This window comes from Spirillospora sp. NPDC052269 (assembly GCF_040679435.1).
Taxonomy (GTDB): domain Bacteria; phylum Actinomycetota; class Actinomycetes; order Streptosporangiales; family Streptosporangiaceae; genus Spirillospora.
This window is the reverse complement of record NZ_JBFAUU010000009.1, coordinates 1-56,247: the sequence shown is the minus strand read 5'-3', so window position 1 is coordinate 56,247 and position 56,247 is coordinate 1. Positions and strand designations below refer to the sequence as shown.

At 72.0% G+C, this 56,247-nt stretch carries 49 protein-coding genes, 2 tRNA genes and 1 riboswitch (1 of these 52 only partly in view); of the genes, 20 read left to right on the top strand and 31 right to left on the bottom strand.

Annotated elements, in window-relative coordinates:
• Nucleotides 1-1,826, top strand: the 3' portion of a protein-coding gene (locus tag AB0L06_RS20285; RefSeq protein WP_500232583.1) for a xanthine dehydrogenase family protein molybdopterin-binding subunit. It extends 181 nt beyond the left edge of the window; the window shows 1,826 of its 2,007 coding nt (coding positions 182-2,007); its start codon lies off the left edge, out of view; its stop codon occupies nucleotides 1,824-1,826.
• Nucleotides 1,827-1,861: 35 nt separating this feature from the next.
• On the opposite strand, the gene AB0L06_RS20280 is transcribed toward AB0L06_RS20285, so the two are convergent.
• The 3 genes from AB0L06_RS20280 to AB0L06_RS20270 all read right to left on the bottom strand — a co-directional run bounded on the left by AB0L06_RS20280 (nucleotide 1,862) and on the right by AB0L06_RS20270 (nucleotide 3,272).
• On the bottom strand, nucleotides 1,862-2,212 hold the full coding sequence (locus AB0L06_RS20280) for an STAS domain-containing protein (protein WP_500232582.1): 351 nt from the start codon (nucleotides 2,210-2,212) through the stop codon (nucleotides 1,862-1,864).
• Between the two features lie 152 nt (nucleotides 2,213-2,364).
• Nucleotides 2,365-2,437, bottom strand: a tRNA-Lys gene (locus tag AB0L06_RS20275).
• Nucleotides 2,438-2,669: 232 nt separating this feature from the next.
• Entirely contained in the window at nucleotides 2,670-3,272 is a 603-nt protein-coding gene (locus AB0L06_RS20270) for a LuxR C-terminal-related transcriptional regulator (protein ID WP_500232581.1), read from the bottom strand.
• Between the two features lie 337 nt (nucleotides 3,273-3,609).
• Here AB0L06_RS20270 and AB0L06_RS20265 point away from each other — a divergent pair, with 337 nt between their 5' ends.
• On the top strand, nucleotides 3,610-4,029 hold the full coding sequence (locus AB0L06_RS20265) for a DUF3592 domain-containing protein (protein ID WP_500232580.1): 420 nt from the start codon (nucleotides 3,610-3,612) through the stop codon (nucleotides 4,027-4,029).
• Here AB0L06_RS20265 and AB0L06_RS20260 read toward each other — a convergent pair.
• Complete coding sequence (locus AB0L06_RS20260; protein WP_500232899.1) at nucleotides 4,020-5,261, bottom strand: cytochrome P450 family protein; 1,242 nt, start codon at nucleotides 5,259-5,261, stop codon at nucleotides 4,020-4,022. The two genes, AB0L06_RS20265 and AB0L06_RS20260, sit on opposite strands and share 10 nt — an antisense overlap.
• A gap of 286 nt (nucleotides 5,262-5,547) precedes the next feature.
• On the opposite strand from AB0L06_RS20260, the gene AB0L06_RS20255 reads away from it, so the two are divergent.
• Nucleotides 5,548-6,783 (top strand): serine hydrolase domain-containing protein, encoded by a 1,236-nt coding sequence (locus AB0L06_RS20255; RefSeq protein WP_500232579.1) that lies wholly within the window; start codon nucleotides 5,548-5,550, stop codon nucleotides 6,781-6,783.
• Nucleotides 6,784-6,838: 55 nt separating this feature from the next.
• On the opposite strand, the gene AB0L06_RS20250 is transcribed toward AB0L06_RS20255, so the two are convergent.
• The 3 genes from AB0L06_RS20250 to AB0L06_RS20240 form a co-directional block, all read right to left on the bottom strand.
• Nucleotides 6,839-6,914: transfer RNA gene (locus AB0L06_RS20250), tRNA-His, on the bottom strand.
• Between the two features lie 82 nt (nucleotides 6,915-6,996).
• Entirely contained in the window at nucleotides 6,997-7,596 is a 600-nt protein-coding gene (gene orn / locus AB0L06_RS20245; protein ID WP_500232578.1) for an oligoribonuclease, read from the bottom strand.
• Nucleotides 7,597-7,630: 34 nt separating this feature from the next.
• A complete protein-coding gene (locus tag AB0L06_RS20240) occupies nucleotides 7,631-8,308 on the bottom strand; it encodes a pyridoxamine 5'-phosphate oxidase family protein (RefSeq protein ID WP_500232577.1) in 678 nt (225 codons plus the stop codon).
• A 73-nt stretch (nucleotides 8,309-8,381) separates the two neighbouring features.
• Here AB0L06_RS20240 and pdxR point away from each other — a divergent pair, with 73 nt between their 5' ends.
• Entirely contained in the window at nucleotides 8,382-9,755 is a 1,374-nt protein-coding gene (gene pdxR, locus AB0L06_RS20235; RefSeq protein ID WP_500232898.1) for a MocR-like pyridoxine biosynthesis transcription factor PdxR, read from the top strand.
• 71 nt (nucleotides 9,756-9,826) lie between these two features.
• Here pdxR and AB0L06_RS20230 read toward each other — a convergent pair whose 3' ends face one another.
• Entirely contained in the window at nucleotides 9,827-10,534 is a 708-nt protein-coding gene (locus AB0L06_RS20230; RefSeq protein WP_500232576.1) for a hypothetical protein, read from the bottom strand.
• Between the two features lie 449 nt (nucleotides 10,535-10,983).
• On the opposite strand from AB0L06_RS20230, the gene AB0L06_RS20225 reads away from it, so the two are divergent.
• A complete protein-coding gene (locus AB0L06_RS20225; RefSeq protein ID WP_500232575.1) occupies nucleotides 10,984-12,090 on the top strand; it encodes a phosphotransferase family protein in 1,107 nt (368 codons plus the stop codon).
• A 7-nt stretch (nucleotides 12,091-12,097) separates the two neighbouring features.
• Here the strand turns inward: AB0L06_RS20225 and AB0L06_RS20220 are convergent, their stop codons facing one another.
• The 3 genes from AB0L06_RS20220 to AB0L06_RS20210 all read right to left on the bottom strand — a co-directional run bounded on the left by AB0L06_RS20220 (nucleotide 12,098) and on the right by AB0L06_RS20210 (nucleotide 19,176).
• Nucleotides 12,098-14,044 (bottom strand): RNA polymerase sigma factor, encoded by a 1,947-nt coding sequence (locus tag AB0L06_RS20220; protein ID WP_500232574.1) that lies wholly within the window; start codon nucleotides 14,042-14,044, stop codon nucleotides 12,098-12,100.
• 328 nt (nucleotides 14,045-14,372) lie between these two features.
• Nucleotides 14,373-15,944 carry an RNA polymerase sigma factor gene (locus tag AB0L06_RS20215; protein WP_500232573.1) on the bottom strand — a complete coding sequence of 524 codons (1,572 nt, stop codon included), beginning with the start codon at nucleotides 15,942-15,944 and terminating at the stop codon, nucleotides 14,373-14,375.
• Between the two features lie 421 nt (nucleotides 15,945-16,365).
• A complete protein-coding gene (locus tag AB0L06_RS20210) occupies nucleotides 16,366-19,176 on the bottom strand; it encodes a substrate-binding domain-containing protein (protein ID WP_500232572.1) in 2,811 nt (936 codons plus the stop codon).
• A 407-nt stretch (nucleotides 19,177-19,583) separates the two neighbouring features.
• Here AB0L06_RS20210 and AB0L06_RS20205 point away from each other — a divergent pair, with 407 nt between their 5' ends.
• Both AB0L06_RS20205 and AB0L06_RS20200 read left to right on the top strand, forming a co-directional pair.
• The gene (locus AB0L06_RS20205) at nucleotides 19,584-20,612 is read left to right on the top strand and encodes an endonuclease/exonuclease/phosphatase family protein (protein WP_500232571.1); all 1,029 of its coding nucleotides are present in this window, start codon (nucleotides 19,584-19,586) and stop codon (nucleotides 20,610-20,612) included.
• A gap of 17 nt (nucleotides 20,613-20,629) precedes the next feature.
• Nucleotides 20,630-21,448, top strand: a complete 819-nt coding sequence (locus tag AB0L06_RS20200; protein WP_500232570.1) for a TrmH family RNA methyltransferase — start codon at nucleotides 20,630-20,632, stop codon at nucleotides 21,446-21,448.
• 64 nt (nucleotides 21,449-21,512) lie between these two features.
• Here AB0L06_RS20200 and AB0L06_RS20195 read toward each other — a convergent pair whose 3' ends face one another.
• The 4 genes from AB0L06_RS20195 to AB0L06_RS20180 all read right to left on the bottom strand — a co-directional run bounded on the left by AB0L06_RS20195 (nucleotide 21,513) and on the right by AB0L06_RS20180 (nucleotide 30,145).
• Nucleotides 21,513-22,550: a hypothetical protein gene (locus tag AB0L06_RS20195; RefSeq protein WP_500232569.1), complete on the bottom strand. Its 1,038-nt coding sequence runs from the start codon at nucleotides 22,548-22,550 to the stop codon at nucleotides 21,513-21,515.
• Between the two features lie 141 nt (nucleotides 22,551-22,691).
• Nucleotides 22,692-23,060 (bottom strand): UCP033725 family protein, encoded by a 369-nt coding sequence (locus AB0L06_RS20190; RefSeq protein WP_500232568.1) that lies wholly within the window; start codon nucleotides 23,058-23,060, stop codon nucleotides 22,692-22,694.
• On the bottom strand, nucleotides 23,057-28,399 hold the full coding sequence (locus AB0L06_RS20185; protein WP_500232567.1) for an SseB family protein: 5,343 nt from the start codon (nucleotides 28,397-28,399) through the stop codon (nucleotides 23,057-23,059). Before AB0L06_RS20185 ends, AB0L06_RS20190 begins: the two co-directional genes overlap by 4 nt.
• A 216-nt stretch (nucleotides 28,400-28,615) precedes the next feature.
• Nucleotides 28,616-30,145, bottom strand: a complete 1,530-nt coding sequence (locus tag AB0L06_RS20180; protein WP_500232566.1) for an aminotransferase class V-fold PLP-dependent enzyme — start codon at nucleotides 30,143-30,145, stop codon at nucleotides 28,616-28,618.
• Nucleotides 30,146-30,247: 102 nt separating this feature from the next.
• Nucleotides 30,248-30,364, bottom strand: a riboswitch (SAM riboswitch).
• Between the two features lie 51 nt (nucleotides 30,365-30,415).
• Between AB0L06_RS20180 and AB0L06_RS20175 the strand changes: the two genes are divergently transcribed.
• Entirely contained in the window at nucleotides 30,416-30,805 is a 390-nt protein-coding gene (locus AB0L06_RS20175) for a DUF8711 family protein (RefSeq protein ID WP_500232565.1), read from the top strand.
• A 121-nt stretch (nucleotides 30,806-30,926) separates the two neighbouring features.
• Here AB0L06_RS20175 and AB0L06_RS20170 read toward each other — a convergent pair whose 3' ends face one another.
• From AB0L06_RS20170 to AB0L06_RS20160, 3 genes are all read right to left on the bottom strand, one after another.
• Nucleotides 30,927-33,266 (bottom strand): transglycosylase domain-containing protein, encoded by a 2,340-nt coding sequence (locus tag AB0L06_RS20170; protein ID WP_500232564.1) that lies wholly within the window; start codon nucleotides 33,264-33,266, stop codon nucleotides 30,927-30,929.
• Nucleotides 33,267-33,585: 319 nt separating this feature from the next.
• On the bottom strand, nucleotides 33,586-34,758 hold the full coding sequence (locus AB0L06_RS20165; RefSeq protein WP_500232563.1) for an FKBP-type peptidyl-prolyl cis-trans isomerase: 1,173 nt from the start codon (nucleotides 34,756-34,758) through the stop codon (nucleotides 33,586-33,588).
• Nucleotides 34,759-35,015: 257 nt separating this feature from the next.
• On the bottom strand, nucleotides 35,016-35,591 hold the full coding sequence (locus tag AB0L06_RS20160) for a TetR/AcrR family transcriptional regulator (RefSeq protein ID WP_500232562.1): 576 nt from the start codon (nucleotides 35,589-35,591) through the stop codon (nucleotides 35,016-35,018).
• A gap of 65 nt (nucleotides 35,592-35,656) precedes the next feature.
• Here AB0L06_RS20160 and AB0L06_RS20155 point away from each other — a divergent pair, with 65 nt between their 5' ends.
• Nucleotides 35,657-36,337, top strand: coding sequence for a molybdopterin-dependent oxidoreductase (locus AB0L06_RS20155; RefSeq protein ID WP_500232561.1), 681 nt, complete (start codon nucleotides 35,657-35,659; stop codon nucleotides 36,335-36,337).
• Nucleotides 36,338-36,339: 2 nt separating this feature from the next.
• Entirely contained in the window at nucleotides 36,340-36,744 is a 405-nt protein-coding gene (locus AB0L06_RS20150) for a DUF6463 family protein (protein WP_500232560.1), read from the top strand.
• 90 nt (nucleotides 36,745-36,834) lie between these two features.
• Here AB0L06_RS20150 and AB0L06_RS20145 read toward each other — a convergent pair whose 3' ends face one another.
• From AB0L06_RS20145 to AB0L06_RS20130, 4 genes are all read right to left on the bottom strand, one after another.
• A complete protein-coding gene (locus AB0L06_RS20145) occupies nucleotides 36,835-36,957 on the bottom strand; it encodes a hypothetical protein (RefSeq protein WP_500232559.1) in 123 nt (40 codons plus the stop codon).
• 131 nt (nucleotides 36,958-37,088) lie between these two features.
• Nucleotides 37,089-37,838, bottom strand: coding sequence for a hypothetical protein (locus AB0L06_RS20140; RefSeq protein WP_500232558.1), 750 nt, complete (start codon nucleotides 37,836-37,838; stop codon nucleotides 37,089-37,091).
• Nucleotides 37,838-38,668: an MbnB/TglH/ChrH family RiPP precursor modification enzyme gene (locus AB0L06_RS20135; protein WP_500232557.1), complete on the bottom strand. Its 831-nt coding sequence runs from the start codon at nucleotides 38,666-38,668 to the stop codon at nucleotides 37,838-37,840. Before AB0L06_RS20135 ends, AB0L06_RS20140 begins: the two co-directional genes overlap by 1 nt.
• Nucleotides 38,669-38,803: 135 nt before the next feature.
• Nucleotides 38,804-39,472 (bottom strand): hypothetical protein, encoded by a 669-nt coding sequence (locus AB0L06_RS20130; RefSeq protein ID WP_500232556.1) that lies wholly within the window; start codon nucleotides 39,470-39,472, stop codon nucleotides 38,804-38,806.
• 238 nt (nucleotides 39,473-39,710) lie between these two features.
• Here AB0L06_RS20130 and AB0L06_RS20125 point away from each other — a divergent pair, with 238 nt between their 5' ends.
• From AB0L06_RS20125 to AB0L06_RS20105, 5 genes are all read left to right on the top strand, one after another.
• Nucleotides 39,711-40,217 (top strand): methylated-DNA--[protein]-cysteine S-methyltransferase, encoded by a 507-nt coding sequence (locus AB0L06_RS20125; RefSeq protein WP_500232555.1) that lies wholly within the window; start codon nucleotides 39,711-39,713, stop codon nucleotides 40,215-40,217.
• A gap of 45 nt (nucleotides 40,218-40,262) precedes the next feature.
• The gene (locus AB0L06_RS20120; RefSeq protein ID WP_500232554.1) at nucleotides 40,263-40,982 is read left to right on the top strand and encodes a 2OG-Fe(II) oxygenase; all 720 of its coding nucleotides are present in this window, start codon (nucleotides 40,263-40,265) and stop codon (nucleotides 40,980-40,982) included.
• A gap of 64 nt (nucleotides 40,983-41,046) precedes the next feature.
• The gene (locus tag AB0L06_RS20115) at nucleotides 41,047-41,574 is read left to right on the top strand and encodes a hypothetical protein (protein WP_500232553.1); all 528 of its coding nucleotides are present in this window, start codon (nucleotides 41,047-41,049) and stop codon (nucleotides 41,572-41,574) included.
• Between the two features lie 68 nt (nucleotides 41,575-41,642).
• Complete coding sequence (locus AB0L06_RS20110) at nucleotides 41,643-42,338, top strand: MGMT family protein (RefSeq protein ID WP_500232552.1); 696 nt, start codon at nucleotides 41,643-41,645, stop codon at nucleotides 42,336-42,338.
• An 84-nt stretch (nucleotides 42,339-42,422) separates the two neighbouring features.
• Nucleotides 42,423-43,196: an SGNH/GDSL hydrolase family protein gene (locus AB0L06_RS20105; RefSeq protein ID WP_500232551.1), complete on the top strand. Its 774-nt coding sequence runs from the start codon at nucleotides 42,423-42,425 to the stop codon at nucleotides 43,194-43,196.
• A gap of 21 nt (nucleotides 43,197-43,217) precedes the next feature.
• On the opposite strand, the gene AB0L06_RS20100 is transcribed toward AB0L06_RS20105, so the two are convergent.
• Complete coding sequence (locus AB0L06_RS20100; RefSeq protein WP_500232550.1) at nucleotides 43,218-43,640, bottom strand: MarR family winged helix-turn-helix transcriptional regulator; 423 nt, start codon at nucleotides 43,638-43,640, stop codon at nucleotides 43,218-43,220.
• 73 nt (nucleotides 43,641-43,713) lie between these two features.
• Here AB0L06_RS20100 and AB0L06_RS20095 point away from each other — a divergent pair, with 73 nt between their 5' ends.
• The gene (locus AB0L06_RS20095; RefSeq protein ID WP_500232549.1) at nucleotides 43,714-44,394 is read left to right on the top strand and encodes an NADPH-dependent F420 reductase; all 681 of its coding nucleotides are present in this window, start codon (nucleotides 43,714-43,716) and stop codon (nucleotides 44,392-44,394) included.
• Nucleotides 44,395-44,467: 73 nt separating this feature from the next.
• Here AB0L06_RS20095 and AB0L06_RS20090 read toward each other — a convergent pair whose 3' ends face one another.
• Complete coding sequence (locus AB0L06_RS20090; RefSeq protein ID WP_500232548.1) at nucleotides 44,468-45,685, bottom strand: NHL repeat-containing protein; 1,218 nt, start codon at nucleotides 45,683-45,685, stop codon at nucleotides 44,468-44,470.
• An 11-nt stretch (nucleotides 45,686-45,696) separates the two neighbouring features.
• The gene (locus AB0L06_RS20085; protein ID WP_500232547.1) at nucleotides 45,697-46,332 is read right to left on the bottom strand and encodes a SigE family RNA polymerase sigma factor; all 636 of its coding nucleotides are present in this window, start codon (nucleotides 46,330-46,332) and stop codon (nucleotides 45,697-45,699) included.
• Nucleotides 46,333-46,468: 136 nt separating this feature from the next.
• On the opposite strand from AB0L06_RS20085, the gene AB0L06_RS20080 reads away from it, so the two are divergent.
• Nucleotides 46,469-46,909: a YybH family protein gene (locus AB0L06_RS20080; RefSeq protein WP_500232546.1), complete on the top strand. Its 441-nt coding sequence runs from the start codon at nucleotides 46,469-46,471 to the stop codon at nucleotides 46,907-46,909.
• Between the two features lie 117 nt (nucleotides 46,910-47,026).
• Nucleotides 47,027-48,118 carry a winged helix DNA-binding domain-containing protein gene (locus AB0L06_RS20075; RefSeq protein ID WP_500232545.1) on the top strand — a complete coding sequence of 364 codons (1,092 nt, stop codon included), beginning with the start codon at nucleotides 47,027-47,029 and terminating at the stop codon, nucleotides 48,116-48,118.
• Nucleotides 48,119-48,145: 27 nt separating this feature from the next.
• Here the strand turns inward: AB0L06_RS20075 and AB0L06_RS20070 are convergent, their stop codons facing one another.
• From AB0L06_RS20070 to AB0L06_RS20055, 4 genes are all read right to left on the bottom strand, one after another.
• Nucleotides 48,146-48,619 carry a hypothetical protein gene (locus AB0L06_RS20070; protein ID WP_500232544.1) on the bottom strand — a complete coding sequence of 158 codons (474 nt, stop codon included), beginning with the start codon at nucleotides 48,617-48,619 and terminating at the stop codon, nucleotides 48,146-48,148.
• Nucleotides 48,600-49,031, bottom strand: a complete 432-nt coding sequence (locus tag AB0L06_RS20065) for a COG4315 family predicted lipoprotein (RefSeq protein WP_500232543.1) — start codon at nucleotides 49,029-49,031, stop codon at nucleotides 48,600-48,602. The genes AB0L06_RS20070 and AB0L06_RS20065 overlap by 20 nt, the downstream gene beginning before the upstream one ends.
• A gap of 67 nt (nucleotides 49,032-49,098) precedes the next feature.
• Entirely contained in the window at nucleotides 49,099-49,728 is a 630-nt protein-coding gene (locus tag AB0L06_RS20060; RefSeq protein WP_500232542.1) for a COG4315 family predicted lipoprotein, read from the bottom strand.
• Between the two features lie 162 nt (nucleotides 49,729-49,890).
• Entirely contained in the window at nucleotides 49,891-50,613 is a 723-nt protein-coding gene (locus tag AB0L06_RS20055) for a hypothetical protein (protein WP_500232541.1), read from the bottom strand.
• 37 nt (nucleotides 50,614-50,650) lie between these two features.
• On the opposite strand from AB0L06_RS20055, the gene AB0L06_RS20050 reads away from it, so the two are divergent.
• On the top strand, nucleotides 50,651-50,857 hold the full coding sequence (locus AB0L06_RS20050; protein WP_500232540.1) for a hypothetical protein: 207 nt from the start codon (nucleotides 50,651-50,653) through the stop codon (nucleotides 50,855-50,857).
• Nucleotides 50,858-50,951: 94 nt separating this feature from the next.
• Here the strand turns inward: AB0L06_RS20050 and AB0L06_RS20045 are convergent, their stop codons facing one another.
• Together AB0L06_RS20045 and AB0L06_RS20040 are read right to left on the bottom strand one after the other, a co-directional pair.
• Nucleotides 50,952-52,217, bottom strand: coding sequence for an alpha/beta hydrolase family protein (locus AB0L06_RS20045; protein ID WP_500232539.1), 1,266 nt, complete (start codon nucleotides 52,215-52,217; stop codon nucleotides 50,952-50,954).
• A gap of 387 nt (nucleotides 52,218-52,604) precedes the next feature.
• Nucleotides 52,605-52,919 carry an immunity protein CdiI family protein gene (locus AB0L06_RS20040; RefSeq protein WP_500232897.1) on the bottom strand — a complete coding sequence of 105 codons (315 nt, stop codon included), beginning with the start codon at nucleotides 52,917-52,919 and terminating at the stop codon, nucleotides 52,605-52,607.
• Nucleotides 52,920-55,185: 2,266 nt separating this feature from the next.
• On the opposite strand from AB0L06_RS20040, the gene AB0L06_RS20035 reads away from it, so the two are divergent.
• The gene (locus AB0L06_RS20035) at nucleotides 55,186-56,151 is read left to right on the top strand and encodes a hypothetical protein (RefSeq protein ID WP_500232538.1); all 966 of its coding nucleotides are present in this window, start codon (nucleotides 55,186-55,188) and stop codon (nucleotides 56,149-56,151) included.
• Nucleotides 56,152-56,247 lie beyond the last annotated feature (96 nt).

Sequence of the window (56,247 nt, the reverse complement as noted above, 5' to 3'; positions counted from 1 at the left end):
AGAACGCGCCGCGGCTCACCAGGGATCCCCGCGAGGGCGAGCTGGCCGTGTTCCAGAGCCGCAAGGTCTCCTACCGGGGACAGCTCGTCGCCGTGGTGATCGCCGAGACCAGCGAGACGGCGCACGAGGCCGCCCGCCTCCTCCGCGTCGTGTACCGCGACCAGCGCGCTCCCGGCCTCGACCTGAGAACCCCGGCCGAGTCCCAGGACGACAAGCCGTACGGTGCGCCGGTCGAGATGGGCGACCCGGACGCCGCGTTCGCCGACTCCCCGGTCAAGGTGGACGCGACCTACCGAACCCCAGCGGAACACAACAACCCGATGGAACCGCACGCCACTCTCGCCTACTGGGAAGGTGAGACCCGCCTGACCGTGCACGACGCCAACCAGGGCCCGAGCCGCGTCCGCGCCACCCTCGCGCGGCTCCTCGGCCTGGACGAGCGGAACGTGCGCGTGATCGCCTCGCACGTGGGCGGCGGGTTCGGGTCGAAGGGGACGGCCCGTCCGAACGTCGTCGTCGCGGCGCTGGCGTCGCGCGCGGTCGGACGTCCCGTCCGGTTCGCGGTGACCCGTCGGCAGATGTACGCGATCACCGGCTACCGGACGCCGACCGTCCAGCGCGTCAGGCTCGGCGCGGACACCACCGGACGCCTCACCGTCATCGCGCACGAGGCCAACGAGCTGACCTCCACCGTCAGCCGCTTCACCGAGGACTCCACCAACCCGTCCCGTGTCATGTACCAGGCACCGCACCGCCGTATGGCCGGACGCCTCGCCGCCTTGGACGTGCCCAGCCCGTCCTGGATGCGCGGCCCCGGTGAGACCCCAGGCATGTTCGCCTTGGAATGCGCCATGGACGAACTCGCCACGACCCTCGGCATAGACCCGATCGAACTCCGCATACGCAACGAGCCCGAAACCGACCCCACAACAGGACGCCCCTTCAGTTCCCGCAACCTCATCGCATGCCTACGCGAAGGCGCTCGCCGCTTCGGCTGGGAGGCCCACAAAGGAAAAGGGTTGGGTGTGGCCGCCGCGACCTTCCCTGTGTACCGAAGCGGAAGTCAGGCCACGGCACGCCGCGAATCCAACGGCCGCTACACCGTTCGGATAGCCGCCGCGGACATCGGCACTGGAGCGCGCACCGCACTCACCCGGATCGCCGCCGAAGCCCTCGACGTCCAGCCCAACGCCGTAACGGTCGAGATCGGCGACAGCGACCTCCCCAAGGCACCCCTCGCCGGAGGCTCGATGGGGACGGCGAGCTGGGGCACGGCCATCGTGCGCGCGTGCGAGAAGCTGCTGGCCGACCCCACCGCGCGCGAAGCGTCCGCCGACACCACCGCCGAGGTCCAGGAGGATTCCGGCTACTCCCGCCACGCGTTCGGCGCGCACTTCGCCGAAGTGCGCGTGGACCGCGCCACGGGCGAGATCCGTGTCGCGCGGCTCCTCGGCGTCTACGCCGTCGGACGCGTCGTCGACCCCGTCCTGGCCCGGTCCCAGTTCGTCGGCGCCATGACGATGGGCGTCGGCATGGCGCTCACCGAACGGTCCGTCCTCGACCGCGACGGCGGCTTCCTGAACACCGACCTCGCCCAGTACCACGTCCCGACCAGCGCGGACGTCCCGTCCATCGAGGCCGTCTGGCTGGACGAGCACGACCCACACCTCAACCCGATGGGCACCAAGGGCATCGGCGAGATCGGCATCGTCGGCACCGCGGCCGCCATCGCGAACGCCGTCCACGACGCCACCGGGGTCCGCTTCCGCGACCTCCCGCTGACCCCCCGGACCGTCCTCCCGCACCTGGACCGCCTCCGCACCTGAACGGGGACGTCCCGCCCCGCCTCACCTGGCCGGGGTCACGGGCGGAGGACGGCCTCCACGGCCTCCTCGACGGTCGGCCAGATCCCCAGGTACCGGGTGATCCGCCCGTCCCGCAGGACGCGGAGGAGGTCTTCGAGCCGGCAGCAGAAGGCCAGCCGGCAGCCCACGGCGTCCGCGTGCCGGACGGCCTGCATCAGCGACCGCAGGCATCCGGTGTCGCAGAACGCGACCCCGTCCAGGCTCACCACGAGCGGCAGGTCGCTCTCGGTCAGCTGGCAGAAGAGCTCGGCCTCCAGGGCCGGCATGCTGGCCGCGTCGAGGTCGCCGTAGAGGGCGACGACGCGGTGGTCCGGATTGCGGACCACGATCGCCTGGTAGTCGTCCATCGCCTCGCCCCTGTCCACCGCGGCGGCGGTCGCCTCCCGCCGGGGCGGGGTGCCCTCCAGTGAACCAGGAACGCTTCCGGCGGGACGGGTGCTCGACGAAGAAAACGCGAAAGCCCCGGGCGTCGAAACGAGCCCGGGGCTTTCGTAGCGGGTGCGCCGTCAGGGACTTGAACCCCGAACCCGCGGATTAAGAGTCCGCTGCTCTGCCAATTGAGCTAACGGCGCGTTGTCGTTCCGGGCTGCTCTGCGGCCTCCCTGGCGACGAGACAGAGATTAGCAGGGCCTCGCCCCCCTGCGCGAATCGGTTTATCCAACCCCACGCCCCCGGGCCGTCCACCCCCCGGAACGCCGCCATCCGCGCCCCCGAAGGACGTTGATCACGTCGCCCCGAGGGACCACCGCGGCCTGGAGAACGCGATCACAACGCGCACAGGAGGGCCCTTCGCGATCGCGAGGGTCAGTCGCGGCTGGGGAGGACGCTGACCATGCCGCGCCAGAAGGCGATGGCGGTGGCGCGGGAGCTGACGCCGAGCTTGGCGTAGATCCGGTTCACGTGGTTCTTGACGGTCTTCTCGCTGAGGAAGAGCTGCCGGGCGATCTCGCCGTTGGAGCGTCCGGTGGCGATCAGGTCCATCACCTCGGACTCGCGGGCGGACAGGCCCATGCTGATCCGGCTCGCGTCCCGGACGCCGCGCAGGACGTCGCGGGCGGTGAACGCGCCCGGGACCAGGTGGCCGCAGGCGCCGCCGCGCACGGCCGAGTCGACCGCGGTGGGGTCGTCCGGTCCGGCGAGGACGAACACGCGGGCGGCGCGGGCCAGCTCGGCGGTGCGTCCGGCACGCGCGGCGGACGCGTCCAGCAGGACGATGTCGGGCCGCAGCCGGCCGGCCAGCTCGACCGCCGCGGCGGCCTGCTCGGCCTCGGCGACCACGTTCAGCTCGTCGCTGGCCGACAGCAGGCGGGCGACGTCCGCTCTGGCGGAGGCGTCACCGCCCACCACCAGTACGCGAAGGGGGGCCGTCTCGTCCACGCTCATCCCGTCTCCGGTGGTCGCGTTCACGGTGGGCAGTGCAGGGCAGGAGCATAACCCGACGATCATTCGGATACCACGGGGTCCGGCGGACGCACGGTTCCCGTCCGCGCCTCCCGAGGCCCCGCCACACGACCGATCGGAGGCATTTGCCCAGTTCATCCGTCGTCTCGCGCCCCCCACGCCACCGCACACGACATCCGAACCGACTCGCAACAACCTTCAACCGAACGCGTAAGAACGCCGTCCGGCACTGGCCGATTGCGGTTCCTCGGCCGAGGCGGGTCGCCGGACGGTCGTGGCTCGCTGGCCGGGGGGAGGCCGGTGCGGGAGACTGGCCCGCAATGATCTCGACGAAGCGCCCCAAATGAGCACGCACCAGTACCTTCCGCCCGCGTTCATCCTCTTCGGCCTGCTCTTCGCCGGGGCGGGCGTGTACAGCATTCGCAAGACCCGGTACCTGCGGAGACACGGGCACCGCGTCCCCGGCGTCGTCGACCGGCTGAAGTTCGAGCGGGGGTCGCAGACCGGCGGCAACTACTACCCCGTCCTGCACTTCCACACGCTGGACGGCTCGTTCGTCCAGACCGAGTCCGACGTGGGGACGAACCCGGCCCGCTCCCGTCCCGGCGACCAGGTGACCGTCGTCTACGACCCGGCCCGTCCCGACCGCGCCCGCCCGGAGAACCTCCTCGGAGTGGGCACCGTGATGGGCGTCGTGTTCATCCTCCTCGGCGCGGGCGCGAGCAGCATCGGCGCCCTGATCACGATCAGCACCTACTCCTGATCAACGGCCCGGCCGAGCCGGACGGGCAGCGCCCCCAGCTGCCACACGCCCGGCACCCGCGTCCGGGCGATCTCGTCCCTCGGGACGGCCAGGGAGAGCTCCGGGTACCGCGCGAGGAGGGCGGTGAACGCGACCTCGGCCTCCTGGCGGGCGAGGGCCGCGCCCAGGCAGTAGTGGATGCCGTGCCCGAAGCCGACATGGGCCTCGCGGCGCCCGTCCGGCTGGCGGGTGATGTCGAACCGGTGCGGGTCGTCGAAGCGGCGCGGGTCGAAGTTGGCGGAGACGAGGCTGGCCTGGACGGGCGAGCCCTTCCGCAGGATCCGGCCGCCGATCACGACGTCCTCGGTCGCGAACCGGAACCGGGTGGCCTGCACCGGCCCGCACCAGCGCATCAGCTCGTGGACGGCCCCCGGCATCAGCCCGGACGGGTCGGCGCGCAGCCGTTCGAGCTGGTCAGGGTGGTCCAGCAGCGCCACGATCCCGTTCCCGATCAGGTGCGCGGTCGTCTGGTGCCCGGCCAGGACGAGCGCCAGCACCATCGTGACCAGCTCGAACCCGCTGAGCGCCGAGCCGTCCTCGTCGTGCGCCCGGATCAGCGCGGTGAGCAGGTCGTCGGCGGGCTCGGCGCGGCGCCGCGGGATCAGCTCGCGGATGTAGTCGACGATGCCCGCGACGGCGGCGCCCATGCCCTGCGGCTCGTCCTGGCGGAGCAGGGCGGCGCCCCACACCCGCCACAGCTCGCGGTCCTCCTCGGGGATGCCGACCAGCTCGCAGATCACCGTGATCGGCAGCGGGTAGGCGAAGTGCTCCACGAGGTCCACCACGCCGTCGCCGGCGGGCAGCCGGTCGAGCAGCCCGTCGGTGATCTCCTGGACGCGGGGCCGCATCTCCTGGACGCGCCGGGGCGTGAACGTCTTGGCGACCAGCCGCCGCAGCCGCAGGTGATCGTCCCCGTCGACGTCGAGGACGGTGCCGAGCAGGTACGGCACGTACTCGTCCGCGATGCCCACGCTCCGGACCGTCGCCTCCCGGACGTCCTTCAGCCCGAGCCCCGGCACGTTCGCCGGGCTGTTGACGAACCGCCGGTCGCCCAGCACCGACCGGACGTCCTCGTAGCGGGTGACGAGCCACAGCGGCGACCCCGCCCCGCCGAAGGCGACCTGCACCATGGGCGACCGCTCGCGCAGCAGGGAGTACCCCCGGAACGGGTCGCGCAGCAGGTCGGCGTCCATCAGGTCCACGGTCACGGGGTTGGTCACGGTGTTCTCTCCGTCGCTGTCACGCTCCGGGCGACCCCTCCCGGCGGTCGCCCGAACGCTGCGGAACGATGCGTCCTGTCCATGTGTAACCGCAGCCACGGGCCGTCACCCTGACCCCAAGGGCCCCACTACCACCACGGCCCCGCCACCTTCCCGTGCCTCCCGGGGGTGGTGCCAGGGCCACCCCGAAGACGGCAGCCAGTGGTATCGGCCCGGAGGGGTGTCCACCGGTCTACTCGATCACATGAGGAAAACGGGGATGAGACGCCCATTGGTGCTCACTGCGGCCGTCCTGGCGGCATCCGTGGCGGTGGGGACCGCGGCCGCTTCGGCGGCGCAGACGACGGCGACGCGGAAGCCCGCCACGCGGACAGGGCCCGCCGATCCGCTTCCGCCGCTGGACCCGGCGATGCTGCGAGCCGCCATCGGAGGTCTGCCCAACGCGACGGTGACCGGAGCCCTGGCCAAGGTGACCGGACCGGCCGGGCAGTGGAGCGGGACGTCCGGTGTCGGGAACGTCCGGACCGGGACGCCCGTGCCGCTGGACGGCACGTTCCGGGCGGGCAGCATCTCGAAGGTGTTCACCGCCGTGGTCGTCCTGCAGCTCGCCGCCGAGCACAGGATCGACCTCGACCAGAGCGTCCAGCACTACATGCCGGGGCTGCTGCCCGCGAAGTATCCGCGGGTCACTGTCCGGCAGCTGCTCGACCACAGCAGCGGCCTGCCCACGAGCGGCCACCTCGGGGAACCGCAGGGGGACCCGAACCGCTGGTTCGTCGACCACCGCTTCGACAGCTGGACGCCGCGGCAGATCGTCACCGACGCGATGACCACGCCCATGGACTTCCCGCCCGGCACCAGCCAGCGCTACAACGGCCTCAACTACTACGTCGCCGGAATGCTCATCGAGAAGGCGACCGGACGCTCCTACGCCGACGAGGTGCGGCAGCGCGTCCTCCGGCCGCTGAACCTCCGCTCCACCTACGTCCTCGACCGCCGCGACCCGCGCCTCCCCGGCCGCCACTCGCACGGCTACGTGGCCGTGACCGAGAACGGCGGGACCGTCCTGCATGACGTGTCGGAGCAGAGCCCCTATCCGTGGGCCGAGGGCGGAGTGATCTCCAGTGGGGACGACCTGACCCGCTTCATCCGCGCGATCTTCCAGGGACGCGTAGTGCCGCGTTCCATGATGGGCGCCATGTTCACCGTCCCGGACGTGAAGTACGCCGACGGCTCCCACTGCAACATGGGATCCGACACCGGGCACGCCTGCTTCAGCGCGGGCCTGATGAGGCTGACCCTGCCGAACGGCGTGACGGTCTGGGGCAAGACCGGCTCCCGTCCCGGCTACACCAGCGGCATGTTCGCCACCCGCGACCTGCGCCGCGTCGCCGTCTACTCGATCAACCCCACGGGCAACAAGGACGGCTCGGAGGCGCCCTACGTCATGAAGCTCGCCGCGGCCACCTTCGACCCGGACCTGATGCCGAAGTAAGGAGAAAAGACGAAGGGGCCGAATCCGATCTTCCCGGATTCGGCCCCTTCGGAGCTGGGGTGAGTGAGGGGACTTGAACCCCCGACATCTTGGACCACAACCAAGTGCTCTGCCAGCTGAGCTACACCCACCATGACCGGGGCTTGCCCGGCGAGAATCAGTGTAGCGGTTCGCGGGGGGTGGTCGCGCCCCCGATTTCCGGAGCGGTCCCGGTCAGGCCTGGGAGAGGATCTCGTCGGCCAGGGCGCGGGCGTGCTCGGAGTCCGGGCCGGGCTGCGGGACGAAGACCGCCGCGCGGTAGTAGCGGAGCTCGACGATCGACTCGGTGATGTCCGCGAGGGCGCGGTGGCCGCCCTTCTTCTCCGGGCTGGCGAAGTAGGCGCGCGGGTACCAGCGGCGGGAAAGCTCCTTGATCGACGAGACGTCGACCATGCGGTAGTGGAGGTGGCCGTCCAGGGCGGGCATGTCGCGGGCCAGGAAGGAGCGGTCGGTGGCGATGGAGTTGCCGCAGAGCGGGGCCTTCTTCGGCTCCCGGACGTGCTTGCGGACGTAGTCCAGGACGGTCTGCTCGGCCTCGGCGAGGGTGACGCCGCCGGGCAGGACGTCCAGCAGGCCCGACGAGGTGTGCATGTCGCGCACGATCTTGCTCATCTGGGTGAGGGACTCCTGCGGCGGCTTGATCACCACGTCGACGCCCTCGTCGAGGATGTTCAGCTCGCTGTCGGTGACCAGTGCGGCTATCTCGATCAGCGCGTCGTTGCGCAGGTCGAGGCCGGTCATCTCACAGTCCACCCATACGAGCCGCTCATTCATGGGTTCACCATACGGCCCCTCGGAGGGCGGTGGGTCATCCGGATTGGAACGTGGCCAGGATGTGCCCGGGGACCGGGATGCCCGGCCGGAGCGCGGGATCGGGGACCGGTTCGCCGTAGGTCGTCCGGACCGGGACGACGCCCGCCCAGATGTCGAGCGCGTGATCTTCCGGCTCGTCTCCCGGGGCGCCCTCGCGGATCTTGACCGACGCCTCGTCCAGGGGGAGGGCGAGGACGGCGGTCTCGGCGATCTCCTTGCGGGTGGGCGCGCGGGTGGCGTCCCACTGGCCGGGGGCGACGTTCTCCACGACCGCGCGCAGGCCGAGGAGCTTCTCGTCCGTGCCGGTGACCAGGCGCGGGACGCCGTAGATCATCGCACTGCGGAAGTTCACCGAGTGGTGGTTGGCCGAGCGGCTGAGGACCAGGCCGTCCACGTGCGTGACGGTGACGCAGATCTCGCTCCCCGGGGCCGCCAGCAGGCTGGACGCGCCGGAGGACCCGTGCAGGTAGAGGGTGTCCCCGTCGCGTCCGTAGGCGGTGGGCAGGACGCGCGGCGAGCCGTCCACCACGATCCCCATGTGGCAGACGCACCCCGCGTCGAGGACGGCGTGGAGGTCGGCCCTCTCGGCCCGTCCGCGGTCGCGCTTGCGGCCGAGGCGGGTGCGGTCGGTGCTGGACAGGTCCGGGGCCGGCGCGCTGTTCGTTGGGCTCATGGAAATACGCTAGGAGGCGAGTGGACTGGGAAGAAGGGCCACTTCAGAGCGATTCCGGGAGACCACTTTGGCGATGTTCGACCTGCCGCTCACCGTGGACCGGGAGCGGGCCGAGCCGCTCGGCGCCCAGCTCGCCGGGCAGCTGCGGGCGGCGCTGCGGGACGGACGGATCGTCGCGGGGGAGCGGCTGCCGTCCGGGCGGGCGCTCGCGGCGGCGCTCGGCGTCAGCCGGACGGTGGTCACCGAGGCGTACGGGCAGCTGTACGCGGAGGGCTGGCTGGAGGGACGGCACGGGTCCGGCACGTACGTGACCGAGATCGTCCCGGCGCCGCGTCCGGCCTGGGACGGCCCGGAGCCGCACGAGCGGTCCGTGCCCGACGGCGTGATCGATCTGCGGCCCGGCGCGTCATGGGTCGGCGGCCTGGACGGCCCGGCGTGGCGGCGCGCGTGGCGGATGGCGGCGGCGGCCGTCCCGTCCGCGCGCCCGGACCCGCGCGGGCGGCCCGCCCTCCGCGCGGCGCTGGCCGAGCACATGCGGCGCAGCCGCGGGGTGTCCTGCGCGGCGGACGCCGTCGTCGTCACCCGCGGCATCGGCAACGGGCTGGACCTGCTCGCCGCGACCGTCCTGCGTCCCGGCGACCGCGTCGGCGTCGAGGACCCGGGCTGGGCCCGCGCCCGGACGGTGCTGACCGCGCGCGGCATGACGCCCGTCCCGTGCCCGGTCGACGAGCACGGCCTCGTCGTGGACGCGCTGCCCGACGACCTGCGCATGGTGTACACGACGCCGTCCCACCAGTACCCGCTGGGCGGCGTCCTGCCGGTGCCGCGGCGGCAGGCGCTGCTGGCGTGGGCGCGGCGCACCGGCGCGCTGGTCGTGGAGGACGACTACGACGGCGAGTTCCGCTACGACGTCGCGCCGCTGCCCGCGCTGTTCGACCTGGACCCCGAGGTCGTGGTGCACCTCGGCACCACCGCCAAGATCCTCACCTCGGACGTGGGGGTGGGCTGGCTGGTGGCCCGCCCGGAGCTGGCGGCGGCCGTCGCGCGCCGCCGGATCGAGCTCGCCGACCGGACGGCCGCGGTGTCCCAGGAGGCCGTCCGGCTGCTGCTGGAGCGCGGCGACCTGGAGCGGCACCTCCGCCGGATGCGCGCCGAGTACGCCCGCCGCCGCGCCGTGGTGACCGAGGAGCTCGCCGGGCTGCCGCTGGTCGGCGACACCGCCGGGCTGCACCTGGTGGTGTCGCTGCCGCCGGGCCGCGCCGAGGCGATCGCCGCCGAGGCCGTCCGGCACGGCGTCCTGCTGGACGTCCTGGAGCACCACCACGCCGGTCCGGCGCGGTTCTCCGGGCTGGTCATCGGGTACGGCGCGGTCTCGGGACGGGCCGAACTCCGCACGGGCTGCGCCCTCGTCCGCCGCCTCGTCACCTCAGCCTCCGCCGCGGCCTGACGGGGCCTGCGGGACGGGGCGACGGCCGGGGCGTGACCGTGGCGGTGCGAGCGCGGCGGCGGGGACCTCTCCTAGTGAGCGTTGACCGGGACGGGGCGGGGGGCCGGCGGGGGCGTGGGAGGGGCCGCGCGGGTGAGGAGTGTTCTGCGGGAGCCGTTGCCGAGCGGCCCGTCTTCACCCGCGGCCGGGCGCGGGCGGGCGAGTGCGGGGAGCGCGGTTTCGGGGCCGGTGAGGCGGCGGACGTCGATGCCTCCCGGGTCGGGCCGGACGACGTCCGGCACCTGGGACGCGCCGAAGTGCCCGCCGCGCGCCCAGGCCCGGCGTTCGCGGCGGGACTCGTAGGACTGCGGCGTCGGCAGCGGCGGCCCGGCGGGCCAGCGGCGCGCGACGCCCCAGCCGTCCAGCCAGCGCAGGATCGGGTCGAGGCCGGTCAGCGGGCCGCCGGTGAACGGCTCGCGGGCCTCCCCGACGACCATGATCTGCGTGCAGATCCGGCCCTCGCGCGCGGGTCCGGAGTCGGCCCCGGGGCCGTCCTCGGCGAGCGCGAGGGACGCCCGGAGGATCGGGATCTGCTGGACGAGCTCGCCCGAGAGCGGGTTCCAGACCAGGTGCGCGGGGCGTCCGATCTTGGCGAGGTCGGCGGCGAGCGATCGCGCCGACACGGCGCGCGGATCGGATCCGCTGGTCAGCCAGACGGCCCGGGGGGCTCCGCCCCGCAGGGCGCCGCCGTCCTGTCGTGCCGGCAGCCGGACGGCTGCGGGCAGCCATGCGTCGGCCACGGTGCGTCCCCCCCAATGGGGCGCGTGTCACGGCCCCGGTCGGTCCGGTCCTTGCCTTCGTGCCCGGCCGGACCTGCGTCCGGTCGGCCCGCTCTGGGCCGGTTTGGATGGCTCTTTATTAGGCTTTCGTGCCTTGTGCGCTGATGACTACCCCCGCCGGAGTCAGCTCTCACCTGGGAGGGCGACATTCCTGCGCGCACCCGCGTCCATCAGCCGCGCGTCACTCCTCGCACGGTGACGAACACGCAGGTGACGGGCTGCTGGGACGGCCGGGAACGGTGATGCGCGCGGCGGCCGGATCCGGCCGGGGCGCCACGGCCTCCCGCCGGGATCCCGGTGGGGCCGAGGGGCGGTGGCGGGGCGGGCCTCACAGCGGTGGCGGGGCGGACCTCACAGCGGTTGCGGAGCGGGCTTCACAGGGGAACCGAGCCGCGTTCTAATAGGGCCTCATGACGGCAGACGCTGAACTCCCGGCCGGGGTGCCCGGCATCGACGCGCCCCGGCTGGCCGCCTGGCTGGCCCGCGAGCTGCCCGGGTCCGGGCGGATCACCGGGATCGAGGTGATCGCGGGCGGACGGTCCAACCTCACCTACGCGATCACGCTGGACGGCGGCGACCGCGACCGGATCGTCCTGCGGCGTCCGCCGCTCGGGCACGTCCTGCCGACCGCGCACGACATGGGACGCGAGCACCGGGTGCTGTCCGCGCTCGCCGCGCACGGCACCGGCGTCCCCGTCCCTACGGCGCTCGCGCTGTGCGAGGACGAGGAGGTCATCGGCGCGCGCTTCTACCTGATGGACTTCGTGGACGGCCGCGTCCTGCGCACCCCCGAGGAGGCCCCCGACGTCACCCCGGAGCGGGCGCGCGGGCTCAGCGAGGCGCTCGCCGCCGCGCTCGCCGCGATCCACACCGTGGACGTCGAGAAGGCCGGGCTCGCGGGCTTCGGCCGTCCGGACGGGTACATGGAGCGGCAGCTGCGCCGCTGGGGCAGGCAGTGGGACGCGTCGCGGGACGCGATCCACGCCACCGGGACCGAGCGCGACCTGCCCGAATACGACCGGCTCGTCGCGCGGCTCGCGGACCGGCTCCCGGCCCTGCCCGCGCACGACGCCCCGGCCCGGCTCGTCCACGGCGACTTCCGGCTCGACAACGCGCTGGCCCGGCTCGAGCCCGAGCCGGAGATCGCCGCCGTCGTGGACTGGGAGATGTCCACGCTCGGCGACCCGCTGTCCGACCTGGGCCTGACGCTGGTCTACTGGGCCGAGGCGACCGACCCGGTGCTGCTCCCGGTCGGCGCGACGATCACCACCGCGCCCGGATTCCTGACGCGCCGCGGGTTCGCCGAACGGTACGCCGCGCTGACCGGCCACGACCTCTCCGACCTCGACTACTACGTGGCGTTCGCGTGCTTCAAGCTCGCGGTCATCCTGGAGGGCATCCACGCGAGGTTCCTGCAGCACGCCACGGTCGGCGAGGGCTTCGAGGAGATCGGCTCGGCCGTGCCGGTGCTGCTCGAACGCGCGCACGGCATTCTGGACGCGCGTTCTCCCTGGTAGGGCCGGTTCAGCAGAAGCTGACGGCGGCGACGCCGGACGGCGAGAACGCCACCTGGCCCGTCCGCGAGCCCAGGCACATGCTCTCCCGCCGCACGTGCACCGTCGCGGACTGGCCGGGCGACAGCGTCCCCCCGCCGGACGCGGACAGGCCGTTCGAGACGCCCACGACGCGCCAGGTCACGGACCCGCCGGTGGCCGTCACGGTGATCTCGCAGCTCCTGCCGAGGCCGATGCTGCACCCGGCCACCGACAGCGTCCCCGGACGCGGCGTGTGGGACGGCGGAGGCGAGTGCGGCACGGGCGGGGGCGGGGCATGCGTGTGGGCGGTGGGCGAGGTCGTCGGCGACGACGGCTTCTCGGACGGCGTGCGGGTCGGCGACGCCGACCCCTTCTTCGGATGCAGCGTCGGCGACCCCGAGGGCGATGCCGCGCCCGTCATGGACGGCTCCACGACGGTTTCGGACGGCGAGGGCGTGGCCGTGTGCCCGCCCTTCGCGGCGGACGACCCGCCGCCTCCGCCGCCGCCCGCGAACGCCGCCACCGAAGCGCCGAGGACCGCCACGGCTGCCACGCCGCCGACCCCGGCGAGCATGGCCCGCTTGCGTCCGCGCTCGCTGCGCAGCTCACCGGCGACCCAGCGGTCCCCGTCCTCGGGGATGCGTCCGGACCGCCGCGGCGTCAGCTGGTCGCCGTCGTCCCCATCGCCGTTGCCGGACGACGCGTCCCGCGAGTGGCGTCCGCCGCCGCCCGCCGGTCCGCGTCCCTGCGCGAGCCCGCCCGCTGGGGCCTGCCCGGTCGCGGCGGCGTCGCCGGGAACGACGTCGAAGGTGAGCGTCGTGTCCGGCGCCCCCGACCCGATCACGTCGGCAGCGTGACGTCCCCCATCGGGCGCGGGGCGTCCGCCGTCGGGGGCGGTCGCCTCGGTGTTCCAGTTCTGCGCCGGGGCGAGGTCCTCCCGCGTGGTCTCGGAGGGCGACTCCCATCCGGCGCCAGGGGCCGCGTCCGCGACGGGCGCGGCGAGCGGCTGTGCTGCCGGGACGGGCGGACGGGCGTCGTTCGCGCGGGCGCGTCGGCCCCGCTTGGAGCGGCGCGCGCTGTACGGGGTGGGCCAGCCGTCCGGGTCCAGCGGCTCGGAGAGCGCGGCGGCGGCGCGGCGGGCCTCGGCGCGTCCGGGGGAGGCGGCGGCGTTGAGGATGTCCAGGCGCAGGTCGGCCGGGACCGCGGCGATCGGCATGTAGCCGAGGACCTGGTCGGACGGGAGGTCCGGCACCGGCTGGGCCGCGCACACCCGGCAGGACGCGACGTGCTCGCCGAGCGCGCGGGCCTGCGGCGGCGCGGGCGGCCACGACTGCGGGAGCAGGGCGGAGAGGCCGGGACACTCGCGGGAGTGGCGTCGCGCGACCATCGCGGCGCGCAGGCCGTTCGCGAGCGCGGCGCGGGCCTCGCCGAGCGCGGCCTCCGTCTCGTCGGGGGCCGTCCCGAAGATCTTCGCCAGGTCGGGGGCGGGCAGTCCGTGCCGGATGGCCAGGTCGAGCATCTCCCGCTGGCGTCCGTCCAGCGCGCCGAGGGCCGCGTGCGCGAGCTCGCGTCGCTCGAGCAGCCGTCCGCGTTCCTGCCGGGACATCTCGTCCGCGCCCGTCTCGGGGGCCTCCTGGCCCGTGCTGCGCGTCGGGTCCTCGCGGCGGCGCAGGCTCTCCTTGCGCGCGATCGCGTACAGCCAGCCGCGCAGCCGCCGGGGCTCGCGCAGACCGGTGACGTGCTCGCGCGCCGAGAACAGGCAGTGGCGCAGCGCGCCGGCGGCCTCGACACGGTCGCGCAGCAGCCCGTGGCAGTAGTCGAACAGGGACGGCGCGAAGGTGTCGTACACCTCGCTGAGCGCGATGACGTCGCCCGTGCGCAGCGCTTCCACGAGCCGGGCGTCGTCGATCGCGCCGGGCACGGCTCGACCGGTCACGTGGTGCCTCCCGGATGAGTTCGCGGTCACTTCCCGCGGCGGTCACTTCCCGCGCCGGCCCGAAGAGGGACCGGCTGCCTGGTTGACCGATCTTGCCACCGCTCGCCCGCCGATTGGCGCCATGCCTGATTTCGGACGACCGGGACCCCGGGATCCGCGGGCCCGTCCGCCCGCTGACCACAGCGTTTATCGCACTGTGAGGAAAGTCTCCTTTTCGCCTCGGAGGCCCTCCGGGCTCGACGTTGCGTCGTGAGTCTCGCGCCGAGCGTGATCGTTCCGCTCACGCGTCCAGGCCCGGATGATCACTCCCGGAGATCGTTCCGGGGTGTCACTGGCAGACCCAGGACACCGCGACGGACCCGCCCGGGGTGAACGACACGGTGCCGGAACCGCTCTGGTCACAGGACGGCAGAGTGATCGTCGCGTGTCCGGAGCCACCGGTGCGGAGGGTGCCGCCGCCCTGCGCGACGAGCGGCGCGTCCGCGCCGACGCTCCAGGTCACGGGTCCCCCGACGGCCACGACGGTGATCGGGCAGGACGTCTTCTGCGTGGACAGCGTGCAGCTTCCCGGGGAGACGGCGAGCCGTCCGGCCGGGACGGTGTGCGTCGGGCCGGGCGGCGGTGTCGAATGCGTGACGACCGGACGGGGTGAATGGTGGGCCGGGCTCGGGGAGCGCGGGGACGGCGAGGCGGACGACACGGTCGGCGACGGCGACGTGCTCTGGGTGGGGGACGGGGTTTCGGACGGGTCGGATGAGGACGGCGCGTCCGACGCGTCCGGGTCGGAGCTTCCGGACGGGTGCGGCGTGCCGTTCGCGCTCGTGTTCCCGGGCGAGCCGGGCATCAGGAAGAACCCGACGGCGACGATCAGGATGACCGCGGCGGCCGCGGCGATGGCGGGCCAGAAGCGCGGGGACTGCCGTTCCGGCTCGTCCTCCCCTCCGGAGCCGGTGCCGGTGCCGGAGCCGTCGAGGGAGAGCGGCCAGCCCTCATCGTCGAACGGCTCGGCGCGCTCGGCCGCGGCCAGCAGCCTGTCGAACCGGGACGGGTCGGACGCGGCGGACAGCACGGCCGGACGCAGGTCCGCGGGCATCAGCGCGATCGGCAGCACCTGCAGCAGCCGCGCGGTCGAGACCGTCCGGCCGCGGCGCTCGCGGCAGACCGGGCACGCTTCGATGTGCCGGATCAGCCGCCGCACCGCCGCTGGGGGCAGCGGCGCCTCGTCGGCGGTGTCCCCGGCGAGCGCGGCGACCTCGGGGCAGTCGTCGCGTCCGGTGCGGGCGATGACGGCGGCGGCGAGCGCGTCGTCCAGCCTGCGCCGCGCCTGCCGGGTCAGCTCGTCCGCGCGGGGTGTGGGCAGGTCGAGGACGGCCGCGACCTCGACGGTCTCCAGGCCGTGCCGCAGCAGCAGGTCCAGCGACTCGCGCTCGGGGCCGCGCAGGTCACCGAGGGCGGCGTGGACGAGCCGCCGGGTCGCGAGGCGGCGGGCGCGCTCCGCCTCGTCCAGGAACACGTCCTCGACCTCGGGGGCCTCGCTCCGCTCGGCCGGACGCCGCGGATCGCGCAGCCGGCGCAGGCACTCGTTCCGCGCGAGCGCGTACAGCCACGCGCGGAAACTCGCCGGATCGGCGAGCCGTCCCGCGTGCGCGTAGGCCGCGAGCAACGCCGCGTGGAGGGCGCGGGCCGCCTGGTCCTGGTCGCGCAGCAGGGCGTGGCAGTAGTCGAACAGGCGGGCGGCGTAGGCGTCCACCAGGCGTGCGAGGGCGTCGGTGTCGGCCACCTGGAACGGCGCGGTCGCGTCGCCGGGCGGTGGTCCGGAAAGGACGTGCGCCCCCGATCTGGCGAGGGAACGGGCCAGTCGTTCGTCGTCCTGGCGATCGAGCGTGGGCCAACCGGACACGAGGTCCTCCCGTGGGCAGGCACAGGGGATTCGGGGATCGTGCTCGCAGCCTGGCGCGGAAACCGGGGCGACGCGCGGAAGGTGCCGCGCGCGGGGAGGGCCGCCGGGGCCGCCGGATCGCTCGGCGGAGCGGTGATGCCTGGGACGGGCGGAAGGTCGGACGACCCCCGGGGAAGGCCCGCCGGAAGAAGAGGCGCGAAAGATGTGTGGAGGCCCGACGGCCCCGCTCCCCGTCGGGCCTCCACACAGAAAGACGGCCCACCACGCCGTCCGGTTGACACGGGTTGCCAGAGAAATTTCGGTGATTTCAGGTGATGTCCCGTGCTCCGTCCGTGACGAGAGCGCCGGGGGGATAGAGGTAAAGGAACGGCCCCGCCGAGGTGACTCGACGGGGCCGTTCGCGGGGCTGCCTGGCGGCGGCCTACTGCTTGATGCGGCGGGAGAGCATGGCGAGGAAGATCTTGCTGATCTCCTGCGGGGTCTTGGCGACCTCGACGTCACCGCCGGTGAGCTGCGCGATCTGCTTCAGCTCGGCCGGGTTGGTCTCCGGACCGAAGCCGATCATGTTGACCTGGATCGGCTTGTTCGGGTCCTTCTCCGCCTTCAGCTTGGCGAGCGTCTCCTTCAGCGTCGGGCCGTTCTTGTCGTCGTTGGTGCCGTCGGTGAGCAGCACGATCGACGTCCCGAACTCCGGCTTGTACGACCGCTTCATGTACTTGTACGCCGCGAGGACGGACCGGTAGATGCCGGTGTCGCCGTCCGGCTTCGGCCTCATCTGCTGGAACTGCGACAGGATCATCGTCCGCCGGGTGCTGGACCCGATCCGCTCGCCGAGCGGGCCGACCGACACGGCCTCCTTGTACGGGACGCCGCCGGCGCCCATGTTCGTGGAGAACAGCCAGACGCCGAGCTCGGTGTCGTTCGACATCATGCTCAGCCCGCCCTGCGCGACCTGCTGGATCGCCTGGAGCCGGGAGGTGTTCGGCGCGACCGGCGCGACCATGGAGCCGGACACGTCGATCAGGGTGAGCATCCGCAGGCCGAGGGACAGCTTGGACCACGCCTGCATGACCTCGCCGACGTCCGCGGTCTTCGGCGCGGGGAGCCGGCGCACGCGGCCCGCGTCCACGCCGAGCTTCGGGGAGAACGAGGTCGGCGCCTTGCCGTCGGCCGACCGGAACCCGAGTTCGCGCACGTCCGACCGGGTGGCGTCGGTGCTCATCGCCTGCTCGAGCAGCCGCGCGGCCTTCTGCCGGTTGGCATCCGCGGCCGTGACCGTGAACGGGTAGTCGAACATCAGCGTGCCGTCGGTGGGGTACAGCGCCTGCGCGGGCTCGGCCGGGCCGGTCTTGTTGTACCTGAACAGCGCCTGCTCGGACGACAGCGCGACCGGCTGGCGGGCGCGCTGCCCCTTGTGGAACTGCTTGAACTGGTCGTCCACCGACGGGACCGTGCTCTCCCGGACGGTCCGGACGATCCCGGTGAAGATCGAGTCCTTGTTGGCGTCGCTGGCCAGCAGGATGTTGGTGACCATCAGGGCCGCCATGCCCGCGCCGTTGCGGCCCGGGTCGGGGACGAGCAGCCGGATCTTGTCCGGCGGGATCATCTGGTTCTTGGTGACGCCGCCGCCCTGGACGCCGCCCGCCGCCTTCAGCAGGTTGTCCCACGACGGCGTGGCCGTGACGCCCTGCTTCTTCAGCGCCGACGCCAGCGTCCCGGGCAGCCCGATCACCAGCGGGCTGGTCGCGATCGAGGTCTTGGTCTGCTCGACCGCCGAGCCGCCGCCCTTGGAGTTGCTGCGCACCAGGGACGTCCATAGCGAGGAGTCGGGGATCCACACGTCCGGACGCTGGTCGCCGCCCTGGTCCACGGCAGTCCCGGACAGGATGGTGGAGACCTCGTACGGCCGGCTCCGGGAGACCGTCGCCTTGACGCACTTCCCGCCGACCTTGCGCCGGTCGTCGTTGAAGCGCTTGGCGGCCTTGGTCACGGCGGGCTCGATGTCCGGGGACGCCGCGACCTTGAGGTTGATCGCGTTGCTGCCCGAGCACCCGCCGCCGCTCTGGGCGAACGCGTACACGCCGACGCCGGCCAGCAGCGCCAGACCGACCGCGCCCGCCATCGGGCCGATCAGCGTGGACAGGCTGCGCTTGCGCCTGCGGCGTCCGCTCTCGTAGCCGCCCGAGCCGTCCCCGGAACCACCGCCGTAACCGCCGGATCCGCCGGATCCGCCGGATCCGCCGTAACCACCCGAGCCGCCCGGTCCGCCGGGGCCTTCGCCCGCGCGTCCGCCGAAGAAGCCGGTCGGACGGTCGTCCGGACGGCCGAGCCTGTCGTCCTCGTCGCCATAGCCCGAGTCGCCGTAGCCGGACCGGAGGGGGCCTCGACGGGAAGCGCCCTCCTGCCCGTACCGCGCCTCGCCCACGCCTTCCGCGCCGGCGCCGAAGCGTCCGCTGCCGTACTCGTCCCCGGCGGCGGCCTGCCGTCCGAGGCCGTAACCGCCCGCGTCGGACGCGCCGGAGAACCCGCCCGGCCCACCGTAGGTCGGCTGCTGCCCGGACTCCCGGCCCGAGAACCACTGACCCGGCTCGCCACCCGCGCCGGGGCCGGCCGGATAACCGCCCTGCCCAGCGCTCGGAGGCGGGCTGGACGGGTAACCGCCCTGCTCAGCGTTCGGGGACGGGTTAGACGGGTAGCCGCCCTGCTCAGGGCTCGGGGACGGGTTCGACGGGTAGCCGCCTTGCCCGGCGCTCGCAGGCGGGCCGGACGGGTAGCCGCCTTGCCCTGCGCTCGCAGGCGGGCTGGACGGGTAACCGCCTTGCTCAGCGTTCGGGGACGGGTTCGACGGGTAGCCGCCTTGCCCGGCGCTCGCTGGTGGGCTGGACGGATGGCCGCCCTGCTCAGCGTTCGGAGGCGGGCTGGACGGGTAGCCGCCCTGCTCAGCGTTCGGGGAGGGGCTGGACGGGTAGCCGCCTTGCCCAGCGTTCGGGGACGGGCTGGACGGGTAGCCGCCCTGTCCCTGCGGCGCGGACGGTCCGAACAGGTATCCGCCGGACTCGCCGGTCGGCTGCTGCTGCTGTGGCAGCTGCTCGTCCGGGGCGTCGCCCCGGGGGCTGAACCAGTCGGAGGACGCCCGGCCCTCGTCGGCAGGGCCGTGGGGCGGCTGGACGCCGTCGCGCCCGCCGTCACCCGGCGTCCCTTCCGGGAGGTCATTGCGATGACGTCCGTTCACGGCTGGTCCTCGTTTCAGCAGAAACCCGTCGATGCTCCACGGCACTGTAGTAGTACGACCCAGAGGTTACAAAGACCTCCAAAAGCGATGACGGTGCAGGTCATGAGCATATGTCCCCATGGTTCATGGCTTCGGTGCGACACCCCGGGGAGTCCCCGGGACGCCCGGAACGGCGTCGCCATCGGGCTTTCACGGCCCTGGCGACACGCCTCCCGGGAGCCCCGGGCGGGCCGCCCGGCGGCGGGGTCGGGGCCGTCCGGCGGCGGGGGCGAGGCGTCCGGCAGCCGGGGTTGAGACGTCCGGCAGAGGGGCAACTCTCCTCCGCGCCCGTTCGTCCCAGAGGATGGGAGACCGAACGGCTTCACACGACGGGGCTCGCCGAGAGCCGCGCGACCGGGGGAGCGGGTGTGAACGAGACCAGCGGAGACGACACGACCGGCGGAGGTCGGCGCGGCCGGGCCTGGCGGAGCTGGGCGGCCTGGGGCGGAGTGGCCGCCTGGGGCGCGTTCGCGCTGCTCCGCTGGGCGGACGGCGACCGGATCCCGGGCCTCGGGGTGTTCGCCGCGCCGGTGCTGGCCGTGACGCCCTACGTCGCGGCGACCACGCCGATCCCGATCGTCGCGGCGCTCGTCCTGCGGCGTCCGCGTGCCGCGATCGCCGCCGGGCTGGTCACCGCCGGGCTTCTCGCGGCCGTCCTGCCGCGCGCGATCCCCGGAGGCCGGCCCGCCGCGCACGGCCCCGAGCTGCGAGTCCTCACCGCGAACCTGATGTTCGGCTCGGGCGACCCGAACCGGATCGTCGACCTCGTCCGCCGGACGAACGCCGACGTGCTCAGCCTCCAGGAGTTCCCGCCCGAGGCCGTCGCGAAGTACGAGGGCGCCGGGCTGACCAGGCTCCTGCCGTACAAGGTGACCGACACGCGCTGGGGCGCGGCCGGATCCGGCCTCTATTCGAAGTACCCCTTGCGCGAGCTGCCGCCCCTGCCGAAGACCCAGATGGCCATGCCGTCCGCCGATCTCACTCTGCCCGGGGGACGGCGCGTCCAGATCACGGCCGTCCACCCGGTCCCGCCCATCAACGCCGAGTCGCTGGGCGACTGGAAGCGTGACCTGGGTGAACTCCCGTCCGCTCGAAGCACCTCCGCCGCGTCCGCTGGCGGAGTCCCTGCGGACGGCGTCACCCGTGTGCTCGCGGGGGACTTCAACGCCACGCTCGACCACGCCACCCTCCGCCGCCTGCTCGGACGCGGCTACGCCGACGCCGCCGATCGCGCGGGCGAGGGCCTCGTCCCGACCTGGGGCGTCGGACGGGCGGCGCCGCCGCTGACCATCGACCACGTCCTGCTCGACCGGCGCTGCGCGGTCCGCGACGTGAAGATCTTCGATCTGCCCGGCAGCGACCACCGCGCCCTGTTCGCGCGCCTGCAACTTCCCTGAACAGGCACAATGGGAGGATGGTCCACCAGGTTCAGGTCACCGACCCCGCAGATCCCCGCCTCGCCGACTACACCCGGCTGCGGGACGTGAACCTGCGCAAGAGCCTGGAGGCCGAGCACGGCCTGTTCATCGCCGAAGGCGAGAAGGTCATCCGGCGCGCGATCGGCACCGGCCACCCCGTCCGCTCCCTGCTGATGGCCCGCCGCTGGCTGGACCCCCTCGCCGACCTCCTGGACGGCGTCGACGCCCCCGTCTACGTCGCCGACGACGACGTCGTCGAGGCCGTCGCCGGATTCCCCGTCCACCGCGGCGCCCTCGCCTCCATGCAGCGCCTCCCGCTGCCGCCGGTCAAGGACGTCGTCGCCTCCGCCCGCCGCGTCCTCGTCCTGGAGGACCTGGTCGATCACGGAAACGTCGGGGCGATCTTCCGGTGCGCCGCGGCGCTCGGCGTGGACGCGGTCGTCCTCGCGCCGCGCTGCGCCGACCCGCTCTACCGCCGCTCGGTGAAGGTCTCGATGGGCGCGGTGTTCGCCGTCCCGTACGCGCGGATGACCAACTGGCGGGACGACCTGGGCGTGCTCCGCGCCGCCGGGTTCGCGCTGTTCGCCCTCACGCCCGACGCGTCCGCCGTCCCCCTGGACGAGGCGGACTTCGGCGACCGCGCCGCGCTCATGCTCGGCTCGGAGGGCGACGGCCTCTCGTCCCACTGGATGGACGAGGCCGACCGGCTCGTCCGCATCCCGATGAGCGACACGGCGCTGGAGAACGGTGTCGACTCGCTCAACGTCGTCGCCGCGGCCGCCATCGCCTGCCACGACCTCGTCCGCTCCCGCTGAACGCCCCTGACCAGGAGACGACGAAGGGAACGGACCTGAACCGTCCGTCCCCTTCGTTTCGGTCTTACTTGCCGAACGCGCCGTTGCGGGGACGCCGGTGGGCGCCGCCCTTGGAGCGCTTCGCGGCGGCCGCGCCCGACGGGGCGGGACGGCGGCCCAGACGCAGCTGGGTCAGCAGCAGCGAGCACGCCACCAGCAGCGCCGCGAGCCACGCGATCTGCGTGCTGGCGACCCGCTGGAACGTCATCTCCTGCGCGATCGGACGCTGGTTGGAGCGCAGCGTGCTCTGCGGGCTCGCCAGCGACGAGTCCGGCGCGGCGACCGTCGGGCTCGGCGCGTTGTTCCCGCTGATCGGCGGCAGCGCGACCTGCGGGCTGTTCGCGCTGTTGAAGGTGCCGTTGGTGCTCGGCGGGGTGTAGCCGCCGCCGTTGGAGGACGTGTTGTTCGTCCCGCCACCACCGCTGTTGTTGTTCGTCCCGCCGCCACCACCCGACGACGTCTTCGTCTTCGACGTCGTCGGCTTGGGCGTGCTGGGCGTGCCCGTGTCGGACGGCGTGGGCGACGGCTTCGGGCTGGACGGCGTCGGCGTCGGGCTCGCCACCGGGTCGAACACGACCGTGCCCGAACCGCTCTTGACGTCCTTGCCGTCCAGGAGCGCGACGCTCACCGTGACGGACGTCTTCTTCTTCACGTACGCCTTGGGGAGCGTGAAGCTCTGCCGGACGACCATGGACGTGCCGGTCACGCTCTTGAGGTCGCAGCCGGACGTCGCGGTCAGCCGCGTGCCCTTCCCGCAGTTCGTGGGGTCGAGGTTCACGTGCGCGGTGCCCGTGCTCAGCTGCACCTTCGCGCCGGAGTAGTCGCCGTCGTCCTTCGACACGGTCGCGAGGACGGTGGCGGTCTGACCCGCCTTCACCTCGTCCTGCGCCACGGCCACCGTGAGCCCGAACGGCGCCGGCGAGGGAGTGGTGCCCGACGGCGAATCGGACGGAGTCGGATCGGCGGACGCCGGGATCGCGGGGACCATGCAGGCCCCGACGGCGATCACCGCCGCAGCGCCGAGACCCCTCAGAGCCGGAACGCCTGCTCGCCGCGATGCCACGCCCGAGCCACCTCCGTCGCGTCGTCGTCGAACGCCCGAAACCCGCTCTACCCCGGGTCTCGTTCCCGAATCATGCCAACACGGATCTGCAACCTAAATCAACCCCGTGTCCGATTCGGACGGGCAACTTGGACACTACCGTCAGATGAACTCCTCGCGCACGTCCTGGAGTTCCCCACTCGGCGCCCACGCCTGCCACACGCCCTGATCGATCCGCTCGAGCCCGAGGCCCTCGGCGACCGGCGCCCGGCCCCCCGCGTACTCGACCCGCGACCACCCGTCATGCTCCCCGACGACCACGAACGGCTCGTCGCGCCACCGGCACACCGTCCGGACGTACCGCAGCGACTCCAGCTCGAACGCCGGGACGATCCGCCGGAACCGGTCCGGCCGCAGCTCCTCGAACCCGTCCGTCGGCTCCGCCGCGTACAGCCGGATCTCGCCGTCCGCGCCCGGCACCGCCTCGAACTCCCGCCCGAGCCAGCGCGCCACGTATCCGTCCCGGCTCACCGCGCCACCTCCGTCCGCCCGGCGGGCGTCGCGCCCTCGGGCCGCAGCCAGGCCAGCCGGTCCGGGTCGTACATCGCGACGAACCGCTCCGACCCGTCCCGGCCGAGCACGTACATCTCCGCCCCGAACGGCAGCCGGACGCTGTCCACCTTGTACTCCCGGATCGACCCGGCACTCCCCGGCGCGAACCCCGCCCCGGTGAACGGCGGACGCTCCAGCACCCACCCGGCCTCGCCCCAGGACGCGACCTCCTCCTCGGTCCGCCCCCCGAACGGCACCCGGTACAGATCCGGACAGTACGCCGGCCACCGGATCACGTGCACCGACTCGTCCGCGACCGAGAACGGCGCGTCCTCGTAGAGCAGCCCGAGCGTCTCGTACAACTGGCCGGGCGTCTGCAGCTCCGCCACGTCCGCCGTCGGGTGGACGAACCCCCCGACCCGGTCGTACCCCTGCTCCAGGTACCAGGCCACATGCGCGTGCGGGACGACCTTCTGCATGATCGTCGGCTCGGCCCCGAACTCCCCGTCCGGCTCACCGGCCCGCCGCCGCTCCGCCGAGACCCCGAACGCCGCGACCCCGTCGAACGACCCGACCTCCCCGGGCCCTCCGGCCCGAGCCCCGCCAGGCATCCCCGGAACCCCGCCCCCAGGCCCCGCCGCGTCCACATCCGCGCCGAACGCACTCTGCGCCTCGGCACCCGCGTCGGCCCAGCCCAACGCGTCAGTGCCAAACCCTCCAGCCCCTGAGACCACCCCGGACGCATCCGTGTAGGCCGCACCCTGCGCATCCGCGCCCGCACCGAGACCGCCCGACACCGCGGCACCCGCCACCCCGGACGCATCCGGACGAGCCACCCCCTGCGCGTCCACCCCACTTTCGCCCGCACCGAAGCCACCAGACACGGCGTCAGAGACTCCCGGCGCGCCCGCGTGAGGCCCGCCATGCGCGGAAACCTCGCCCGCACCAAGCGCCTCTTCGCCGACCCCGCCCCGCGCACCAACACCGAACGCACCCTGCACGTCCGCGCCCGCGTCTCCCCAGCCGGCCCCATCCGCACCGAGACCACCAGGCCCCAAGTCGCCCGCCACCCCGGACGCATCCGTGTAGGGCGCACCCTGCGCGTTCACGCCACCTGCGCCGTGCGCGTCCGCGCCGAGGCCGCCAGGTGCAGTGCCAGGCGTGCCCGCGTGCGGTCCTCCATGTGTGGGTGCCTCAGCTGCACCATGCGCTTCTTCGCCAAGCCCGCCCCGCGCACCAACGCCGAAGGCACTCTGCACGTCTGTGCCAGCGTCTGCCCAGCCGGGCCCATCCGCACCGAGACCACCAGGCGCCGAGGCACCCGCCGCGCCGGACGCATCCGCGTAAGGCGAACTCTGCGCGTTCATGCCACCTGCGCCGTGCGCGTCCGCGCCGAAACCGCTGGGGGCAGCCTCCGGCGCGCCTGCGTGAGGCCCGCCATGCGTGGTGGGCTCGTCCGTACCACGAGCTTCTTCGCTGGCCACGCCCTGCGCGCCAGCGTCGAATGCACTCTGCGCGTCCGTGCCTGCGTCTGCCCAGCCCGCCGCGTCCGCGCCGAGACCACCAGATGCCAAGTCGCCGGCCGCGCCGGACGCCTCCGCGTCAAAGCCGCTGGATGCAGCATCAGGCGCGCCCGCGTGCGGCCCGCCATGCGTGGGTGCCTCAGCTGCACCATGCGCTTCTTCGCCGAGCCCGCCCGGCATACCGGCGCCGAACGCACTCTGCACGCCTGTGCCTGCGTCTGCCCAGCCCTGCGCGTTTGCGCCGAGATCACCAGGCGCCGGGGCGCTTGCCGCGCTGGACGCGTCCGCGTTGGGCGCATTCTGCGTGTTCGCACCAGCAGCGCCGCGTGCGTCTGCGCCGCGTGCGTCTGCGCCGCGTGTGTCTGCGCCGAAGGCGTCGGACGCGTCGGTGTGAGGGGCATTCTGGACGGGCAGCCCGGTTCCACCGCGGGCGTCGGGGGCAGGCACGCCCGGTGCGCCGAACGGGCTCTGCGCCTCGGTGTTCGCGTCCGCCCAGTCCGGTGCTCCCGTGCTGAGAGCATCGGGTGTCGAGACGCCTGCCATCGTTCTGGGCGCGTCCGCGTGGGGCATGCCCTGCGCGTCAGTGCCGAGGCCGTCGGGCATGGCGGTCTGAGGCGCACCCTGGATGGGCAGGCCGGCTCCACCATGCGCGTCCACGCCAGAACCGTCCGGCGTACCGGCGGTGAACGCACTCTGCGGGTTCGCGTGCGGCTCGCTGGGCGCGGTGTCCGGCGTCTCTGCGTGAGGACCACCGTGCGTGAGTGCCTCAGCGTCCGTGCCGAAGCCGCTGGGCGTGGACGCGTCGGTCGTGGCGGGGCCGGTCGGGGCCGGCTCCGGCGGCTGGACGAGCCCGACGCGGATCGCCCACTCGCTGAGCGCGCGCACCTGGTCACCGCGCAGGGACGCGCCGATCCGGGTGCCGGGGTTGAGCAGCATCGCCCAGTCCTCGTGCGGCCACGCGGCGATCAGCTCGCGGAAGTCGGCGTACACGAACCGGGACTCAGGCAGCACCTCGCGCAGGCGCACGAGCGACGTGAACACCTGCACGGCGGCCGAGCCGCGCAGCGCCGCGTCCCAGCGGAACTCCTGCTGCGTCGGCGTGACCTGCAGCGGTGCGTCCTGCGGGATGGGCACCAGCACGTTCGCCGCGAGCAGCACTCGCAGGAAGGCGTCGGAGTCCCCGCCGAGCGCCGCCTCGTAAAGCTCCTGGTCGATCCGGTTGCCCGGCTCGAACGGCGCGTCGGACCCAGCCGGACGCCCCGTCGAGGCCTCCGCGTCGCCGTGTCCGTCGGCCTCGGCCGCGCCCACGCCGCCGTGCCCGTTCGCGGTCGTGCCTCCGACCGCCTCGGAGCGTCCAGCGGTGTCCGCGTACCCGGACGGGTCGGCGCCCGTGGTGTCGGCATGTCCGTTCGCGCCTGCGGGGCCAGGCGTGTCCGCCTGGCCGGAAGCGTCCGTGCCTGCGGGTGCCTGAACCGGGCCGCTCTCGTCGGCGCTTCCAGCGGTGTTCGTCATGCTGGACGCGTCGGGGCCTGCGGTTTCGACCCGCCCGTTGGCCTCCGCGAGCCCGGGTGTGTTCGCGCCATCCGCTTGGCCGGACGTGTCGGCGGCTTCAACGTGTCCGGACGCGTCAGCGGCGTCGGCGTTCCCGGGCGCGTCCGGGGTTGCGAGTGCTTCGACGTGCCCGTTCGCGCCTGCGAGTCCAGCAATGTCAGCGCCTGCGGACGCCTCAACGTATCCAGGCGCGTCCATATGTTCCGGTACGCCCGCGCCTTCCGGGGCGTTGGCGCCTTCGGACGCGCGTTCCGGAGCGTCCACGTGGGCGGGCACCTCTGAACCGGGCGCGTCCAGGGGGCCAGACACGTCCGCGTGGCCGTTCGCGTTCGCGTTCGCGGGGGCGAGGGTGTCCGGACGTGCACCGCCATCAGCGGGGCCGGACGCGCCGGCGGCGGCGGCCATGTCCGTGGACGGTTCGGTGGGGCCGCTGAGGGCCCGGACCTGCTCGCCGGGGATGGCGGCGTCGACGGGGGTGCCGGGGTTGAGGACGAGGGTCCACTCGGCGTCCGGCCAGGCGGCGACGACCTCGAGGAACGTCGGCATGACGAACCGGGACGATCCGACCGCCTCGTTCATCCAGCGCAGCGACGTGAACAGCTGGATCGCGACGCGGCCGTGGACGCGGGCCGGACGCCACGGGAACTCCGCGTCGTCCGGGGTGATGCCCCACGGGGTGTCGGGCTCGGCGGGGATCAGGACCTGCGCGCCCAGCAGGACCTTGAAGAACGCGTCGGTGTCGCGGCGCACCGCGGCGTCGAACAGGCGCTGCTCGACCTCGTTCTGCGCCTCGAAGTCCTCCGACATGCGGCGCGCGGAGCGCTGGTCGGCCCAGGTCGCGAGGCCGGGGAGCTGCTCCGCGAGGATCGTCCCGCCCGCGGGGGAGCCGGGGTTGATCGCGAGCGCGTTCGCGTGCTCCGGCCAGTAGCGCAGGATCAGCGGGAACGGGACGCGGATGGAGTCGGTCCCGGCGGTGGCGGCCGCCTCGGCGAGCCGCTCGGGCGAGCTGAACACCTGGACGAGCGTCGCGCCGTCCGCCTCGCGCGTCCGCCACTGGAACTCGGCGCGGCCCGGGCGGAGCGTGAAGTCGGCGTCGGGGCCGACCGGCAGCAGGACCTCGGCGTCGGCGAGGGTCTGGAGGAACAGGTCGTGGTCGTTGTCGGTCGCCGCGCGCAGCAGCGACCGCTCCACGTCGTTGGCGGGCTGGAACTCCGGGCGAGGCTCGGTGCGCGGCAGGTCGCGGTGCTGGCCCTGGAGCTCCTCCCACGGCTCGTCCGGCTCCTGCCGCGGGGCGATCACGGGGATCGGGTCCACGGACGTCGCGGCGGGCGACGCCTCCTTGGGGCCCGGGGGCTCCGGGACGGGCGGCATGTCGGCGATCCCGGGCGGAAGCGGGGGCTCGGCCTCGCCCTCCGGCGCCTCGTGTCCCGTGTAGACGGACAGGTCGCGGATGGTGGCGCGCGGGTCGTCCAGTGCGGGAGGGGACGCCTGCTGCGAGTCACCCGCATCCGCGTCCCGCTCACGCGCGACGGACACGTCCCCCTCGGGAACGGGCGCCGCGGACGCCTGCTCCGCACCGGCCTCGACCGGAGGCTGGTACTCGGCGGCGGCGGCGGGCGGCACGGCAGGCATCGGCGCGCCGGGCGGCGTGGCAGGCGTCGGTGCGGCAGGCGGCTGCGCGCCGATGGGCTCGCCGTGCGCGCCGTCCTGAGCAGGCGCGGACGGAGCGGCCTGCGGCGGCGGTGCGGCCGGGCCGGACAGCGCGGACGGGTCGGGCTGGTGGTGGCCGGCGAGCGGCGGACGCTGGTCGCCCTGCGCGAGGCGCAGTATGAACCAGGCGGGCAGGCGGCCCTCGATCGGGAGCGAGACGTCCCGGACGGTGTGGGACGGGACGTCCACCGCGAGCCACCAGTTGTTGTCCGGCCAGGTCTCGGCGAGGACGGTGAAGGGCGCCCGGATGTAGTGCCGGTAGGACGGGCCGAGGCAGGCGCGCATCGCGGTGGGCGAGGTGTAGACGAGCACGAACGTGCGGTCGTCCTCGTCCTGCGTGGGCCAGGTCGGCTGCCGCCGGCCGGCGAGGACGTCGTCGGTCATCTCGGGTGGGACGGGGACGACGAGTTCACTCTCCGCCAGCAGCCGGAAGTACCCTTCCTGGTCCCCGTTCCGTACCGCGTCCCCCAGTCGGCGCTCGAGCTCCGACGTGGGTTGCCAGCCGTCCGCCACGGTCGCCACCCCCTGTTTCATCCCGCCCCGGACCTTCCTCCTCCCGGACCCCGACGCCGGGAGGCGGGCCCGCTGGGCACCTTACGGACCTGCTTACGCTACATGGGCGAACAGAGCTAAAGCGCCCACTCGACCGGTCCGCGGACGACCCTCGGGACAGTATGGCGCGGGACGGTGACAATCCCGCGCCATCCGCCGAAGGCCACCGGCCTCCGGGCCCACCGGAGTAATGGAGATCTAACCCCGGGGCAATTGCGCGGTGCCGACTTCGGCACCCCCGCGGGCGAGGACGGCGACCGCCTCGACGAGCCGGTCCACATGCGCCTCGGTGGTCCCGATCCCGAAACTCGCCCGGACCGCCGAGCTCGGCCCGCCCGCACAGCTCCCACCACCCGCACCGGACGCTCCACCCGCGTTGGACGCGCCGCCCGCGCTGCCCGCGCCGCCCGCGCTGCCCGCTCCGCCCGCGCTGCCCGCTCCGCCCGCGCTGCCCGCTCCGCCCGCGCTGCCCGCTCCGCCCGCGCTGGACGCTCCGCCCACGTTGGACGCGCCGCCTGCGCTGCCTGCGCTGGACGCGCTGCCTGCGCCGCCCACGTTGGACGCGCTGCCCGCGTTGCCTCCGCTGGACGCGCCGCCCGCCCTGGCCGCGCTGACTGCGTTGGACGCGTTGGACGTGTCGAGGAGGTGTTGGACGAAGGGGTGTGCGCAGAACTTTCCGTCTCGGACGCCGATCCCGAACCGTCCCGAAAGGGCGACCGCCAGTTCGCGCGCGTCCCAGCCGTCCACGACGAACGACACGATGCCGACGCGCGGTGACCGGTCCCCCCAGAGCGTGAGTTCGCGCACACCCGGGATCCGCGCCAATCCGGTGCGCAGCCGTGCGAGGAGCCGCGCCTCGTGCTCGACGAGCGGTGTCCAGCCGGTCGCGGCGAGGGTCTCGCACGCGGCGGCGAGCGCGAGGACGCCGAGGACGTTCGGGGTGCCCGCCTCGTGCCGCGCCTCGGGGTCGGCGTGCCAGTGCGCGCGGTTCCCGTGCTCGTCGACGGACGCGCTGGCCCCGCCGCCCTTGAGGTACGGCCCGGCGGCGCGCAGCCAGTCGGACCGTCCGGCGAGGACGCCCGCGCCGAACGGCGCGTACAGCTTGTGCCCGGAGAACGCGACGTAGTCGAGGCCGAGCGCGGTCATGTCCAGCGGGCGGTGCGGGACGAGCTGCGCCGCGTCCACCGCGATGCGCGCGCCGTGCGTCCGCGCGACCGCGGCGAGCTCCGCGAGCGGCCACACCTCGCCGGTCACGTTGGACGCGGCGGTGACCACCAGCAGGCGCGGTCCGGCGGGGGAGGCGGCGAGCGCCCGGCCGGCCGCGGCGACGGCCTCGGTGGGCGAGGCCGGCGCGGGCAGCCGGACGGCCCGCCGCCACGGCAGCAGCGTCGCGTGGTGCTCGGTCTCGAACACCACGACCGTCGTCCCGGACGGGACGCAGTGCGCGAGCAGGTTCATCGCGTCCGTGGTGTTGCGCGTGAACACGACCGACGAGCGCTGCCGCGCGCCGAGGAAGCCCCGGACCGTCTCGCGCGCCTTCTCATACGCGGCCGTCGTGACCTGGGACGCGTAGCCCGCGCCCCGGTGCACGCTGCTGTAGTACGGCAGTGCCTCGGAGATCGCCTCCCGCACCGCCGAAAGACACGGCGCGCTCGCGGCGTAGTCGAGGTTGGCGTAGGGGACGGCGCGCCCGTCGTCCAGCGGGACGGGCGCGTCCGTCCCGATCACGGAGGGAGTGGAACCGACAAAAGGGGTAGCGAGGGCAGTCGCGGACATACGTGGGCACTCCTCGGGATCAGGGATCCCGAGGGCCAGGCCCTGGAACGACGGGATCCGCGCTTGCCGGGGCGCGATACCACGCCCGGCCCGGTCCTCACCCGGGGCACCCCATCGCGGACGAAGGGTTGCCGGCCAGCTAGCCGGGGCTTGACGCTGGCGCTCATGACCTGGTGCGAAAGTATAGGAGGGACGGGATGTGGATCAAGTCGGAGGGCACGGATGACGCACGGGGTGATCACGAGACTGGCGGCCGGGGGAGCGCTGGCGGCGGGCGCGGCGGCGCTGCTGGCCGGCTGCGGCGGATCGGTCGGCGGCGGTAATTCGGCCGCCACCTGCGGAGACGCGAAAACGGCCTACGAGAAGTACATCGGCGGTGTGCACGCGGTGTCGGCGGCGGACGCCGCCCAATGGCGGCAGCCGACCGAGCAGCTCGCCGCGAACCTGTCGGGGCTGGCGGACAAGGCGTCCGACGACAAGCTCAAGAACGCGCTCAAGGACCAGGCGGCCAAGCTCCGCGCCGCCGCCGGAACGGTCGCGGCGGGCGACGTCGAACAACTCAACGCGACCCTCGCCGCCGCCCCCGGCGCACTGGGCACCGCCTGCGACTGAGCCCACCGGCCAACGCCCGCAACGGCCAACGCCCACGGCGGCCAACGCCCACAACGGATGACGCCCATGACGAACGGCGGGTATGGGAAAGGGGTCCCGAGAGAACTCGGGACCCCTCGGGTCAGAAGCCCAGGTCGTTGGTGCCGGTGCCGGTTCCGCCACCCCCGCCGCCGCCACTGCCGCCGCCACCGCCTCCGGTTCCGCCGCCGCCTCCGGTTCCGCCACCCCCGGGATTGGGGCTGCTCGGACCGCCTGTCGGCTTGCCGGTGGGACGGTGCGTCGGACGGCCGGTCGGCTGGCCCGGCCCCGTCGGGCGGCCGCCTGGCTTGGTCGGCTTGCCGGACGGCGGCTTGGTCGTCGGGGTGTCCGTCGGACGGTTGGTCACCGGGCCCTGGTCGTAGCCGGTGTCGATGGACGGCGGGTCGAACGACTTGGCCGCGAAGTTCTTGATCGAGACCGCGTCGCCCATGTAGCTCTTCCAGATCTGCGCCGGAAGCTGGCCGCCGTAGGACCCGTAGCCCGGGATGTCCAGCGGCTTGCCGTCGCTGCGGAACATCGCGACGGTCGTCTGGAGCTGCGGGATGAACCCGTTGAACCAGATCGCGGCGCCGGCGTTGGTGGTGCCGGTCTTGCCCGCGACGTCGCGTCCGTCGTCGAGCTGGGCGCCGCGGCCGGTGCCGCCCTCGACGACCTTCTGCATCGCGTAGGTGGCGTCCTTGGCGACCTGGTCGCTGAAGACGTTGTCGCCCTTCTCGGAGAACTCGTCCGAGTGGCCCTTGTTGTCGTCGACCGAGCGGACGACGTACGGGGTGCGGTGCGTGCCGTCCGCCGCGAAGGTCGAGTACACCCCGGCCATCTCGATCGGGTGCACCGAGATCGGGCCCAGCGGCAGCGACGGGGCGTTGTTCGCGCCGTTCGCGGTGAGCTGGCTCTTCGGGATGCCGAGCGCCTCGGCCATCTTGGTCACCTTGTCGAGCCCGACCTGCTGGCCGAGGTTGACGTAGGCGGTGTTCACCGAGTGCTCGGTGGCGGTGACCAGGTTGATGTTCCCGAACTGCTCGTCGGAGTCGTTGTGCAGGGGCGTGCCCGCGAAGGTCTGCGGGGACGAGCCGTCCTCGGTGGTGTCGAGGCCGTAGCCCGCCTTCAGCGCGGCGGCCAGCACGACCGGCTTGAAGCCGGAGCCCGGCTGGGCCCAGTCGTACCAGACGCTCGAGCCCATCTCGTCGAGGTAGTTGCGGCCGCCGTAGAAGGCGAGCACCTGCCCGGTGGACGGGTCGACCGACACCAGCGCGGTGCGGATCTTCTTGCTCATCCCGCTCGGGGTGTTGTTGTTCACCGCCTGCTTGGCGGCGTCCATGAGGTTCTTGTCGAACGTCGTGACGATCTTCAGGCCGTCCCGGTTGATCTCGTCCTCGGTGTAGCCGCGGCGCTCGATCAGCTCCTTGCGGGCCACGTTGATCATGTAGCCGTTCTGGCCGCGGTAGACGTTCTTCAGCTTCTGCGCGCGCGGCGCGGTGAACTTCATCTGCGCCTGCTGCGCGGGCGTCAGCGCGTGGTCGCGGACCATGTTCCCGACGACGGCCTGCCAGCGCTGCTGCGCGTAGGCCAGGGACGCGCCGGACGGGTCGCCGAACGGCGTCGGCTGCTGGATCGCCGCGGCCAGGTAGGCGCCCTCGGACGGGGTGAGGTCCTTGACGTCCTTGTTGTAGTAGGCGTGCGCGGCGGCCTGGATGCCGTAGGCGTCGCGGCCGAAGTAGATGGTGTTGAGGTACTGCTCGAGGATCCAGTCCTTGGACTTCTCGCGGCCCACCTTCAGGGAGACCATGATCTCCTTGAGCTTGCGGGTGACCGAGCGCTCCTGGCCGATGCCGCCGTAGTAGTTGCGGACCATCTGCTGGGTGATCGTGGAGCCGCCCTGCAGCTGCTTGCCGGTCGCGGTGGACCACAGCGCGCGTCCGGTGCCCTTCACCGAGACGCCGGGGTCGCTGTAGAAGCTGCGGTTCTCGGCGCCGATCACCGCGTCCCGCACGCTCTTGGGAACCTGGCTGATCGGCACCGCCTCGCGGTTCGTGCCGGTCTTGGCGATCACGGTCTTGCCGTCCGCGTAGTAGTACGTCGGACCCTGGGCGACGGCCGCCTGCGACGGCGACGGGACGGGCGTGAGCAGGTAGGCGACGCCGAACGCGACGACGCCGAGCCCCAGCAGCCCGAGGAGGATGAACGCCGCGCGCCGGGTGTACCTGGCGCCCCGTCCGCGCTTCTTGCGCGGCCCCCGGGGCCCTCCGGGCGCGCGTCCGCCGACGCCGGCCGCGGTGCGGGCGGCCTCGGCGGCCTTGGCTCCGGCGGTGCGCGGGCTCTCGGCCACTCCGCCGAGCCGCGCGGCGCGGCCCTTCCGGGACGAGACGTCCTTGTTCGACCCGGCGGACGATTCGCCCCCCGGGGTGCTGTCTTTGCTGCTCACTGGCCCCCCGTGATTTTTTCGTTATCGACGATACCCGAGGGGTTCGGTGCGTCGGGCGGCTCAGCACGCTCGCATGGCCCCCACTACAAGGACGACTGGAATGCCCCGGAGGTTCGCGTGGCGCGGATCACAGAATCGACGGATCCTCGGTGAATCGCGGGCGTCCCGGAGATGCCGGGAGAGGCCCAGGTCGCGGGCCGTCCAAAAGAGACTCACTCCCGATTCGTCCGTTTTCGGACAACCCGCGGACGGACCGGAAACGAATGGCGGGACGGCCCGGTTCCGGGCCGTCCCGCCAATTCGGGATCTCGGTTTCGGATCAGCCGGTCTTGGCCGCCCCGAGGATGTCCACGACGAACACCACCGTGTCGGTGCCCTTGATGCCGGCCTGCGGGTTGCCGGACTTCCCGTAGCCGTCGGACGGCGGCAGGATCAGCATCACGCGGCTGCCGGCCTTCAGGTCACGCAGGCCCTTGAAGAAGCCGGGCATCGCGCCGGGCGGCGGGTCGGCCAGCGGGAAGGCCGCGGGCGCGCCCTTCTCCCAGGACGAGTCGAACTGCTTGCCGGTGCCCCAGATCTGGCCGACGTAGTTCACCACCGCGGTGTCGTCCTTGGTGGTGGCCGGGCCGGTGCCCTGGATCAGGGTCTTGACCTGCATGGTCTTCGGCGGGTCGACCTTGGGGATGGTGACCTTCGGGGCCTTGCCCTTCTGCGGCTCGACCGTCGGCAGGTTCTTGTCGGTGAGCTTCTGCTCGGTGCCGCTCGCCTCGGCGTTGGTCGGGATGACCTTGAGGACGTCGGCGACGAACACGACCGAGTCGCCCTCGGCGAGGCCGAACTGCTGCGCGGACTGCGGGTCGAAGCTCTGGTCCGGCGGGATCTGCAGCACCACGCGGCTGCCCTCGGTCTTGTTGGTCAGGCCGTTCTTCAGACCCTTGACCTGGAGCTTGTCGACCGGCAGCAGCTGCGGGCCGGGCTGCGGGTTGAGCTCGGACTTCTCCCGGGTGTCCAGCACCTTCTTGCTGGTCGAGCCCTTCTTGTCGTCCGACTTGCCGCCCTTGGGCGTCCACTTGTAGATCTCGTAGTGGAGCAGCGCCAGCGTGTTCGCGCCGATCTTGGGGCCGGCGCCGGTGACCGGCTCGGTCACCTTCAGCGCCTTGCCCGGCGTGATCGAGCCCGGGATCTTGACCTTCGGCGCGCTCCCGAACGCCCCGGTCACCTCGACCTTGGGCGCGGGCCGCGTCACGTACCAGGTGGTGCCGCCGGCGATCGCGAGCACCGCCACGACCGCGACCACGATCGCGATGTTGCGGCGCTTCTTGGCCTGGGCGGCGGTCAGCCCCGAGGGCTTCGCGGACGGCTTGAGCGGCTGGCCGCCGGTCCGTCCCCCGCTGATGCCGTGCGGGGTGAACTCGGGGCTCCGGATGTTCTTGGCGTTCGGCAGCTTGGCCTTGACCGCCGGCTCACCCCGGGGCTTGTCGTCGTCGGACATGTTTCCTCACTCGCTCCGGGTTCGTCGACAGCAGTCCAAAGGTCAATCACCCTGCCAGGTCACGCCTAAGGTCGCTGTGAAGAACAGGGAGAGGACCAGGCCCGCAATCTACCGTCCCGGGACCGAAGATGCGGCTCCCGGAGACCGCTGATCGTCGACCGAAATTCCCGCCCGCTCCCGGCGGACGGCCTGAATCCCCTTCCAGCGGGGCTGACCAGGCGCAATCCGTTGATCTTTGAAGGGCGGGCGGGGGGCTTTCAGATCCCGAGCAGGGCGGCGGCGGTCTCCGCGACGAGGTCCTCCGCGGACTCCGGGATCGGCGTCCCCTCGCGCAGGTGCCGCGCGACGAGGCTCCGCGGGACGTCCACGACGGCCAGGAGGACGCGTTCGAGGTCGGTCCGGGGGCCGAGCCGGGCCGCGAGGCCGGCCAACGTGTCGCGGACGCGCCGGTTGCCGTGGGCGAGCCGGTCCCTGTCGGCGTCCGGCCATTCGGATTGTCCGAAATCACGCGGTCCGTACTGGAGCAGCAGCGCCTCGCGGGGGTTGGTACGGCTCCAGGAGACGACCTGGCGCGCGGCGTCCACGGCGGCCCGGCCGGCCGGTTCGCCGGACGCGGCGGCGACGAAGTCGTCCTGGAAGCGTTCGAGCGTCCGCAGCCAGACGGCCGCCAGCAGCGCCATCGCGTTGGGGAACCGGTGGTACACCGAGCCGCTCGGCGCGCCCGCCGAGCGCGCGACGGCCGCGACCGTGACGCCCGACGGCCCGGCCTCGAAGGCCAGGTCAACGGCCGCGTCCAGCAGCCGGTCGCGGTCGTGCCGCGGAGGTCGCCCCATGCGGCGAGGGTACCGGTGGGGTACGCTCCCCGATTATTAGAGATCGCTCTCTAAAAGGGGGTCGCGTGAACGCAGCGTCCGGCCTGCCGCCGGGACAGGTCCGGGCCGGGCACCGCCCGTTCGGGCTGCCGCGCTTCGGGCCGGTCGTCCCGCGTCCGCGGGGGACGGCCGCCGTGACCGTCACGGGGGCCGTCCGCCATCCCGGCCAGGTGTCCGCCGCGGAACTCGCCTCGCTGCCGGGGCGCGCCGACCGCGTGGCCGACCTGCACTGCGTCACGACGTGGAGCGCGCTCGGACTGTCCTGGAGCGGGGTGCCCTTCCGCGACGTCCACGCTTATCTCACGGATCTGGTGGCGGTCCGGAAGGCCGTGCGCTGGGTCACCTTCACCGGCCTGGACGGCTACTCGGCCGCCCTGCGCCTGGACGACGCGCTCGCCCCGGACGTCCTGTTCGCCGACACCCTGGACGGCTCGCCCCTCGGTCCTGATCTCGGCGCGCCGCTACGTCTCGTCGCTCCGGCGCACTACGGCTACAAGAGCGTCAAGCACGTCTGCCAGATCGAGTACCGCACCTCATATGACGCGGGCTCCGCCGGCTGGAAGGGCCACCCGCGCGGGCGCGTCGCGCACGAGGAGCGCAGCCGCTACCTGCCCGGACGCGTCTGGCGTCCAGTCTGGCGCGCGCTTCTGCCGGGGGCCCGCACCGCCTACGAGTCCGCTCGCGCACGTACTAACGGAAGGGGATGACCGTGAACGGCCTGAACCGCTGGGTCCCGCGCCTGATCATCGCGACGTCGGTGTTGCACTTCGTCTGGGCGTTCGTCCAGCCCAACGCCTGGGACGACATCGTCCGCGACGGCTTCGCCGGGACGGTCGTCGACACCGACGCGCCCGGCTACTGGAACCGCGAGGCCAGCGTCTGGTTCCTCGCCTCCGGAGCGCTGCTGCTCGTCCTCGGCAGCATGACCCGCCTGGCCGTCCGGCTGACCGGCCGGGTCCCCGCCCAGGTCGGCTGGTTCCTCCTCGCGACCGGCGTCCCGCTGTGCGCGATCTACTTCCCGGTCACCGGCAGCTGGGCGCTGGTCGTCCTCGGCTGCCTGGCCCTGACCGCCACCTACCGCGCCCCCGCCGCCGTGGAATCGGCCCCGCGCTAGGACGTGATCAAGGACGGCGACCACTGACGGTCCGGCGGGCAGAGGTGAGGGTGGGGCGCGGTGGGCCCCACCCTCATTCGCTGCCGGTGGTCACCCGCCGCAGGAGCAGGAGCTGCAGCCGGCGGCGTTGTCGGCGGCCGGCTCGGCGTGGTCCTCGACGGGTTCCAGGGTGAACTCCTGGTCGGTGGTCTCTTCGGTGAGTTGCGGCTCCATGGTCCCTTCCCTTCGTGAGGGGCCCGTCGTCCGGCGGGCCCGGTGTGGTGGCCCGGTGGCGGGCCGGGTGTCCCGCGCGCACGCCGCTCAGGCGCGTGGGCGCGGGAGCCGGTGGCGGCCGCCTGCGGTGGTCACGTGGGACGCACCAGATCGGCGGCCAGCAGGCGGTCCAGCGCGGTCCGGACGGAGGCGGGGTCGCTGCCGGCGCCGGCGACGAGCTGTTCGGTGGTGCGCGTGCCGTCGCACTCGGCCAGCAGCCGGGCGGTGGCCGGGCTGATCCGGAAGGTCTGCAGGCGGGAGGGCGGGGAGGGCCGGTGCAGGACGACGTGAGTGCGCCGGACCGGCAGATCGGCGAGCGGGGGACCGGCGGTGACGTCGTGGTCGAACCTCAGGATCCGCACGTCGGACGACAGCGTCAGCGGCCGGTCGGCTCCGCGGACGTCCGCGGGCCCCCGGCCGGGGGCTTCGCGGTCGGTGCGCCTGAGCTTGACGCGTTCCAGCTCGTAGCGGGCGTAGTCGGCCAGCGGGGCGAGGTCGCTGTCGGCGAGCCAGTCCGTCAGCCGCTCGGACTCCCAGATGCCGTGCCTGTGCACCGGCTGCGGCGGCCGGACGAGCGTGGAGGCGAACCGTTCCCACAGGTCGGGGTGGTGATGGTGCAGGTGGGCGACGGTCACCGGGAGGCAGACGCCGACCGCGCGCCGCAGCTTGGCCTGGACGTTGCGGCGGGTGATCCGGTAGCCGACGTTCCTGGCCCCCGTGAGCATGGCGAGCTCGTTTCCGGTCAACGCGAAACGGTCACGGAGCGCTGTCGGATCCTCCTGGAGCAGGGCGAGATCGGCCTCGTTGGTCAGCATCGCGGCCAGCGCGTCCGACAGGCCCATCACGCGCCGCCGATGAGCTCGGCGGGACGCGAGGCCAGGACGGTCCGGGCCCGGTCGACCTCGTCCAGCAGCTCGGCGAAGTCGTCGGGGAAGTTGGCGTCCCGCTCGATGAGCGAGGCCTGGACCGGGGTGCGCGCGACGACCTCGTCCAGCAGGTCCCACACGCGGGCCGGCACCGCCTCGCTGTGCGTGTCGAGGGTCATCTCCTCGTCCTCGCCCGCGCCGGCCAGATGGACCTGGACGACGCGTTCGAGCGGCAGGGCGTCCAGGAAGTCCAGCGGGTCGAAGCCGTGGTTGCGGGCGTTGATGTCGAGGTTGGCGACGTCCAGCAGCAGGCCGCAGTCGCAGTGCTCCAGCACCTCGGCGATGAACTGCGCCTCGGTCAGCGGGGTGGCCAGGTCCACGTAGTAGGTGATGTTCTCCAGGAGGAACGGGCGGCCGACCTCCCGCTGGACCCACTGGGCCCGTCCGGCCAGGCGGCGGGCGACCTGCCGGGTGCGCGGCAGCGGCGCGAGCAGCCCGAGCGCGACCTCGTCGGTCCGGGTGAAGCAGAGGTGGTCGCTGAACCAGGGCGCGTCGACCTCCTCGACCAGGCTCGCCAGCGCCTCCAGGTACGCCGCGTCCGGCTCCCGGTCGGAGCCGATGGACAGCTCCACCCCGTGCGGGACGATCGCGAAACGCCGTGCCAGCCCCCGCAGGTGCTCCCGGGCGTCCCGGGCGAACAGGAAGTGCTCGCTGATCACTTCCAGCCAGTCGATCCGGTCGGCGTGGCGGTCGATGTCCTCGGCCAGCTCCGCCCGGTACCCCAGCCCCGACCCCAGCCTCGGCAACCTTCCCACCATCCACCCCTAGCCGCTCGAAGTGCACTGATCACTGACAGTGTCCTTTCCTGGGCATGCCAGGGCGACGCAGAGGTTTCGGTCAACACCCCGCAAACCCTTGCGCCGCCCCGGCCGGGGCGTTCCTCAGCGGGGGGCGGTGATCTTCACCGGCTTGTCGTAGGCGTTCCAGCCGTCCTCGGCCTGGAGGGTCGCGGACTTGGACCGGGCGGTGAAGGCCAGCTTCGAGAGGCGGCCGTGGGAGTCGGTGTAGAGGTCGATCGTCAGGGTCTTGATGCCGCTGCCGTCGAGCAGGTGCCGGGCGTAGTGCAGGTCCCAGGTCGCATAGGGGCCGAGCTTGGCCATCGAGCCCTTGATGCGCAGGTGGTGGGCGCTGACGCGGTGCCATCCGCGCGCGCCCAGGAAGACCGACTTCACGTAGGCCGGATCGGCGTGCTGCCTCCACACGCGGACGGTGTCGGCGTCGAGGCGGGTCTTCTTCCAGGCGCCGGAGTAGTTGTCATACGCGACGCCGTCCACGAGGACGTCCTTGCCGGAGAGCGTGCCGTTCTTGACGCCCTTGATGCCCTTGGTGTCGCGCTTGCTCCAGCCGCTCTGGGCGAACTTCGGCGAGAGGCGGATGTCGGCGCCGCTGCTGAACCGGTAGGAGGAGCCCTTCGGGCCCTTGTAGGTGATGTGGGTCCAGTTGTGGACGGTCTTGGTGGGCGCCGTCTTGGCCTGCGCGGCGCCGGCGGGGACGGTGACGGCGGTGGCCGCGACGAGGCAGGACACGGCCGTGATCCAGCGACGGTTCATCGAGCTCCTCAGGGGACGTGCTCTGGGGGATGCCGCTGAATGATCGCTGACGGAGATCATCCGTCACAACGGCGGCGCGGCCCGCTGACCGGACCAGGCCACGGTTGGTCGTCCGCATCGGTTCTGCACTTCCTGCCGGACGGCCGGGCCGAACGCCGTGTCCGATTTCCGCCAGCGTCGTGGCCCCGAGGAGCGCATAGTCGGTGCTGTGACGACCGACGATGGGGGGAACGGACCGATGACGATCTACACGACGATCGACAGCCCGCTGGGCGAACTGCTTCTCGTGGGCGAGGAATCAGCCACCGCCGAGGACGGCGTCGCGCTGGCCTCGCTATCGGTGCCCGGGCAGCGGAACGGCACCACCGTCCAGGACGGATGGGTCGAGAAGGCGGAGGCGTTCAGCGGGATCGCCGCTCAGCTGCGCTCCTATTTCGCGGGTGAACTGACCCGCTTCGACATCGAGTTCACCACCGGCGGATCGGAGTTCCAGCGCCGGGTGTGGGAGGCGCTGGACGACATCCCGTTCGGAGCGACCGTCAGCTACGGCGCGGTCGCCGTGCGGTGCGGCGCCTCGCCCTCCGCGGTCCGGGCCGTCGCCTCCGCGATCGGCGCCAATCCTCTCCTGGTCGTCCGGCCCTGCCACCGCGTCATCCGGTCGGACGGGACGCTGAGCGGCTACGCCGGTGGTCCGGAACGCAAGCGGCAGCTCTTGGACCTGGAGAGCGTCCGGCAGCCGGCCTGAACCCCGAAGCAGGGGCACGACCACGACAACGCCGAGGAACCCGCCATGAAGGACACCGTCACCCCGGCCGAGCGGGTCGTCCGCCAGGACTGGAAGGCCCTGGCGGACGAGCTCGGCGAGCACGGCAGCGCGCTCACCGGTCCGCTGCTCACTCCCGCCGAGTGCGAGGAGATCGCGGACCTGTACGACGAGGAGCGGTACTTCCGCACCACCGTCGACATGGCCCGGCATCGCTTCGGCTCAGGCCAGTACCGCTACTTCACCCACGACCTGCCCGAGGTGATCGCCCAGCTGCGGGCGGCGTTCTACCCGAAGCTGCTGCCCGTCGCCCGCGACTGGGCCGGGAAGCTGGGCAGGTCGGCGCCCTGGCCGGACGATCTGGCGACGTGGGTGGAGATGTGTCATGAGGCTGGGCAGACCAGGTCGGCCCAGATCCTGCTGCGCTACGGCCCCGGCGACTGGAACGCCCTGCACCGCGACGTGTTCGGCGAGATGCTCTTCCCGCTTCAGGTCGTCATCGGCCTCGACGCCCCCGGCACGGACTTCACCGGCGGCGAGTTCATCATGACCGAGCAGCGTGCCCGCGCGCAGTCGAGGGGTTCGTCCACCACCGTTCCGCAGGGCCACGGGCTGATCTTCACGACGCGGGACCGGCCGGTGGCCTCGAAGAGGGGCTGGTCGAACGGGCCGATGCGGCACGGGGTGAGCACCGTCCGCACCGGACGGCGGCGCACGCTCGGACTCGTCTTCCACGACGCGACATGACCCACCGGTCCCGTTCCGTTCGCCCGCCCGGCGGGTGCGCGACCTGGGGAAAGGCCCTCACAGCATGATCACCTTCGCCCGCCGGGAGAGGCCCGGCTCACCGCTGATCCGGACCGTCGAGCCGACCGTCCCGCCCACGCCGCACACCGACGCCGAACTCGCCACCCTCATCACCTTGCTGACGCGGCTGGTGTCCCGGACGGGGCTCCTCTCCGTCGGGCACAGCCGGGACGAGGCCTCCCGCGAGGCCGCCCGAGCCGTCGCCGACGCGTGGACGGAACGCGGCGGCAGGGTGCTCACCGTCGTCAGCTGGCCGGAGGAGGCCGCCTCCTGGCTGCGGCCCGCCGCGCGGCTGACCACGCCGCGGCCCGACGCGTGGGTGATGGCCGCGGCCCTGCCCGGCTTCGCGCAACTCGCCCGCCGCCTGCGCCACTCCACCGACTGGGATCCGGCCCGCACCTTCGCGTTCGCCTCCCTCCAGGACGCCCGGCTTCCCGCACTCGCCGGACCAGGCGTCCTGGACGGCCTGCGCGGAGCCACCGCCGACGGCGGCACCTGGGACGTCGACGACCGCCGGGTGACCGTTAGATGACGGCCCCGACCCCGGCCGGTCCGGCGGCGCGGGCACCCGAGCACTCCGCGGCCCGGAGTCCGAGGCGGGTGAACGTGCCCACCGACGGCCACGACCTGTACCTGCGGCTGGAGGCCCCAGTCGGCGGCCTGTTCGTGGCCTGGAGCGAGGAAGGCGTGACGGGATCCGCGGCGGCGTCGACGCTGTCCGGCCCGCGGATGTTCGAGGAGCGGCACCACGCCCGCACCGGACGGACGGCGATCCGCACGGACCGGCCGCTCCCCGGGCTGACACCCGCCCTGCGCACCGGCCGCACCGCGCGGCTGCCGATCGACTGGCGGGGACTCACCCCGGCCGAGCGCGCGGTGCTCGACGCGGTGCGCGGTATCCCGCGCGGCCAGTTGCGTCCGCTGGCGTGGGTGGCCCGAGAGGCGTCGCTGACAGACACAGACGTGGTGGCGTCCGCCCTCGCGGTCAACCCGGTGCCGCTGCTGATCCCGTGCCACCGGGTCACCTACGACGAGGGCGGGGCGTGCGACCTGGCCTGCGGCGCGGAGACGGGCGCGCTGTGGCGGGCGGCCGAGGGCATCACCGGGGAGATGGTCTGGTCGCCGCGGGTGGGCATGGTCTTCCTCGGCAGTGACACCACGCGGATCTATTGCCATCCGACCTGCGCACACGCGCGCCGGATCACGCCGCCGCACCGCATGCCGTTCCCCTCGGCGGACGCGGCGCTCGCGGCGGGCTACCGCGCCTGCAAGAGCTGCCGTCCGATCACGGCCTGAGGACGCCGCCGGACCGCCGCCGTCGAAGTCGAGGGCCCTGAGGTCGCTCGCGGTCCGTCGAACAAGATTGCCTAGAATCCGGGTATGGGCGTGAGTCCGCGCGCCGCGCCGGTCGCGGCCGCGTGCGCGATCATGATCGCCGGCTGCTCGGGCGGCCCGGGGCCGAGGACGGTCCGGCCGAGCCACGAGGTGGCCCGAGCGGTCGTGGCCCTGGGCGATTCGGTCCCGGAGGGCGCCAACTGCGACTGCGATCCCTACCCGGAGCTGAGCGCCAAGGCCCTGACCGTCCCCGGAGTCCGGCAGGTGACGGTGTCCAACGAGGCCGTCGGCGGATACACGACCACGGGGGTGCTCACGCAGCTGCGCGCATGGCCCAGGCTCATCAGGAATGTGTCGGGGGCCGACGCGGTGGACGTCCAGGTGGGCGCCAACGACGTGGCCTACGACAAGGCGTGCGGGAACTCGACCGCCTGCTATCAGAAGCGGATCCCCGAGCTGGAGCACAACCTCTCCGAGATCGTCCGGCGGGTGCGCGAGCTGACGGCGGGACGCAAGGTCCTCGTGGTGCTGCTGGACTACTGGAGCGTGTGGCTGGGCGGCCGGTACGCCGAGCAGCAGGGACCGGCCTACGTCCAGGCGGCCGCCGCGATGACCGACCAGGTCAACGGGATCATCCGGAAGACGGCCGGCGACACCGGTTCGGCGTACGTGGACCTGCGCACCGCGTTCAAGGGCCCGGATCACGCCTACGACGAGACGCACTACCTCACCGACGACGGCGACCACCCCAACGCCGCCGGACACCAGCGGATCTCGGCCGCCACGGTCGACGTGATCGTCAGAGCCCTCCACCTCTGACCCGCCCTGAGGCTCGGTCCGTCAGCGGACGGCCTTGAGCAGCAGGTCCTGAAGGGCCCGCTGCTCCTCGAAGGACAGACCGGACAGCGGCGACTCCTCGGACAGGATTCCGATGAGCCGCTCGCGCAGGGCGGTCCCCTGCTCGGTCAGGGCGAGGCGCTTGGCCCTGCGGTCGTGCGGGTGGGCCTGCCGCTCGATGATCCCCTGCTTCTCCAGGCGGTCGGCGACGTAGGTGACGTTGGACGGCTCGCAGCCCATCCGGGTGGCGAGGTCCCGCATCGTCATCGGCCCGGTCAGCTCGCGCAGCGCGACCGCCTGCGGCCCGGTCAGCTCCAGCCCGGCGACGCGTTCCCGGACGTGGTGGTCGATGCGCCGTGCCAGCTCCCCGACCAGCCCGCAGATCTCCCGCTCGGCGACCAGGTCCCGCTCTCCGCTGCCGTCCATGCCCCCACCCTAGCAAGTGCATCAAGTGGAAATATTTGCAGTTTGAATACTTCAAGCTTTAAGGTCTTGCCCCATGCAGACCTCGAGCACCTCGCGACACCTGGGAATCCTCGGAGCCGGCCCGATCGGCCGGGCGATCGGCCGCGCCTGGATCGCCGCCGGCCACACCGTGACCTTCGGCGTCCGCACTCCCGGCAAGCTCCGCGACCTCATCGACGAACTCGGCCCCCGAGCCGAGGTCACCTCGCTGGAGCAGGCGGCCGCCGCGGCCGACATCGTCCTGAACGCGCTCAACCACGAGGCGGTCGACACCGTCCTCGCGGCCACGGCGCCCCACCTGGCCGGGAAGATCGTCATCGACGCGGGCAACCCGATGGGCGTCTCCGCGGACGGCCGGATCATCTCGACGCTCCCCGCGGACCTGACCGCGGGGAACCACACCGCCCGGCTCCTGCCGCGGTCGACGGTCGTCCGGGCCTTCACCCACGTGATGGACGAGTCCCTCGCCTACCGGGGCACCGCGCAGCCGGGCTTCTGGGGCATGGCGGTCGCCGGGGACGATCCGGAGGCGAACGAGATCGTGCACGAGCTGGTACGCGCCACCGGATTCGTCCCCGTCCACATCGGCACCCTGGCCGAGTCCGCGCCCCTGGACCCGGGCGGCGCCCTGTTCCCCCACATGTTCACCCCGGCCGACCTCGCCGCCCAGGTCTCCGCCGCCCCGGCCCGAATCCCCGTCACCGTCCCGGCTTGACGACCCGAGTCCGCTCGTCCCGAGTCCGCTCGTCCCGAGTGTCGGGCCGGCTCCCGCTTCCGGCTCGCAGGACTCAGGAGAGGCAGCGGTCCGGGCCGCGGACGGTGTAGAGGTGGGAGCCGACCTGGGTGTAGACCCGGTGCTCGTCTCCCGTCAGCTCGAGCGACGGCGCCGGGGCCGCGGATTCCGGGATCGGATATCGGCCCAGGACTTCGCCGTTGCCGTTGTCGAGGCAGACGAGGGTCGTCCGGCGCGGGCCGCCGCCGGGACGGATTTCGAGGGCCCACAGCCTGTTCCGGGTCGCCGTGAACGCCTCAACCTGCTTGTGCCAGGCCCGGGGCAGGTAGGTCCCGGCGGCCCGGCGCCGGAGGACGATCCCTTTCGCCGCGGGTTCCAGGTGGACGATGGTCCCTCTGGAGGCCGCCCAGAGCGTGCCGGCGCCCCCAGGGGCCAGGCCCCCGTCCCCCCGCTCCACGGCAGTGTTGAAGCCGGTCACGGTCAGCCTGCCCGAGGTGATCCGGGCGGACAAGACCACGGGGATCTGGTTCGCCGCCTGGCCGGACAGCCAGGCCACGCCCGCCTTCTCGTCGACCGACACCAGTTCGAAGCTGTTCCTGTCGGCATCGGGCGGCAGGTCGCCCACCACGCGCAGGTGCTCGGTGATGGCCCCGGTTCGCCCGTCCAGGCGGACCACGTCGTCGAGCTGGCCGGTCCAGATCGAGGTCTCCGTCGCGACCACGTTGCTGTACTTCCTCGGGCTCAGCTTGATCCTCCGGACGACCTTCAGAGACACCGGGTCCAGCCGCTGGAGGTAGTACGGGACCCCGACGACGGTCCCCACCAGCCAGAGTCCCCCGCCGGAGGCGAACAGAGCCTGGATGGACGCGCCGAACACAATGGGCAGGGGCTGACCGGGCAGGCCGAGGGCGGGGCGCATCTTCGTCAGGGCGTTGCCCGACGCGTCCACCCTGACCACGTCGCCGTTGTCATTGACCATGTAGAGCGAACCGTTCAACGGGACCGGCTGGAGATACCTGGCCTTGACCTTCGGGGCATCGAACCGGCTGACCTTCCCGGGCACGTCGACGGCAGGCCCCCCGTGGCGAGGTTCCGGAAGGGCCACCAGAGCGCCGGCCAGCACCGCCGCCATCACCGCGGTCGCGCCCGCGGCCATTGCCGAGCCCCGCCGGCGCCGCCGGATGCGGTGGGCCCGCACCGTGACGGACCGGACGGCGTCCGGCGCGGGCGTCACCGCCTCCGCCTTCTCCCGGAGGGTCTCGTGAAGGAGCATGTCGAAATCGTTCACCGGGCAGCCCTCTCGTTCTCGAAGTAGCCCTTCAGCTTCGCCAGCGCCTTGGCGGACTGGCTTTTGACCGTTCCGCGCGAACAGCCGAGGGTCTCGGCGATCTGCGCTTCGGAGAGGTCCTCGTAGTACCGCAGCACCACCACCGCGCGCTGGCGCGGCGGCAGGGTCGCCAGGGCGGTCCACATCACGACCCGGTCACCCGGCCAGGACGGCTGTTCGGCCCGCTCGGGCGGACTGGCCCACAGCCTCTCCCTCCATGCCCGCCGCCTCGAGTTCAGCACCAGCCGGGCGATGGCCTTGCGCACGTACGCCTCCGGGTCGTGCTTCCGGATCACTCGGGGCCAGGCCGCCAACGTCCTGGCCAGGGCGGTCTGGACGACGTCCTCGGCGTCGTGCGCGTCCCCTGTCAGGAGGTAGGCGTACCGCTGCAACGCGGGCAGCCGCGCGGCCATCCAGTCCTCCGGGACGTCGCGGTCGAGACCGCCCATCTCGCCCGGCCCGGCCGGGGCGACGTCTCCATCACCCCGGCCGGCCCCGTCCGACGTCCCGTCCTGGTCGGCCACATCCGACCTCGCCGCCGCACTGCCCACGACACAGTTCACCGTCCATTCACTCTCCTGGAACTCGGTCACTGCCCCTCTACGACACATCACCCCGTGATCCGGTTGCCCGTCCTCTGCCGCGCGCTCCTGCGGACCTCACATTCCGGGGCGCTGTCCGGTCGTATGCATGAAGCCGAAAGATTCCGCACCGATGGACGGGGAAGCCATGACAACGCAGCGCACGGCGGCCGAGGCCGAGATCAGGGGCAAGATCGACAAGCTGGTCGCGGAGATCCACGCGAAGGACCCCGAGGCCCTGAGCGCGCTCTACGCGGAGGACGTCGTCTCCTTCGACATCGACCCGCCCCTGCAGCACGTCGGGGTGGACGCCAAGATGAAGAACTGGGCGAAGGTGTTCACGATCTTCGACGAGGTGTCCTACGAGGTCCGGGACCTGAACGTCACCGTGGGCGACGACGTCGCGTTCGGGCACCTGTTCGGCAGGCTCGGCGGGACGCTCCCGAACGGGACCGCGGTGAAGGGCATGTGGGTCCGCGGCACGTTCTGCTTCCAGAGGATCGACGGCACCTGGCTGATCGTCCACGACCAGGTGTCCGTCCCGTTCGACATCGCGACCGGCAAGGGCGTCGCCGACCTCGAGCCCTGACCGAAACCGGCGACCGAGCCGCTCCTCTTTCTGGAGTAGAGGACACAGGCCGTCCTCTACTCCAGGCAAGGTGGCGTACGACGGAATTCATCTTGCGGGTGGACGGTGGCCTGATCCATGACCGTGCTCAATAATCGCGCTCTCAACCGCGCCGCTCTTGCTCGGCAACACCTGCTTGCGCGTGGCGACGCATCCGTGCTTGAGGCGGTGACCCATCTGGGCGGTGTGCAGGCGCAGGAGCCGCAGGAGCCGTTCATCGGGTTGTGGTCTCGCCTCATCGACTTCAAGCCCAAGCAGTTGGACGACGCGCTGACCGATCGCGTCGTGGTGCGGACCCACCTGATGCGCCGCACCATTCACCTCATGGCCTCCGACGACGCGCTCGCCTGGCGGGCCCGCCACGCCGCCATGCTGCTGCAGCGGGTGCAGGGCGTCTACCGAGACGAGCTGGCCGGCATCGATGTGGACGAGGTCGCCGCAGTGGGCCGGGAGGTCATGGTCGACGAGCAGCCCCGCACGGTGGGCGAGCTCGCGCAAGCCATTGGGGAGCGCTGGCCCGGACCGCCGCGCCGGACCCTGGGCGAGCTCGTCGGCGTTCTCGTGCCCATGGTCCAGCTCCCGCCCCGCGGACTTTGGAAGCAGACCGCGGGCGTGCGCATCCTGATGTTGGCCACCTGGTTGCAGCGGGACATCGACCCCCTGCCCGCCGGGGACGACGATCCCGTCGGGCAGCAGATGCTGCGTCGCTACCTCGCCGCGTACGGGCCCGCGGCCAGCGCGGACCTGCGCGCCTGGTGCGGCCTCGCCGGTCTTTCCGCCGCCGTCAAAGCCGTCCGGGAGGAACTCGTCGTCTTCCGCGACGAACGCGGCCGCGAACTGCTCGATCTGCCCGACGCGCCCCGCCCCGATCCCGACACCCCGGCGCCCGTCCGGTTCCTCCCGGCCTTCGACAACGCCGTCCTCGGCTATCACGACCGCAGTCGCATCATCGACACCGTCCACCGCGGCCTGTCCGTCGCGGGCCACCGCGTGCTCCTGGTCGACGGACGTGTCTCCGCCACCTGGGCCGTCCGCGACCATCGCCTTCGCATCAGCCCCCTCCGTCCCCTCACCCATGTGGAGCAGGAAGAAGTCCGCGGGGAAGCACAGGACTTGATCACCTTCCTGGACGAAGGCATCGAGCACGTCCAAATCGACGCCGAAGGCTGACGCAGTGCGGGGCGGACGCAGTGACCGTCATGGACGGAGGCGGGTCTCCAGGACGACGAATGCGGCGAGGACCACGATGGCGGCCGACTCCAGGCCGAGCGCCAGCCAGACGGTGGTCCGGTAGCCGTACTCATGGAAGCCGAAGAACGTGGCCTGCTCGCTGATGACCAGACCGACGAGCGTGCCGAGGAGGAACGCGATCCCGGCGAGCGCGACGAGGGCGTGCGGAGCCCGTCCGACGAGCGGCAAGGACCGGACGACCGGTGACGACCCGAGAAGGCGCAGGGACTCCGGCGGCGCGGCCAGGGCGAGGCCCAGGACGACCGAGATCACGACGTTGGCGGCGAACAGCACGCCGATGATCGGGATGACGTGGTAGTGGTCGAGGACGTACTCGTACAGGTGCACCGCGCCGACGCCGAACAGCAGCAGAGCGGCCAGGCGCCGCAGCAGGGGCGGTGCGAGCGCGCCCGCGCCGCGTTCAGTGTTGGACGCCGCCATGCGCACTCCCCGTTGCCTGGATCTGTCCCTGGGGGGTGATGGCGAACCACGAGGCGCCGAACTGGACGATGCCCTGGCCGTGCGTGTCGCCGGGGCCGGTGTCGGCTTGGTAGTAGTACAGCGGATGCCCGGCGTAGACGAGTTGGCGGGGACCGTCCGTCCGGGCGAGCGTGGTCAGCATGGCTGGCTGAACCCCGCCAGACGCTCCGGGCCGTCCTTGGGTGGTGGCCGGTGGCCAGACGCTCGCGCAGGCGCCGAAGCAGGTGGACCGGTTCGGCGGATCGACGGCGAACAGGTACAGCGTGCGGCCCTTGTCGTCCACGACGATCCGTCCGAGCCGTGGCACGGTCGCGGTGGAGAGCCGCTGGCGGCCGGGATGCCGCGAGTTCGTCGCGAAGGCGCAACCGGCCACCAGCAGTCCTCCGACCACGACGGCGGACCACCCCCGCCAGGCGGGAGCGGCCCGAAGGCGCAGCGGGTCAGTAACCGCCACCACCGCCGGTGTTGCCCTGCTCGACCTTCTTGCCGGCCGGGGACACGACGTACCAGGCGCCGCCGAACTGGTTGAGGCCCTCACCCTTGGCGCTGCCCTTGGTCCCGGTGTCGGGCGTGTAGTAGTACAGCGGGTGCTTGTTGTAGGTCACCTGCATGATGCCGTGGCCCCTGCTGGTGGTGCCGAGCATCGACGCGTTCGCGCCCGAGCCCGCCTGTGGCTTGCCCTTGGCGGGGACCGGCGGCCACACCGCCGCGCAGGCTCCGGTGCAGGACGACTTGCCGCCCTGGTCCTTCTCGAACAGGTACACGGTGCGGCCCTTGCCGTCCACCAGGATCTTGCCCAGGCTGCCCACCGACGCCGTCGCGATCTTCCCCCCGGCCCCGGGGGTGCCCGTGGCCATCGGCGACATCGGTGACGTGGCCATGTGTGACGTGGCGTTCATGACGGGAGAGTGGCGTGTGGTCTCGCCGCCCGAATTGGACGAGTTGCTGGACGAGCCGCACCCGGTCGCCGCGACCGCCAGCGCCGCCACCGGAACCGCCATGAGCACGGCGCGGTTCCGCCACGGCCGGGACGTCGACGCGGATGAGCGCACGAGCTTCGTTCGGGACATCACAGAGCGTCCTTCCCTGGGAGACATCGGCTTCGGCTGCCCGATGCCTTTTTGCTCCGGACCCGTACCCCCGGGAACGGCGGGAGAACTGACTTGCCCAGACTCTGACCGCCCTTTTAAAGGCGCATATCCCGCAGAGAAGAAAGGTGATGGAATGTCGTTCTAAGTGGCCAGCTTCTCGAGGCCGGTGCGAACCCAGGTGAGGTTCATTTCGTCGGCCATGGTCCGAGCGGTCTCGATGAGGGTGGCGCGCTCAGGGTCGCCTTCGGGCAGCTCGGCGGCGAGGAGCAGCTGCGCGGCGGCGATCTGCGGACGCAGGCCGACCGCGGCGCGCAGATGGAGTGAGCGCCGCAGCATGTGCAGCCCTTCTTCGCGGTCGCCGGCCTCGATCACACGCCAGGCCACGTGGCGGAGCACGATGGACTCGAGGATCGGGTCGCCTTCCTCCTGGGAGGCCTGCAGGGCCTTGTCGTAATGCGCTTTCGCGGCGGCCGCGTCCTCGCGAATGTTGTCGAGGAGCGCGCCCCAATGGAACTCGGCCCATCCATGCGTCTTCGGGTCAGCGGAGGCGAAACGGTACCCGTCCTCTGCGGTCTCGTAGTCCCCTGGCCGCGGGTCCAGTTGGAAGAGCACACGGGTGTAGGCGAGCCGGGCGGCGAGCAGACGGGCTTGCGTCGATTCCGGATCGAGGGCCGCGATCGCGTCGGCGGCGGCTTCCAGGCCGTCGAGCCGGAACAGGAACCGCTCGTACAGAATCTCGGCCTTCAGCTCGAGTGCCTCGGTGCTCTCCTGCGCGTCCAGCAGCGCGGCCGCGTGGTCCCAGTCACCGAGCACGTGGAGGCGGCGGGCCGCGGCGACGCTCGTGTAGGTGGTGTCAGTCGTCATGCCGCCTACGCTAGAAGTCGAGAGCGTAGGCGGTCAAGTGCGTTATGCCAACTACATCAGCCTTCGCCGCCAGAGCCCACCGCTGGAGATCAGTCCGGACGGATGGCGCATCGCCTACAACCGCGCGAAGGACCAGCGGCTCGTGGTCCGCGACCTGACCACCGGTGAATCCCGCGACGTCGGCAGGGCCTTCACGATCGAGGGATCCCAGTCCACCGCGATCCTCGGCGCCTACCTTCCCTGACCGAACGCCGCGACAGCCGACTCGCTGCTGAGCACCAGGGACGGCCACCCCGTCGGCAGAACACCGGTGTGGCCGTCTCTTGAGTCCTGGCCGTTCAGGCGGCCATGGACGAGAACCAGTGGACGACCTTCCCGGTCCCGGCGACGTTCGTGCCGAGGTGCAGCGACCCCTGGTAGAGCGGCTTGCCGAGGTTCTCGACCTGCGGGTTCACGCCGCGCTCACGCAGCGAGGCGACGCAGTGGTCGGTGTTGAGGGTCGTCGCCTGCTCGTCGGCCTCGGCCTTGTAGAACCGGACGGTCATCCGGGGCGTCCAGGCCTTGCAGACCTCGCCGTCGGTCCGCAGGGCTGCGGCGAAGGGGCCGGACGGGTTTCGCAGCAGCGCCCAGCCGCGCGGGGTCAGCAGGTCCGCCAGGCGGTTGGGCATGCCCTGGAACATCACCGGGCCCGGGGTGGTGCTGTCGAAGTACTTCTCGACGCGGTCGGCGTACGGTGCCTGGAAGATCTCCGACGGCGTCCGGTAGATGCCGCCGTGGATGCGCTGCCAGGACGTCAGCAGGTAGGCGGCGTAGAGCGCGCTGGACTTGGCGTCGAGCTCCCCGTCCAGCAGAGCGGGCAGTTCGGCGCCCGCGAAGTCGTAGCCGCCGCTGATCGGCGCGACGGCCTTGACCCGGAAGTGCCGGTCCGTGCCGTCCTGGAGGGTGCGGGCGAGACCCAGTGCGGACGACGCGCCCTGGGAGAAACCGGTGATCAGCACGTCCCGATCGAGACTGTGCCCGGTGCGCGGGGCGAACGCGCGGGTGGCGCGGAGCATGTCCAGCGACGCCGAGGTCTCGGACGGCACGTCCTTCCACGGATGCGCGCCCGGCCCCTCGCCCAGCCCAAGGTAGTCGGGAAGGACCGCGGCGAAACCGGAACCCGCATAGGTGTAAGCGGGGCCGACGGCCCACGGGCTGGTGCTCACAGACGGAGCGTCCGCCTTATAGCTGGTGGTCCCATGCGTGTACGAGACCGGCGTGAGCCGACCCCGCTTCCCCTGCGGCACCACGAACAAGCCCGTGGCAGTGGTGCCCGCGCCCTTGGTATCCACCGTCCGATAGGTGAGCCGGTAGGCGTCCACCCCATGCTTCACGGTCGAGGCGTCAAACCCACCCTGACCGAGCACCGTACGAACCTCCTCGGCGGACAGAGCGCGCAGGTGCTCGGCCTTGACGAGCGAGCCGCGCTCCGTCGCGGACGCGGTGGAGGTGAAGTGCGAGGAGACCACAGGCTCGGACGCCAGGGCACCGAGGCCGACGGCGGCCACTCCGGTCAGGGCGACGCCGGCGAGGATCGTGGTGCTCTTGATGTTCTTGCTGTCCATGGGCCCAACATTCGCCTCCGCCGCCCCAAAGGCGCGTCCCACCCAACGGTGAACCACAACCTCACCCCTGAGGGTGAGGAGCCTCCGTCAGCCTCGATGCGCCGCCGATGTCACACAAGGCTGAGAAGCGCTGGAGATCAGGGCAGGGTGTTGTGCCGATGCAGGGCTGCTGTCCGTCGGCAAGTGGCTGGCTGAGCTCCAGCAAGTGCCGCCGACCCAGGGTGCGCGGCGGCTGCGGGCGACCCGCACCATCCCCAACTGGGCGGAGTCACTCTGGCACCCAAGCCCGATGGGCTGCTGCCTGACCAGCCCCTGCCGCCTATCCGCCATCCCCAGCAGGCCCGCGGTCCACACCCCCAGGGCCTCCTGAGGAACCGGCACGTGGAACTATTCTTCGATGTTGATCGAAACATCTTTGCGGTCGAGAATGTCAAAGTAGGTGACTTTGTACTCGGGTCCCATCTCTCTCGCGAGTCGTTGGGCGAGGTTCCGGCCCTGGTCGTTGAATCGGCGTTCGTCATCAGGTGTGGCGAAGTCGGAGGACGCCGGATCATCCTCGTTCAGGATCCCGTCGAACTCGTCCGCCCAATGATCCAAGGATTCCGCAAGGCCAGGTGATATGGGAAAGGTGTCCGGTGCGACATTGTCCAGCTCGCCGTCGGGGTGATTCACCCACAGCGGGTAGGACTGGTAGTCGGCCAGGACTCGGATGCCGCCGGGCGACCACCGGGCGGAGGGGCGTGATCTTGACCGCGAGGGGGTTTTTGCAGGTCAGAGGCGGCGCGCCCAGAGAGATTCGAACCCCCGACCGGCAGATTAGAAGCCCCCGCCACCCGCCACGATGGGGGTCAGGGCGGTATCGCAACGTGCCACCCTGTCCGCCCTTGCCCCGCTTCGCGTGCCGCTCCGTGTCACCCGCCACCACGCCCTGTCGAAACCACCGAGCGACCATCGAGCGACCGTGGCGCCCCGGCATAGGCCGCCACCCGCCGATGGGGAGTTCGTGTCGGTGGACGGATTCGCACCAACCACCCACGCGAAATCACCGTATCGGGCACGTACACGATTGCCCGGTAGCGCCGGGCATGTGCGACCTGTAGGCGTCGGCGGGGGAATTAAGCCGGATCCCCCTACCCGCCGCCGTCCTGCCGCTCCCGACGAGATAGTTCCTGGGGCATGCGCGGGCGACATGTCGTTGGAAGGCTTCATCGTCGCAGTCCTCCAGCGCTATCAAGATCGATACCGTGCGGATCACGGTTGGCGCCCATAGTGTCGGTGAGCACTGGCCGGTTCGGGGTATGCAGGTCGAGCCTTACAACACCTGCGCTGAGCCCAACGGCAAAACCGTAGAGAGCCGCTGCGATTGATTTGGCTGGATGGTGCACCTTCACTTCAAGTAGTGAGCCTCCCGGGCTCCAGATCAGCACGGTGTGGTCATTGATGCTGGCGCTGGCGAGGTGGGTTCCGTGTGGTGTGATTTAAGCGCAGATCGAGATCCCAATGCCGGTGTGGCTGCGGAGGGTGTTGAGGGTGTCGCCGGTTTCGGGGTCCCAGATATGTACGATGCCGTCGTAGTTGGCGGTGGCGAGGCGCGGGTTGGCTTCTGCGGGCCTCAGGGGGTCGCCCCATGTGCACTCCGGTAAGCAGGAGGGCATTCTCGGAAACGCTGGGTTGAATCCTGACACATGGGGACAACAGTGCTATCGGTTAAGTAAGGTCCCCGCTCGGGGTGGAGTGGGTACATCTCCCTGGTGACGGCGAGAGTAGTCCTGTTCGAAGCGGCGACGGCTCCCTGCGCCAACAGGAAGCCGAACACGCCAGATGGGACGCGCTCATACCTCTTTGGTTCCCGTTTCAGTCGAGGAACGAACCTCGTCGATCGCCCCAACGCCCCTCGTGGACGAAGATCCTCGCCGTTGTCATAGTGATGTCACTCGGAGCAATTGTTGCCTTGTGGCCACCACTGGCAGTCCCGCTGGGGGGCGTCCTCGCTGGCACCACGCTTCTGCTTGAAGCATTCCGTGGCCGTCCGAGGCGTCCCGCCCCCACAGATGCTGCGGATAAGACGCTGCCTCCTCAGCCGGGCGCAGAACCGTCAGCAAGCCGTGACGACACACCGTCATGACGGTGTGTCTTTATCCTCCAGCCAGGGCAAGGCGCGTGATCTCGATGCCGTCGGTCCCGTACCGCCATCATCTGTGCTCGGCGGCGTAGCAGCCGAGTCGAGAACTCGACCGTGCAGCAGCGGCTGCACCCTCCCCCTGACGTCGCCATCCCGAGAGAACCGGTGATCGACGCAACTGACGCAGTGAACGACCGCCTGTCGTCGTCCCGCTCTCGGAGCCGTCCGTGCTGCCCGCGGTGCAGCAGAGGGCGGTGCCTCGACTCGCCTTGGTCGAGCTGGAAGCGTTGGGCCGCAGACCCCGGGGCTGTCCGGACGAGCTGCTTCGCAGATGAGACCGGCTCCAAGCCACACGGTCCGTCGTGGGGCTTTCGGCATCCTGAACACGTTGCGCCAGTAGGGCGACCCGCACGGCGCGATCTCGGATGGTGGTGATCAGGTTGGTACCGCCGGACGGAACCTCACCGGTCACGGCCGCGGCTGGGAGGAGCCTCGGGCGGCATGTTCGGCCGGTTACTGGGCTTGGGGACGCTCTCTCGAGGGTCGTGGCGGTGGGGCTCCCCTGCTCGGTCTGCGGACGCCTCGCCGTCGTCAACGAGGACCTGTGGTTGTAGGCCTGGGACCTGCCGCTCAATCGGGACGACTCGATCACTGGCACCGCCAAGTTGCTGGACGTTTCGGTGGGTGCCCTGTACAACCACATGCCTGACCTGTACGAACTACACGTGCCGACGGGCCGCCGGTGCGAACGGTGAGCTGCATCGGAACGGTGAGCCGCACCAGAGGGATCACGAGTTGTGAGCGTTCTCTTCGGGTTGGCGGGGGTGGTGGTCAATGATGGCCGGTATGACAAGTCGTACCCGGGTCTGGATTGGCGCCGGGATCGCGCTCGTGGTGCTGGTGGGTTTGGCGGCGTATCTGGTCTCGCAGGGGCTGGACAAGGCCGACAAGTGGGCCAGCGTGATCGGGCTGTTCGTGGCGCTGATCGGGTTGGGGCCGGCGGTGTACGGCATCATCAAGGATCTGCCAAGGCCATGGCATCCGCTCCCTCACCCTTGGCCAGCACTGCCGTCCGCAGTGAAGCGGGCCATGCTCACTGCCGTGTCGATCGTTAGCGCGGTCGCCTTGGCAGCCATCATCGGCTACTTCTTGGAAAATGGCGGGAACGACCATGTTCACCCCCACCCCACCATAACGACGACCCCCTCTCCAGATGTCACTCTATCGACGACCTTTCCTGCCAGCCTCGACAGCCAGGCGACGGACCAGACTCCACTCACGGGAACGGCGCTTCTCCCAACGAGCTTCAACGGTTTGTCTGACAGTCAAACTGTGATCGATGGCTTCACTCGGATTAGTGGGGTACCTGCCTCGTGCCCCTCAAGCGAGAGTGGAAACGTAAAGGCCACGCTTGTGCGGTACCACTGTAGCCAGCAGATTGAAGGGTTTTATATTAATCGATCTCAGACGATCGGGGTTTCGGTGTGGGTTATCCCGCTGGCCGACATTCAGACTGCCCATACTGCTTCCACTTACCTCAAGGACTGGCCTCCCTCCGAGTGGGGGCTCATTTGCCCGCCCAACGGTCCGGGGGTCGGGGTCTGCCAGAAGTTCACGGGGGTGAACTCTGGCGCCCAGGGCAGATCGCTGACCTGGTGTCACCGCTACCTGATAGCCGCAACCGCACTCCAGGTCGACCAACCTTCCGACGGCAGCCTCAATCCCAAGCTGAACTCGATTACAAAATCGGCTAGTATCTACTCTGGGCCACAGAACAACACTTCACTATTTTCGTGCCCGGAAGGGCAGTGATTGAGTCTTTTTCAGTGGTGTCTGGGGGGCTGCTGGTCACAGCATGATCGCGGGCGGCGCGGCGGGCCGGGAACGCAACAAAGCCCCTGGTAGGAC

Bases quoted from the DNA above. Each gene is read 5' to 3' on its own strand.
- AB0L06_RS20100 (WP_500232550.1), bottom strand. From the start codon at position 43,640: ATGGACGGCAGCGGAGAGCGGGACCTGGTCGCCGAGCGGGAGATCTGC.
- AB0L06_RS20240 (WP_500232577.1), bottom strand. From the start codon at position 8,308: ATGAGCCCAACGAACAGCGCGCCGGCCCCGGACCTGTCCAGCACCGAC.
- AB0L06_RS20060 (WP_500232542.1), bottom strand. From the start codon at position 49,728: ATGTCCCGAACGAAGCTCGTGCGCTCATCCGCGTCGACGTCCCGGCCG.
- AB0L06_RS20080 (WP_500232546.1), top strand. From the start codon at position 46,469: ATGACAACGCAGCGCACGGCGGCCGAGGCCGAGATCAGGGGCAAGATC.
- AB0L06_RS20260 (WP_500232899.1), bottom strand. From the start codon at position 5,261: ATGGACGCCGACCTGCTGCGCGACCCGTTCCGGGGGTACTCCCTGCTG.
- AB0L06_RS20070 (WP_500232544.1), bottom strand. From the start codon at position 48,619: ATGGCGGCGTCCAACACTGAACGCGGCGCGGGCGCGCTCGCACCGCCC.
- AB0L06_RS20045 (WP_500232539.1), bottom strand. From the start codon at position 52,217: ATGGACAGCAAGAACATCAAGAGCACCACGATCCTCGCCGGCGTCGCC.
- AB0L06_RS20090 (WP_500232548.1), bottom strand. From the start codon at position 45,685: ATGCTCCTTCACGAGACCCTCCGGGAGAAGGCGGAGGCGGTGACGCCC.
- AB0L06_RS20255 (WP_500232579.1), top strand. From the start codon at position 5,548: ATGAGACGCCCATTGGTGCTCACTGCGGCCGTCCTGGCGGCATCCGTG.
- AB0L06_RS20115 (WP_500232553.1), top strand. From the start codon at position 41,047: ATGATCACCTTCGCCCGCCGGGAGAGGCCCGGCTCACCGCTGATCCGG.
- AB0L06_RS20200 (WP_500232570.1), top strand. From the start codon at position 20,630: ATGGTCCACCAGGTTCAGGTCACCGACCCCGCAGATCCCCGCCTCGCC.
- AB0L06_RS20125 (WP_500232555.1), top strand. From the start codon at position 39,711: ATGACGATCTACACGACGATCGACAGCCCGCTGGGCGAACTGCTTCTC.
- orn (WP_500232578.1), bottom strand. From the start codon at position 7,596: ATGAATGAGCGGCTCGTATGGGTGGACTGTGAGATGACCGGCCTCGAC.
- AB0L06_RS20145 (WP_500232559.1), bottom strand. From the start codon at position 36,957: ATGGAGCCGCAACTCACCGAAGAGACCACCGACCAGGAGTTCACCCTG.
- AB0L06_RS20075 (WP_500232545.1), top strand. From the start codon at position 47,027: ATGACCGTGCTCAATAATCGCGCTCTCAACCGCGCCGCTCTTGCTCGG.
- AB0L06_RS20225 (WP_500232575.1), top strand. From the start codon at position 10,984: ATGACGGCAGACGCTGAACTCCCGGCCGGGGTGCCCGGCATCGACGCG.
- AB0L06_RS20265 (WP_500232580.1), top strand. From the start codon at position 3,610: ATGAGCACGCACCAGTACCTTCCGCCCGCGTTCATCCTCTTCGGCCTG.
- AB0L06_RS20165 (WP_500232563.1), bottom strand. From the start codon at position 34,758: ATGTCCGACGACGACAAGCCCCGGGGTGAGCCGGCGGTCAAGGCCAAG.
- AB0L06_RS20280 (WP_500232582.1), bottom strand. From the start codon at position 2,212: ATGGACGACTACCAGGCGATCGTGGTCCGCAATCCGGACCACCGCGTC.
- AB0L06_RS20130 (WP_500232556.1), bottom strand. From the start codon at position 39,472: ATGAACCGTCGCTGGATCACGGCCGTGTCCTGCCTCGTCGCGGCCACC.
- AB0L06_RS20140 (WP_500232558.1), bottom strand. From the start codon at position 37,838: ATGGGCCTGTCGGACGCGCTGGCCGCGATGCTGACCAACGAGGCCGAT.
- AB0L06_RS20035 (WP_500232538.1), top strand. From the start codon at position 55,186: ATGACAAGTCGTACCCGGGTCTGGATTGGCGCCGGGATCGCGCTCGTG.
- pdxR (WP_500232898.1), top strand. From the start codon at position 8,382: ATGTTCGACCTGCCGCTCACCGTGGACCGGGAGCGGGCCGAGCCGCTC.
- AB0L06_RS20105 (WP_500232551.1), top strand. From the start codon at position 42,423: ATGGGCGTGAGTCCGCGCGCCGCGCCGGTCGCGGCCGCGTGCGCGATC.
- AB0L06_RS20175 (WP_500232565.1), top strand. From the start codon at position 30,416: ATGACGCACGGGGTGATCACGAGACTGGCGGCCGGGGGAGCGCTGGCG.
- AB0L06_RS20160 (WP_500232562.1), bottom strand. From the start codon at position 35,591: ATGGGGCGACCTCCGCGGCACGACCGCGACCGGCTGCTGGACGCGGCC.
- AB0L06_RS20055 (WP_500232541.1), bottom strand. From the start codon at position 50,613: ATGACGACTGACACCACCTACACGAGCGTCGCCGCGGCCCGCCGCCTC.
- AB0L06_RS20095 (WP_500232549.1), top strand. From the start codon at position 43,714: ATGCAGACCTCGAGCACCTCGCGACACCTGGGAATCCTCGGAGCCGGC.
- AB0L06_RS20185 (WP_500232567.1), bottom strand. From the start codon at position 28,399: ATGAAACAGGGGGTGGCGACCGTGGCGGACGGCTGGCAACCCACGTCG.
- AB0L06_RS20120 (WP_500232554.1), top strand. From the start codon at position 40,263: ATGAAGGACACCGTCACCCCGGCCGAGCGGGTCGTCCGCCAGGACTGG.